This is a genomic window from Nisaea acidiphila (assembly GCF_024662015.1).
GTDB classification, from domain to species: domain Bacteria; phylum Pseudomonadota; class Alphaproteobacteria; order Thalassobaculales; family Thalassobaculaceae; genus Nisaea; species Nisaea acidiphila.
Window position 1 is genome coordinate 4,704,699 of the sequence record NZ_CP102480.1, and the last position, 41,303, is coordinate 4,746,001.

Annotated in this window: 39 protein-coding genes and 2 tRNA genes (1 of these 41 only partly in view); 22 read left to right on the plus strand and 19 right to left on the minus strand. The window is 60.6% G+C overall.

The genetic code is table 11. The annotated features are described in order from the left end of the window. Positions 1 to 835: the 3' portion of a rhodanese-like domain-containing protein gene (locus NUH88_RS22040; protein WP_257769044.1), read on the plus strand. The gene continues 755 nt to the left of window position 1, outside the view; only the last 835 of its 1,590 coding nucleotides appear in the window; its start codon lies beyond the left edge, outside the window; its stop codon occupies positions 833 to 835. A gap of 6 nt (positions 836 to 841) precedes the next feature. On the opposite strand, the gene metC is transcribed toward NUH88_RS22040, so the two are convergent. Next, positions 842 to 2,026 carry a cystathionine beta-lyase gene (gene metC / locus NUH88_RS22045; protein ID WP_257769045.1) on the minus strand — a complete coding sequence of 395 codons (1,185 nt, stop codon included), beginning with the start codon at positions 2,024 to 2,026 and terminating at the stop codon, positions 842 to 844. Between the two features lie 382 nt (positions 2,027 to 2,408). Between metC and NUH88_RS22050 the strand changes: the two genes are divergently transcribed. The 4 genes from NUH88_RS22050 to NUH88_RS22065 all read left to right on the plus strand — a co-directional run bounded on the left by NUH88_RS22050 (position 2,409) and on the right by NUH88_RS22065 (position 6,941). Next, the gene (locus tag NUH88_RS22050) at positions 2,409 to 3,452 is read left to right on the plus strand and encodes an amino acid ABC transporter substrate-binding protein (RefSeq protein WP_257769046.1); all 1,044 of its coding nucleotides are present in this window, start codon (positions 2,409 to 2,411) and stop codon (positions 3,450 to 3,452) included. A gap of 84 nt (positions 3,453 to 3,536) precedes the next feature. Further along, positions 3,537 to 4,739: an amino acid ABC transporter permease gene (locus tag NUH88_RS22055; RefSeq protein ID WP_257769047.1), complete on the plus strand. Its 1,203-nt coding sequence runs from the start codon at positions 3,537 to 3,539 to the stop codon at positions 4,737 to 4,739. 3 nt (positions 4,740 to 4,742) lie between these two features. Further along, positions 4,743 to 6,098 carry an amino acid ABC transporter permease gene (locus NUH88_RS22060; protein ID WP_257769048.1) on the plus strand — a complete coding sequence of 452 codons (1,356 nt, stop codon included), beginning with the start codon at positions 4,743 to 4,745 and terminating at the stop codon, positions 6,096 to 6,098. 51 nt (positions 6,099 to 6,149) lie between these two features. Beyond that, the gene (locus tag NUH88_RS22065; protein ID WP_372743533.1) at positions 6,150 to 6,941 is read left to right on the plus strand and encodes an amino acid ABC transporter ATP-binding protein; all 792 of its coding nucleotides are present in this window, start codon (positions 6,150 to 6,152) and stop codon (positions 6,939 to 6,941) included. A 77-nt stretch (positions 6,942 to 7,018) separates the two neighbouring features. Here NUH88_RS22065 and NUH88_RS22070 read toward each other — a convergent pair whose 3' ends face one another. From NUH88_RS22070 to NUH88_RS22330, 4 genes are all read right to left on the minus strand, one after another. After that, complete coding sequence (locus NUH88_RS22070; RefSeq protein ID WP_257769049.1) at positions 7,019 to 8,089, minus strand: GNAT family acetyltransferase; 1,071 nt, start codon at positions 8,087 to 8,089, stop codon at positions 7,019 to 7,021. 15 nt (positions 8,090 to 8,104) lie between these two features. Beyond that, entirely contained in the window at positions 8,105 to 8,959 is an 855-nt protein-coding gene (gene sseA / locus NUH88_RS22075) for a 3-mercaptopyruvate sulfurtransferase (protein ID WP_257769050.1), read from the minus strand. Between the two features lie 23 nt (positions 8,960 to 8,982). Further along, positions 8,983 to 9,984, minus strand: a complete 1,002-nt coding sequence (locus tag NUH88_RS22080; RefSeq protein WP_257769051.1) for a cysteine synthase A — start codon at positions 9,982 to 9,984, stop codon at positions 8,983 to 8,985. Between the two features lie 104 nt (positions 9,985 to 10,088). Next, positions 10,089 to 10,658 (minus strand): GNAT family N-acetyltransferase, encoded by a 570-nt coding sequence (locus NUH88_RS22330; RefSeq protein ID WP_372743534.1) that lies wholly within the window; start codon positions 10,656 to 10,658, stop codon positions 10,089 to 10,091. 216 nt (positions 10,659 to 10,874) lie between these two features. Here NUH88_RS22330 and NUH88_RS22090 point away from each other — a divergent pair, with 216 nt between their 5' ends. Next, positions 10,875 to 11,393, plus strand: coding sequence for a SixA phosphatase family protein (locus tag NUH88_RS22090; RefSeq protein ID WP_257769053.1), 519 nt, complete (start codon positions 10,875 to 10,877; stop codon positions 11,391 to 11,393). Then, positions 11,390 to 12,973: a CYTH and CHAD domain-containing protein gene (locus tag NUH88_RS22095; RefSeq protein WP_257769054.1), complete on the plus strand. Its 1,584-nt coding sequence runs from the start codon at positions 11,390 to 11,392 to the stop codon at positions 12,971 to 12,973. The genes NUH88_RS22090 and NUH88_RS22095 overlap by 4 nt, the downstream gene beginning before the upstream one ends. Before the next feature lie 2 nt (positions 12,974 to 12,975). Here the strand turns inward: NUH88_RS22095 and NUH88_RS22100 are convergent, their stop codons facing one another. The 3 genes from NUH88_RS22100 to NUH88_RS22110 all read right to left on the minus strand — a co-directional run bounded on the left by NUH88_RS22100 (position 12,976) and on the right by NUH88_RS22110 (position 14,519). Next, positions 12,976 to 14,070: a CaiB/BaiF CoA transferase family protein gene (locus tag NUH88_RS22100; RefSeq protein ID WP_257769056.1), complete on the minus strand. Its 1,095-nt coding sequence runs from the start codon at positions 14,068 to 14,070 to the stop codon at positions 12,976 to 12,978. Positions 14,071 to 14,198: 128 nt separating this feature from the next. Then, positions 14,199 to 14,273 (minus strand) — tRNA-Asn (locus NUH88_RS22105). Positions 14,274 to 14,445: 172 nt separating this feature from the next. After that, positions 14,446 to 14,519, minus strand: a tRNA-Cys gene (locus NUH88_RS22110). A gap of 220 nt (positions 14,520 to 14,739) precedes the next feature. Here NUH88_RS22110 and NUH88_RS22115 point away from each other — a divergent pair. Genes NUH88_RS22115 through NUH88_RS22125 form a run of 3 tightly spaced genes read left to right on the plus strand, consistent with a single transcriptional unit; the run spans position 14,740 to position 17,240 of the window. Then, the gene (locus NUH88_RS22115) at positions 14,740 to 15,723 is read left to right on the plus strand and encodes a TIGR00180 family glycosyltransferase (protein WP_257769058.1); all 984 of its coding nucleotides are present in this window, start codon (positions 14,740 to 14,742) and stop codon (positions 15,721 to 15,723) included. Continuing rightward, positions 15,720 to 16,430, plus strand: coding sequence for a hypothetical protein (locus NUH88_RS22120; protein ID WP_257769059.1), 711 nt, complete (start codon positions 15,720 to 15,722; stop codon positions 16,428 to 16,430). Before NUH88_RS22115 ends, NUH88_RS22120 begins: the two co-directional genes overlap by 4 nt. A gap of 18 nt (positions 16,431 to 16,448) precedes the next feature. Further along, positions 16,449 to 17,240, plus strand: a complete 792-nt coding sequence (locus NUH88_RS22125) for a TylF/MycF/NovP-related O-methyltransferase (protein WP_257769060.1) — start codon at positions 16,449 to 16,451, stop codon at positions 17,238 to 17,240. 23 nt (positions 17,241 to 17,263) lie between these two features. Here NUH88_RS22125 and NUH88_RS22130 read toward each other — a convergent pair whose 3' ends face one another. The 4 genes from NUH88_RS22130 to NUH88_RS22145 form a co-directional block, all read right to left on the minus strand. Then, a complete protein-coding gene (locus tag NUH88_RS22130; RefSeq protein WP_257769061.1) occupies positions 17,264 to 18,340 on the minus strand; it encodes a tartrate dehydrogenase in 1,077 nt (358 codons plus the stop codon). 140 nt (positions 18,341 to 18,480) lie between these two features. Continuing rightward, positions 18,481 to 19,800 (minus strand): sensor histidine kinase, encoded by a 1,320-nt coding sequence (locus tag NUH88_RS22135; protein WP_257769062.1) that lies wholly within the window; start codon positions 19,798 to 19,800, stop codon positions 18,481 to 18,483. 13 nt (positions 19,801 to 19,813) lie between these two features. After that, on the minus strand, positions 19,814 to 20,362 hold the full coding sequence (locus NUH88_RS22140; RefSeq protein ID WP_257769063.1) for a heme NO-binding domain-containing protein: 549 nt from the start codon (positions 20,360 to 20,362) through the stop codon (positions 19,814 to 19,816). Beyond that, entirely contained in the window at positions 20,352 to 20,939 is a 588-nt protein-coding gene (locus tag NUH88_RS22145) for a response regulator (protein WP_257769065.1), read from the minus strand. Before NUH88_RS22145 ends, NUH88_RS22140 begins: the two co-directional genes overlap by 11 nt. A 127-nt stretch (positions 20,940 to 21,066) precedes the next feature. Between NUH88_RS22145 and NUH88_RS22150 the strand changes: the two genes are divergently transcribed. Beyond that, positions 21,067 to 22,065: a response regulator gene (locus NUH88_RS22150; protein ID WP_257769067.1), complete on the plus strand. Its 999-nt coding sequence runs from the start codon at positions 21,067 to 21,069 to the stop codon at positions 22,063 to 22,065. On the opposite strand, the gene NUH88_RS22155 is transcribed toward NUH88_RS22150, so the two are convergent. The 3 genes from NUH88_RS22155 to NUH88_RS22165 are packed head-to-tail and all read right to left on the minus strand — an operon-like array spanning position 22,048 to position 24,945. Beyond that, complete coding sequence (locus NUH88_RS22155) at positions 22,048 to 23,283, minus strand: response regulator (RefSeq protein WP_257769069.1); 1,236 nt, start codon at positions 23,281 to 23,283, stop codon at positions 22,048 to 22,050. The genes NUH88_RS22150 and NUH88_RS22155 overlap by 18 nt on opposite strands. 6 nt (positions 23,284 to 23,289) lie before the next feature. After that, positions 23,290 to 24,399 carry a response regulator gene (locus tag NUH88_RS22160; protein ID WP_257769071.1) on the minus strand — a complete coding sequence of 370 codons (1,110 nt, stop codon included), beginning with the start codon at positions 24,397 to 24,399 and terminating at the stop codon, positions 23,290 to 23,292. A gap of 42 nt (positions 24,400 to 24,441) precedes the next feature. Continuing rightward, complete coding sequence (locus NUH88_RS22165) at positions 24,442 to 24,945, minus strand: response regulator (protein ID WP_257769073.1); 504 nt, start codon at positions 24,943 to 24,945, stop codon at positions 24,442 to 24,444. 264 nt (positions 24,946 to 25,209) lie between these two features. On the opposite strand from NUH88_RS22165, the gene NUH88_RS22170 reads away from it, so the two are divergent. From NUH88_RS22170 to NUH88_RS22185, 4 genes are all read left to right on the plus strand, one after another. After that, positions 25,210 to 25,869 carry a protein-L-isoaspartate O-methyltransferase family protein gene (locus NUH88_RS22170; protein WP_257769075.1) on the plus strand — a complete coding sequence of 220 codons (660 nt, stop codon included), beginning with the start codon at positions 25,210 to 25,212 and terminating at the stop codon, positions 25,867 to 25,869. Positions 25,870 to 25,927: 58 nt separating this feature from the next. After that, positions 25,928 to 27,307, plus strand: a complete 1,380-nt coding sequence (locus NUH88_RS22175; RefSeq protein WP_257769077.1) for a TolC family outer membrane protein — start codon at positions 25,928 to 25,930, stop codon at positions 27,305 to 27,307. Positions 27,308 to 27,403: 96 nt separating this feature from the next. Further along, on the plus strand, positions 27,404 to 28,084 hold the full coding sequence (locus NUH88_RS22180) for a DUF2497 domain-containing protein (RefSeq protein WP_257769078.1): 681 nt from the start codon (positions 27,404 to 27,406) through the stop codon (positions 28,082 to 28,084). 133 nt (positions 28,085 to 28,217) lie between these two features. Then, positions 28,218 to 30,860, plus strand: coding sequence for a valine--tRNA ligase (locus NUH88_RS22185; protein ID WP_257769087.1), 2,643 nt, complete (start codon positions 28,218 to 28,220; stop codon positions 30,858 to 30,860). 13 nt (positions 30,861 to 30,873) lie between these two features. On the opposite strand, the gene NUH88_RS22190 is transcribed toward NUH88_RS22185, so the two are convergent. Both NUH88_RS22190 and NUH88_RS22195 read right to left on the minus strand, forming a co-directional pair. Next, positions 30,874 to 31,320, minus strand: a complete 447-nt coding sequence (locus NUH88_RS22190; protein WP_257769089.1) for a thermonuclease family protein — start codon at positions 31,318 to 31,320, stop codon at positions 30,874 to 30,876. Between the two features lie 16 nt (positions 31,321 to 31,336). After that, positions 31,337 to 32,242, minus strand: a complete 906-nt coding sequence (locus NUH88_RS22195; RefSeq protein WP_257769091.1) for an HAD-IIA family hydrolase — start codon at positions 32,240 to 32,242, stop codon at positions 31,337 to 31,339. A gap of 139 nt (positions 32,243 to 32,381) precedes the next feature. On the opposite strand from NUH88_RS22195, the gene NUH88_RS22200 reads away from it, so the two are divergent. Together NUH88_RS22200 and NUH88_RS22205 are read left to right on the plus strand one after the other, a co-directional pair. Continuing rightward, a complete protein-coding gene (locus NUH88_RS22200) occupies positions 32,382 to 32,561 on the plus strand; it encodes a hypothetical protein (protein WP_257769093.1) in 180 nt (59 codons plus the stop codon). 34 nt (positions 32,562 to 32,595) lie between these two features. Beyond that, positions 32,596 to 34,098 (plus strand): M81 family metallopeptidase, encoded by a 1,503-nt coding sequence (locus NUH88_RS22205; protein WP_257769095.1) that lies wholly within the window; start codon positions 32,596 to 32,598, stop codon positions 34,096 to 34,098. 148 nt (positions 34,099 to 34,246) lie between these two features. Here the strand turns inward: NUH88_RS22205 and xth are convergent, their stop codons facing one another. Both xth and erpA read right to left on the minus strand, forming a co-directional pair. Continuing rightward, positions 34,247 to 35,017, minus strand: coding sequence for an exodeoxyribonuclease III (xth, locus tag NUH88_RS22210; protein ID WP_257769097.1), 771 nt, complete (start codon positions 35,015 to 35,017; stop codon positions 34,247 to 34,249). Positions 35,018 to 35,115: 98 nt separating this feature from the next. Beyond that, positions 35,116 to 35,505 (minus strand): iron-sulfur cluster insertion protein ErpA, encoded by a 390-nt coding sequence (gene erpA, locus NUH88_RS22215; RefSeq protein ID WP_257769099.1) that lies wholly within the window; start codon positions 35,503 to 35,505, stop codon positions 35,116 to 35,118. A gap of 166 nt (positions 35,506 to 35,671) precedes the next feature. Here erpA and NUH88_RS22220 point away from each other — a divergent pair, with 166 nt between their 5' ends. The 5 genes from NUH88_RS22220 to NUH88_RS22240 are packed head-to-tail and all read left to right on the plus strand — an operon-like array spanning position 35,672 to position 41,295. After that, positions 35,672 to 36,880 (plus strand): deoxyguanosinetriphosphate triphosphohydrolase, encoded by a 1,209-nt coding sequence (locus tag NUH88_RS22220; protein ID WP_257769100.1) that lies wholly within the window; start codon positions 35,672 to 35,674, stop codon positions 36,878 to 36,880. Then, on the plus strand, positions 36,881 to 38,638 hold the full coding sequence (gene argS, locus NUH88_RS22225; protein WP_257769101.1) for an arginine--tRNA ligase: 1,758 nt from the start codon (positions 36,881 to 36,883) through the stop codon (positions 38,636 to 38,638). Next, positions 38,635 to 39,549: an SPOR domain-containing protein gene (locus NUH88_RS22230; RefSeq protein ID WP_257769103.1), complete on the plus strand. Its 915-nt coding sequence runs from the start codon at positions 38,635 to 38,637 to the stop codon at positions 39,547 to 39,549. Before argS ends, NUH88_RS22230 begins: the two co-directional genes overlap by 4 nt. A gap of 18 nt (positions 39,550 to 39,567) precedes the next feature. Continuing rightward, entirely contained in the window at positions 39,568 to 40,587 is a 1,020-nt protein-coding gene (gene nagZ, locus NUH88_RS22235) for a beta-N-acetylhexosaminidase (RefSeq protein ID WP_257769105.1), read from the plus strand. Then, positions 40,588 to 41,295, plus strand: coding sequence for a site-2 protease family protein (locus tag NUH88_RS22240; protein WP_257769107.1), 708 nt, complete (start codon positions 40,588 to 40,590; stop codon positions 41,293 to 41,295). Positions 41,296 to 41,303 lie beyond the last annotated feature (8 nt).

Below are 41,303 nucleotides of genomic sequence, written 5' to 3' on the forward strand. Positions count from 1 at the left end.
CACGGCTGCGGACCGGTTCGGGGTGCGGCATATCGATCTTGCCACGCTCGATAAATGGCGTGCCGAACGGGACCGGACCACGCTCTATGTGTTCGATGTCCGCACGGCCGAAGAATTCGCCGCCGGACACCTTGTCGATTCCCGCCATGCCCCGGGCGGCCAGCTCGTCCAGTCGACCGACGCCTATATGGCCACCCAGAGGGCGCGGGTTGTCCTCGTGGATCCGGAGATGGTCCGCGCGGAGATGACCGGAAGCTGGCTGCGCCAGCTCGGCTGGGAGGACGTGTTTGTGCTCGAAGGCGGACTTGACGGGGCAGAGCTCAAGCAAGGTGCGCGACCGGCAGCTCTGGCAGGAACGCTTCCCGATTGCGACTTGATTCCGCCGGCCGAGGCCAAGGCGCGTGTGGACGCCGGGGCGCTCTTCCTGGATCTGACGCGGAGTCTCGACTACCGCGACAATCATGCGGAAGGTGCACGCTGGTGTCCGCGTGAGAAACTCGGTGACGCACTCGGCAAGACCGGCTCAGAAAGCGCAATCTTGATCGCCGGCGACGAGCGCTTGGCACGGCTGGCCGCTACCGATCTTGCCTCGAAAGGGTTGTCGGCGACCGTCGTCTCCGGCGGAACCGAGGCCTGGGAGGCGTCCGGACTGCCCATGGCGGCCGGGATGGGAGAGCCGCTCGCGGTTCCGGACGATGTTTATATGCGGCCCTACGACAAGGAAGCGGGACGCGAGGAAATGGAACGGAGGATGAACGCTTACCTGACCTGGGAGATCGCCCTAGTGGATCAGATCGCCCGGGACGGCGGCATATCCTTCCGCTCCTACCGCTGAAGACGCTCAGGCGAGCGCCGCGATCCGTTCGAAACCGGCATCCAGGTCTGCCTTGAGATCGGTGACGTCTTCGAGGCCGGCATGGATGCGCAGCAACTGCCCGGGCTCGTTCCAGGTCGTCACCGTTCTGGCGGCGGCCGGGTCGCCCGGCAGGATGAGACTCTCGTAGCCGCCCCAGCTGGCTCCCATACCATAATACTCAAGACCGTCGAGAAAGGCGGCGAGCGCGGCGCGGGAGAGCGGTTTCAGCAGGAACGAGAAAAGACCGCTCGCGCCTGTGAAATCGCGCTTCCAGATTTCATGGCCGGGACAGGAGGGAAGGGCCGGATGCAGTACGCGGTCGACTTCCGGGCGTTCCGAAAGCCATTTCGCGAGTGCCAGCGCGTTGCGCTCGTTCTCCGCCAGCCGCACGGCCATGGTCCTGAGACCGCGTTGCGCCAGATAAAGGTCGTCCGGGCCGGAGCAGTTTCCCTGCATGAAGACCGTATCGCGGATCGCCGCGGCCTGCGCGTCCTTGCTGACGATTACCCCCATCATGACGTCCGAATGCCCGCAGATATATTTGGTGACGGCCTCGACTACGATATCGACGCCGTGCCCGAACGCATCGAAATAGAGTGCCGTCGCCCAGGTATTGTCCATGATGACGGTTGCGCCTTGCTCGTGCGCGATGGAGGCGAGGGCAGGTACGTCGCAGACCTCGAAGGTCATGGTTCCAGGCGCCTCGAGATAGACGACCTTGGTTTCCGGCCGGATCAGTTCGGCGAGGTCTTCCGGTTTCATCGGGTCGAAGAAGGTCGCCTCGACACCGAACCGCTCCAGGAACCCGCCGGCGAATTTCCGGGTGGGGAAATAGACGTTGTCGGTGATCAGGATGTGGTCTCCGGCGGAAACCTGGCTCAGGATCGCGCAGCATATTGCCGCCAGCCCGGATGAGACGGCGACGGCGCTTTCCACGCCGTAGAGTTCCGCGACAGCTTCCTCGAAGGATCTGGTCGTCGGCGTCCCCCGCCGGCCGTAGCGGAAACCGGTGAAGTCGGGTTTGCGCGAGGCCTCGAGCGCATCCAGGGACGGTTTCAGGATCGTGGAGGCATGATAAACGGGCGGATTAACCACGCCGTGGTTCGCGTGAGGATCGCGTCCGGCGTGGGTGATGAGCGTTTTCTTTCCGGCTTTTGCACCGCGTTGCATGACATCTCCGGGATTTATTTGAGTTTTGAGAGAGGCGAGATCGCAAAATCTTAGGGGCAAAAAACCTCGGATGTCCGCCGAAAATCCGTCACGATTGCAATCGCCGCAAGGACATATCCGCCCGATGGTTTCTTCTCGCACTTGCAAAACACATCAACTGCGTGTTGGAATTAATTCCGCTGTCATGTGGACCGGCTCCAACGCGGCCCAGTATTCGTTCATGCAGAGCGACCGAGGCCAACACAAAAGCCGAGTAGCCGGAAGACGTGGCGGTGAACAACGACCGGGATCAACGGGGGCGATCCCAGAATAAATGTCAGGGATTTGCAGACCGGGACAACCGGCCGTCGTTAACCGAAACGATAACAGGGTGGGTTTCAGGATGAAGAAACTGAGTCTTTTGGGCCTTGGCCTCGGCATGATGGCCAGCCTTGGCTTCACAGCCGAAATGGCGTCCGCGCAGAGCACGCTGGACATCGTGAAGCAGCGCGGTCATCTCCGGTGCCAGGTTGGCACCCCGGCCAGCGGCTTCTACCAGCTCGACGAACAGGGTAACTGGTTCGGCAGCGACGTCTCGATCTGCCGCGCGATCTCCGCGGCCATCTTCGACGATCCGTCGAAGGTCGAATTCCAGTCCGTCACCAGCGCCGTCCGCTTCACCGCGATGGCCAACGGTGAGTCCGACGTCCTTTCCCGGACGACGACTTGGACGCTGTTCCGCGACACGCAGCTGGGCCTCGACTTCACGACCGTCAACTTCTACGACGGCCAGGGCTTCATGGTGCCGAAGGATTCCGGCATCAATAGCGCTCTCGAGCTCGCAGGCGCGACGGTTTGCGTGCTGACCGGCACCACCACGGAACTGAACCTGACCGACTACAGCCGGGCCAACAACCTGGAAATCGAGCCGGTCGTGTTCGAAGATTCCAACGTGCGTAACGACACCTATGCCAAGGGCGGTTGCGACGCGATGACCAACGACAAGTCCGGTCTCGCTTCCAGCCGCGCCGCGTTCCCGGATCCGGGCGCGCACAAGATCCTGCCGGAAACGATCTCCAAGGAGCCGCTCGGCCCGGTCGTCCGTCAGAACGACTCCCAGTGGATGGACATCGTCAAGTGGACCGTGTTCGCTCTGGTTCAGGCTGAGGAAATGGGCATCAACAAGGCCAATGTCATGGACATGGTCGCCAGCCCGAAATCCCCGGAGATGGCCCGTATGCTCGGCGTCGAAGGTGACCTGAACAAGGGTCTGGGCCTCGAGAAGGACTGGGTTGTCCGCATCATCAAGCATGTCGGCAACTACGGCGAGATCTACGACGAGTACATGGGCACCAAAGGCAAGCTCGCCATCGGTATCCCGCGTGAGGGCAGCCAGAACGCGCTGTGGACCGAAGGCGGCCTGATGTACTCCCCGCCGTTCCGGTAAGACATCCAAGACAGCAGGCCCGGCCAGGCAGTTGGCCGGGCCTCTGTTTTTCTGGATCCTCTTCTCTCTAGCGGGGATGACTATATGGCTGTCGTTGACAGAGGGGCGTCAGGGCAGGGATCGTCGTTTTCGGAAATCGTAAACGACCAGCGCTACCGTTCCGTTTTCTATCAAATCGTTGTTGCCGTCGTCGTGATGTGGGCCGGGTGGTACCTGTTCTCGAACACGGCACATAATCTCGAAGCGCGCGGCATGAGCGCCGGCTTCGGCTTCCTCGGAAGCACTGCCGGATTCTCCATCGCATTCTCAGTCATCCCGTACGAGGCGGGTGACAGTTATCTGTGGGTGTATCTGGTCGGGATCACCAACACGCTGCTTCTTGCGGTCGTCGCGATCATTTTCAGTACGCTGATCGGCTTCTTCGTCGGTGTCCTGCGGCTCTCCAAGAACTGGCTGATTTCACAGCTTGCGGCCTGGTATGTCGAGATCATCCGCAATACGCCGCTGCTGTTGCAGATTCTTTTCTGGTATCTCGCGGTTTTCGCGATCCTGCCGCGACCGAAACAAAGTATCGACGTCTTCGGGCTTGGCATTTTCGAGCTGAACAACCGCGGTTTCTATTTTCCCGCTCCGGTCCTGGGAGAGCTGTTCTGGCTCACGATGGCGACCCTGTTGGCCGCGATCGTCGTGGCCTACGGTATCGCGGTCTGGGCGAAGAAGCGGCAGAACGATACCGGTGAGCGGTTTCCGGTCTTCTGGACTGCGGTTGGGATTGTCTTCGGCGCGCCGCTGGTGATGTTCGTCATCACCGGATCGCCGCTGGAGTGGGATATCCCGGCCCTGAAGGGCTTCAACTTCAGGGGAGGCGGATCTGTTCCGCCGGCCTTCTGCGCGGTCTTTATCGCACTCGTCGTCTATCATGCCTGCTACGTCGCGGAAATGGTGCGCGCCGGGATTCTGTCGGTCAGCCACGGTCAGACCGAAGCGTCCTATTCGCTTGGCCTGAAACCGGGACTGACATTGCGTCTGGTGATCATTCCGCAGGCCATGCGGGCCATCGTTCCGCCGCTGATCAGTCTCTGGATGAACGTGGTGAAGAACTCTTCCCTGGCCATCGCGGTCGGCTATCCGGATCTGGTGGCGGTCTTCATGCAGACTTCGCTCAACCAGTCCGGCCATGCCATCGAGATCGTCGCCATGGTGATGCTGTTCTATATGACGGTCAGCCTGACGATTTCCGGGGCGCTGAACTACTACAACAAGCTCGTTCAGCTGAAGGAGCGGTAAGCCATGACAAATCTTGACGCATCCGCCTCCGAAGTAACGTTCAAACCGAAGCCGAGCCTGCCGCCGCCGCCGAACACCGTTGGCGTCGTCGGCTGGGTCCGCAAGAACCTGTTCAGCAGCCCGCTGAACAGCGTTCTCACCCTTCTGTCGCTCTATGTGATCTGGGTCGTGGTTTCGAACACTGTCGAGTGGGCTTTCATCAACGCCGTCTGGGAAGCCGAATCCCGCCGGGAATGTCTCGACAAGGTCGGACTCTCGGGCGCCTGCTGGGCCGGTGTCTCGCACTGGATGAAGAATTTCATCTACGGGCGCTATCCGGATGACGAAATCTGGCGGGTCAATCTGGCCTTCGGAACGCTCATCGTCTGGATGGCACCGTTCTGGTTTCCGCGGGTCACGGGCAAGATGGCTATCGGCGCCTCGGCGATCATCATTTCCCCGTTCCTGCTCGGCTATCTCTTTGCCGGGGGCGAGAAGGGGCTGTTCCTGCAGCTGATGGTCTCCGTTGCGATTGCCTCCTTCATCTTCTCCTGGGCGCATGTCCTGCTGTGCCTGTCCACGGGGCGTTCGCTCTGGGACACGATCGTCAATGTCTCGGGCTTCGCCTCCAAGGCGGACAATGTCCAGAAGTACCCGGTGATCGGCGCGTTCGTGGTGCTGCTCGTCGCGGTCTTCGCATGGCAGTCGGGTTGGCAGCTCGAGGGGCAGTCGACCAATCTCTGGGGCGGCCTGTTCGTCACCCTGGTGATTTCCGGCATCGGGATCGCGGTCTCCTTGCCGGCGGGTATCGTGCTGGCACTCGGACGGCGTTCGAAGATGCCGATCATCCGTGTGTTCTGCGTGGCCTTCATTGAGCTGTTCCGCTCGGTGCCGCTGATCACCGTGCTCTTCATGGCGGTGACGATGGTTCCGTTGTTCCTGCCGGAGCAGATCAATCCGGTGAAGATCGTTCAGGCGATCATCGCGGTCTGCATCTTTTCCTCGGCCTATATGGCGGAAACGGTGCGCGGAGGGCTGCAGGCAATTCCGAAGGGACAGTACGAGGCCGCTCAGGCCCTTGGGTTGAACTATTGGAAGATGATGACCCTCATCGTCATGCCACAGGCGCTGAAGCTGATGATCCCGAATATCGTCGGCAGCTTCATCGGGCTCCTGAAGGATACGACCCTGGTCTCCATCGTCGGCCTCTACGACCTTCTGCTGATGCTGAAGGCCGTCAGCCTGAACCCGCAATGGAACGGTCTGCACACAGAACCGCTCTTCTTCGGTGCCTGTCTGTTCTTCGTCCTCTGTTTCATCATGTCGAAATACAGCCAGCACCTCGAACGCACGCTCGGAGCAGGGCAGGTCCGGAAGTAATTCCGGGCCTCCCGGCCACCGACGCAGCGCATCGAACAAGGAGTAAAGAACATGAGCATGGACGCTCAGGTTGAAACCATCTCCCCACACAAGTCGACCAAAGGTGACGAGGTCGTCATCGAACTTCTCGGGGTGAACAAGTGGTACGGAGAGTTCCACGTCCTGAAGGACATCAATCTCTCCGTCTATCAGGGCGAGAAGATCGTCATCTGCGGCCCGTCCGGTTCCGGCAAGTCGACGCTCATCCGGTGCATCAACCGTCTGGAAGAGCATCAGGGCGGAGATATCATCGTCAACGGGGTGACCCTGGACAATAACCTGAAGAACATCGACGCGATCCGCAGCGATGTCGGCATGGTGTTCCAGAGCTTCAACCTGTTCCCGCACCTGACGGTGCTGGAGAACTGCACGCTGGCGCCGATCTGGGTCAAGCAGACGCCGAAGGCCGAAGCAGAGGACCGCGCGATGGAGTTTCTCCGTCGGGTGAAGATCCCTGAGCAGGCCGGGAAGTATCCGGGGCAGCTTTCCGGCGGTCAGCAGCAGCGCGTGGCGATCGCCCGTTCGCTCTGCATGAACCCGCAGATCATGCTGTTCGACGAGCCGACATCGGCGCTCGATCCGGAAATGATTTCCGAAGTGCTCGACGTGATGGTCGAACTCGCCGACAGCGGCATGACCATGCTCGTGGTGACCCACGAAATGGGCTTCGCCAAGCGTGTCGCCGATCGGGTGATCTTCATGGATTACGGTGAGATCGTCGAGCAGAACACGCCGGAGGAGTTCTTCACCAATCCGCGGTCCGACCGGACCAAGCTGTTCCTGAGCCAGATCCTGGCGCACTAAGGAAACCGCTAGTGGGGGGACGGAGGGGGACCCCTAGGGAGGAGGGCGCGTCGCAAGAGATCGCACGCGCCCTTCGTCTATTCCTGCCTCTTTGTCAGATCGGGCAGTGTGGCCAAACCCGCCGCATCCCGGTAAAGGCTGTCGGCTGCATGACCGCGATCCGCTTCGGCCGGCGGCGCGGAGAACCCGGCATCGCGCGGATCGGGAAGGATCTCCGTTTCCCGGGCGACAGGTACGAATCCAGCGCGCATATAGTTCCCGATGGCGCGCGGATGATCCAGATCGCAAGTATGTACCCAGACCCGTTCAGTCTCCGGGCCCCAGGCGAGATCGATGGCCGCGTCGATGAAATACCGGCCGAGCCCGAGCCCGATGAAGTCCGGCAGCAATCCGAAATAGGAAAGCTCGGTCTCCTTGCCGTCGGCGGAGCGTTCCAGCTCGCAATATCCCGCCGGCTCGCCGTCGACCCGGAGCAGATGATACTCGGCGCCCTCTCGCGATAGCGTCTGGGCCAGGCTCTCGTCATCCATGATCCTGCGGGAAACCCAGAACCAGTCTCCGCCGACGCCGTCATAGAGATAGCGATAGAAGCGGGTCGTCGGGATGCCGATACGTTCCAGCGTCACCGTGCGACCGGTTTCCGGCGGCCGCGCTTTCGCCCGGTCAGGAGGTGTTTTCATTTCCAGATGGATGACCTGGGTGCTCACCGCTCCGATTTTCCAGTCGGGAACCGGACGGAAGCGCTTGGCCATCACCAGACGGTCTTCCTCGACGTAACCGAGCCGCTCGTAGAAGGCTTTGACCTTGCTGTTGGTGGAGCGGATCATGAGCTGCGCCTTGCCGACGCCCCGGCCGATCAGCCAGTTCTCCGCAGCGCCCATGATTTCGCGGCCATGGCCGCCACCGTGGATCGCGGGATCTACGCCGACGTAATAATACCAGCCCCGGTGCCCGTCATGCCCCACCATGGCGGCCGCAGCCAGTCTGTCGCCGTCGAAGCCAAGCAGGATCTCGGCATTCACGCTTCGCTGGCAGAAACGGATGTCTTCGTAAGGGTCGTTATGCGGGACCGTGAGACCGGCCGCGTTCCAAAGCGCGACGACGGCGGGTGTGTCGCCATCGGCGATCGGTCGGATATCCAGTGCCATTTGTCCTTACCCGTTTCAGCCGGCTTCGACGGGCGTCTCCGGATGGCCGCCCCATTCGCTCCAGGAGCCGTCATAGACAGCGACGTCTTCCTTGCCGAGCAGATAGAGACCGAGCGACAGGACGCAGGCCGTAACACCGGAGCCGCATGTGGTCGCGGCCGGCTGGGACAGGTCGAGACCGAGATCGTCCACAAAACGTTTCTTCAGTTCGTCCGCCGGGAGCAGGGTCTTGTCGGCTGCGAGCAGATTGCCGAATGGCAGGCTCAGGCTCCCAGGGATATGGCCGCTGCGCAGTCCGGCGCGAGGTTCCGGGGCGGTACCCGCATAGCGCTCGGCCGCGCGGGCATCGATCACGACGCGTTCCCGGCTTTCGATATTGCCGAGCAAAGCAGGAACGTCGGTAACGAGTTCAGGGCGGAAACTCGCGGAGAAAATGGCGGCGGGCAGGCTTTCCGTTCCGCTCGAGACGGAGCGGCTTTCCGCGAGCCATTTCGGAAGCCCTCCGTTAAGAACGGAGACCCGATCGTGCCCGAAGAGCCGGAACATCCACCAGACGCGGGCGGCGCTCATCATCCCATAGGCGTCGTACACGACGACGTGGTCGCCGCTTGAAATTCCGAGCACCCCAACCTTGGACGCGAAAGTCTCCGCGTCCGGGATCATATGGGGCAGGGGATTGGATGGATCCTTTACATCGTCGATGTCGAAACGGACCGCTCCGGGAATATGCTTCTCGCGATATTCCTCGTCGGCGTTCCGATCGACATTCGGCAAGTGATAGCTCGCATCGAGAATCTTGACGGATGTGTTGTCGAGATTTGCTGCCAGCCACTCGGTCGAAACGAGAGCCTGCGGGTTCACGTAATCCATCTTTTCCTCCCAGGGCGGTGCGTCTATTCGAGCCAATACGGCGTCGGCAGGCCTTTTTCCTTCAGGAAGGCCGGATTGAAGATTTTCGTCTGGTAGCGGTGCCCCCAGTCGCAGAGCACAGTGACGATGGTGTGGCCCGGACCCATCTTGTTCGCCAGCTTCACGGCGCCGGCGACATTGATTCCGGTCGACCCGCCCATGCAGAGGCCCTCTTCCATCAACAGCTTGAAGATCACATCAAGCGCTTCCTCGTCTGTAACCTGGAACGGTTCGTCGACCGTGATGCCTTCCAGATTCGCGGTGATCCGGCCCTGGCCGATACCTTCGGTAATGGAACCGCCTTCGGACTTCAGCTCGCCATGGGCGTAGTAATTGAAGATTGCGGAGCCCATCGGATCGGCGAGGCCGATCTTGATGTCGGGATTGCGTTCCTTCAGCGCCAAGCTGACGCCGCCGATCGTCCCGCCGCTTCCGACCGAGCAGATGAAGCCGTCGACCTTGCCGTCGGTCTGATCCCAGATCTCCGGTCCAGTCGTCTCATAGTGGCCTTTGCGGTTGGCGACATTGTCGAACTGGTTCGCCCAGATCGCGCCACTCGGCTCGCTGGCGGCGATTTCCTCGGCAAGGCGGCCGGAATAACGGACGTAGTTGTTCGGGTCCTTGTAGGGAACGGCCGGGACGAGACGAAGATCCGCGCCGACGAGACGTAGCATGTCCTTCTTTTCCTGGCTCTGGGTCTCCGGCATGACGATGACCGAGCGGTAGCCGAGCGCGTTGCCGACAAGGGCGAGGCCGATGCCGGTATTTCCGGCGGTGCCTTCGACAATGACGCCGCCGGGGCGGAGCGCGCCGCGTTCTTCGGCGTCACGGATAATTGCAAGCGCCGCGCGATCCTTCACGGACCCGCCTGGATTGAGAAATTCGGCCTTGCCGAGAATCGTGCAGCCGGTTTCCTCCGACGCGCGCTTCAATTTGATCAGCGGGGTATTGCCGATCGTACCTACGAAGCCATCGCGAATTTGCATTCTTCTTCTCCGCTCTCGCATACGGGTGATTGCCGGACGAACTTAGTGATCCGGTCTTATGGTTACCAGTGCGTTCCCGCACGTCGGTGCGGATCGCGCGGAATTCACCGTTTCTGATCGAGCACAGATTGCCGCAAGGCAGGGCCGGCCAGGCGGTAGAGGATTTTGTCGCTCTTCAGAAGCGGGCCGAGTTTCTCGTAGAAAGCGACCGCCTTTTCGTTCCAAGGATCGGCGGTCCAGTCGATCTGGGCAACGTTCGTTTCATCCGCGAGGCGGAGCAATTCGCCCATAAGCGCGGCTCCGACGCCGGAGGAGCGCGCTTTCCGCGTTACGAAAAGATCCTGGATGAAAAAACTTCGCTGACAGCTGGCGAAGGCGAAGACCTCCGTATAGGCAAGGAAGCCGCTTACCGTTCCCATGGTCTCCGAGACCAGGATTTTCAGATTGCTCTCACGCTCAAAAAGTTCGGCGGTCATGACATGGGCCATGTAGGAGCGCTGATTGCGCGCCGGCAAACCATAGAAAGCCAAGAGTTCCTGGGCGAGGAGCGCAAGCGAATCGACATCGTCTGGCTGCGCCTCGCGAACGGCTATTTGACCGTTTCCTGAGCTTTCATCCGCGGTCCTATCCAGGTCGCGAAGCGCCGAAGGTGGCGGGAAGGTATCTGCGCTCATCTGCGTACCTGGGTCGATATATCCGTGGGCATGGCCCAGTTGAAGATCGACCTTGGCCGCCCCATTGGCCGCTGTCAATTTAACGCCGGAAATTTAAAGGGAAAACCGATCTAAATGGCTTATTGCGACTGTTCAGCCGCATCGAACGGAGCGGCACTCACGAAGTAGGTGTGTTAGGCTCGCGCTCAAATCCGCCTTTGGCACGGGGACCGGAAAGTGGCGAAGTCTCTGATTCTCCTACGGCATGCCAAGTCCAGCTGGAGCCGGCCGGGACTGGACGATTTCGACCGTCCGCTGAACAGGCGCGGCGAGCGTGCGGCGCACGTGATCGGACTGTTTCTGAAACAGGAAAACGTCGCGCCCGACCTTGTCCTTTGTTCCGCCGCAAAGAGAACCCTGCAAACCTGGGAGGCCATTCGGCCCAACCTTCCGCAGAGTACGGCGTTTGAGGAAACGGCCGCGATATACGAGGCGGGAATCGGTCAGCTTTACAAGACGCTCTCCGAGGTCAGCGACAATGCCGGCACGATCCTGATGATCGGACATAATCCGGGTCTCGAGCGGCTGACGGCCTCTCTCTGTCAAGGGCAGGCGGGCGAACAGATGGCGCGCGTTCTGGAGAAGTTTCCGACCGGTGCGCTCGCGCTTATCGACCTACGGATCGAATCGTGGTCGGCGATAGCCCCCGGTATCGGAACATTGACCCGATTTGTGACGCCGAAGGAACTTGTATGAAGAGTAAATCCACCGCGGCGCCCAAGGAATCGGAGCTGCGCCTCGCAGTTCCCGAAAAGTCCCAGAACAGGCTGAAACGTCTGCCACTCCTAGTCGGATCTGGCGTCGGCCGCGCCAGAAGCATGCATCTAAGGTCGACATATTACGACACGCCGGATGGAGCGCTCGCCGCCGCGGGAATGAATTTGCGCATCCGGCAAATAGGACAGCGTTTCGTGCAAACGCTGAAGATTGGCAGCGGGTGGCAGGCAGGTGTCGCAGAGAGAATTGAAATCGAGGGGTGGGTTCGGGAAGAGCACCCCGTGCTCGATTTGATTCATCACGCCGGAACGCGTGAGTTTCTGACGCGTAATGGGCTCTGGGACCGGCTGGAGACGCGTTTCGTCACCGACTTCAGGCGCGTGAGCCGCGAGGTGCGTTTCAAGGGGGATTTTGGTGAGGCTCTCGTCTCCGCGGATCTCGATCTCGGGGAAGTTCGTTCCGGGAACCGGTCGGTGCCGATCTCGGAGCTCGAACTGGAGCTTAAGGAGGGTGAGCCTGCGGTACTGTTCGAACTTGCCAGTGCTATTCACCGCACCGTTCCGGTCCGTATCGAGTATCGCGGCAAGGCGCTCAGGGCCGAACAACTGACGTCGCCGCCTGAACCGAAACCGGTTAGAGGCATCAGGCCGGCGCTCACCCGAGGAACTCGAATTAACGAGGCGGCAGTGTCGATTTTGAAGGCCTGCCAGGTGCAGGTCGCCGCGAATGAGGCGGCTATTCTGGAGAGCATGGATCCCGAGGGGCCGCACCAGATGCGGGTCGCTCTCAGGCGCATGCGGGCGGCGCTCGGGATGTTCCGCGCGTTCGGCGAACCCGTGCTGACGGAGCGCGTTCGCGCGGAAGCCAAATGGCTTGCGACCGCGTTGGGCGAGGCCCGGGAATGGGATGTTTATATCGATGACCTGCATCTCCCCGTCGAGCGCGCGCTCGGTGCGGAGATTCCCGCGCTAAAGGAACTTCGGGGATTGGCCGAGGCCCGACAGGAAATCGGATACAGGGATGCCCGGGCGGCCGTGGCCTCGGCCCGTTTCACCGCCTTGCAATTCGATCTTGGCCTTCTGATAGAGAGCTTGTCGAGCGGCGTCGGCAATAGAGGGCTGGACCATCTTGCGCGGAGCGAGGAGTTTGCAGCCTCCCGGCTGGAAAAGCGGTTCCGGAAGGTGCGAAAGATGGGGCGCAAAGCGTTCAATGGACCGACGGAAGCGCTCCACGAGCTTCGTCTGGAGATGAAGAAGATGCGATACGCGTCGGAGTTCTTCGCCTCTCTGTTCGATGCAAAGAAGGCCAAGGTTTTTTCGAAGGCGGCAGCCCGACTCCAGAATTTGCTCGGCTACGCCAATGATTACGCGGTTTCGGCGCATCAGCTCGCGGCTTTGCTCGAAGCAAATCACGGCACCCAAGCGCAGTCGCTGGCGAAGGCGGCAGGTGTGGTCATCGGCTGGCACGGTGCGGAGATGGTACAGGCCAACAGGGAGATTCAGGACGCCTGGAACCGATTTCTGGATGCAGGCCGGTTCTGGCCGAAAGCGGCGGTTTAGCACTAGTCCGGCAACTGGGCGAGCTCGGCCAGAATTTCCGCGCCATGTGCGCCCCGCACCGGGCTCGGGCCGGGTCTCGGGGGCTCCTTGCCGTCGAAGCGCGGCGCGCTTCTTGCCTGCAGCCGTCCGCCGGCATCCAACCAGACGCTGCGCGCTGCCATGTGCGGGTCCGCCGCGGCATCCTCCGGTGTCAGTACCGGGCCGACACAGGCGTCGCTTCCGGCAAACAGCGAAACCCAATGGGATCGCGGCGCGGTCCTGAACAGCGCCTCGAGACGCTCGTTCAAGGCCGGCCAACAGTCACGATCGAACTGTTGCGAGAACTCAGGGTCGTCCGCAAGGCCCAGTCGCTCGAGAAAGATTCTGTAGAATTTCGGCTCAAGGCACTGAACCGATAGATAAGTATCGTCGCGGCAGAGGTAGCAGCGGCTCCAGTGCGGTCCGTCCAGCAGGCTCTGCCCGCGCGCGCTCTCAAAGGCGCCCGACGCACGGAGCGACATCAGCAGGTTCATCATATGGGCGGAACCGTCGACGATCGCCGCATCGACGACCGTCCCGGTGCCGGTGCGGCGCGCCTTCAGGAGACCGCTCAGCATTCCAACGGCAAGATAGAGAGCTCCGCCGCCGATATCTCCCACCAGAGTTGGAGGCGGGAAGGGAGCCTGCCCCGGGGGCGAGGCATACCAGAGCGCACCGGAAAGGGCGATATAGTTGAGATCGTGCCCGGCCTCGGCGGCCTTTGGGCCGCTCTGTCCCCAGCCGGTCATGCGCCCATAGACGAGACTTGGCTGGATCTCGAGGCAAATCTCGGGGCCAAGGCCGAGCCGCTCCATCACGCCCGGGCGGAAACCCTCGATCAGGCCGTCGGCGGTTCGCAGCAGTTTTTTTAGTACCGCAAGATCGTCCGGCGCCTTCAGGTCGAGTGCAATGGAGCGCTTGCCCCGGTCCAGCAGATTGCTTTCTCCTTTACCGGGCACGTCCGAGCTCTCTTTGCGGTGCACGGTGATCACGTCGGCCCCGAGATCCGCCAGCAGCATTGCGGCGAAAGGGGCGGGCCCAAGGGCCTCGATCTCGATGATACGGATGTCCGACAGCATGGTGGGCCGTTCCGGCGGTTGAGGGAGCGTCAATCGTCGCCGGAAACACGTGCTCCGGCAATGTTCTGTCTGGCTTGGGGGAAGGTAAAATAAAAACGGCCGGAGCAAGGCTCCGACCGTTTTGCAATTGGCTCCCCGGGACGGATTCGAACCGCCGGCCAAGCGGTTAACAGCCGCTTGCTCTACCGCTGAGCTACCGGGGATCAGCGGCCCGCCGAGACGTTTGCCCCGACGAGGAGGCGGTATATAGCAGTGCTTTTCCGCGAGTGCAAACCCGAAACGTGACAGTTTGACAAAATCGGATGATGCGAGCGTTCCGCAGCGGAAATCCGCCGATTTTCACGCTCAGGATCGATAATTTCAGGATTTGGAAGCTGGAGGCCCGGGCCGGAATCGAACCGACGTACAAGGATTTGCAGTCCTCTGCATCACCACTCTGCCACCGGGCCAGCAGGGCGGGATAGGTAACGGCAGCGGAGAGCGACGTCAATGGGATTTGTTGACTGCATCTGAAGATGGCGAATTTCGTCGTGGTTCGCCGATTTTGTTGCCCGCGGTATCGGCAGGATGGAGCATTTCCTGCTCCGCGCTTCAAAAAATCTTCCTCTGATAAACTCTACTCATCTGATAAGGAGTTGATTCCAATTCTTTGCCGCTCTGTCGATTCTCATGCGCTATCCTGCACTCATCATTCCGACCGTCGAAAGCAGAAGCGGGTTGTTGCGCCGAGCACTCGGGCACCTTGCCGAGAGCGGTTACTCGGGGCGAATCCTGGTCGCGGACCATAGCCGCGCGCAACAAAGCGAGTGCAGGCCGGTATCGCTGGAATTCTCTCGTGTTCTCGATATCGAACACCGTCGCCAGGATCCGGAAATACACTTTCTGGAGCGAATCAACGATGCTGCGGAGTGTCTTGCCGACGAGTACGTGATGCTGCACGCCGATGACGATTTCGTCATCATGCCCGGGTTAGTCAAATGCGTGGCGCATCTTGAAAACCAGCCGGATTCCGTCCTCTGCCAAGGTCGAATGGCACGTGTCGAGGTTCGTCAGCAGGACGGGCGGACGGAAATCGCACCCGTCGGATACAGCCGTCGCTCGCGATGCGAGAGTAATCCGTTGATGCGGCTGGTTCTGCTTCTTGAGAATTATTGCGCCACGCTCTACGCGGTGCATCGGCGAACTGAACTCATGGAGGCTGTTGAGCATACGCTTCGTTATTCCAGGGATGTCACGTACTGGCAGTACCTCCTGACCTGTATCTGCGTCCTCAAGGGAAAGAACCCGGTCATCGACGAACTGCATTATCTGCGTGAAATGCATGATACGAGCTGGAGCGCCAGCGCGGTGCGCACGAGAGATCCCGAGCATGTCCCGTGGATCTTCCTTTCCCCGGAGTTCTCCCGACTGACTGAGGCGTTTCGGACCGGCATAACCGACTTCATAAAGGCGGAGATAGGAGAGCCGACGGAAAAATTCTGGCCCCATTTTGACCAGGCCTGTTTAGGATTGTTTCGTTGGGCTCTCGGATGTGGAACCAAAGACGAGGATGAACCTGGGGAAGCCGAATTTCTTGCCCGGTTGGTGAGTCTGGATACAGCGGAACATGCGGCACTCTTGAAGTGCGGAAGAAGGATCATGGAAGGCAGATGAGCGTAACGGCGGCGATCGACAGGGATAGTATATTAGAATCTGTATTGAACTCTGAGGTCCGTCCGGATCCGTTCGAACATGCCATTGTCGAACGGTTCTTTTCGATTGAGGATCTGGCGGCGATTAAAGCCAACTGGCCGGAAGAGAAGTATTTTGAGCCGCTCTCGGCCATTAAGGACGACAAATATCCAAAACGTCGGGAACTGCGGCTGGAAGATCAGCATCTGGAGCTTCTTCCGACGCATTGCCAAGACTTTTGGCGCGGACTCAGGGATGCGTTATGCAGCCCCGCGTTTGCGAAAGTGGCATTCGGCAAGTTCCAATCGATTCTGGCGCCTCGCATTAATGCTCCAGGGAGTGGCAACATTGTACTCGACCTTCGTCTCCTGGAAGACCAGAGCAGCTACGAACTCGGGCCGCATACAGATATCGACTACAAACTATTGACCCTTTTGATCTACCTTCCGGACGATGACAGTTTGTCGGAATTCGGAACGTCATTGTACGAGCCCAAATTCCCCGATCGCCAATATAGTTCCAGCGGACACCATGCCCGTGACGAGTTCGAACTCGTCGGTACGGTGCCGTTTCTGCCGAATACGGTTTTCATGTTTCCCCGCACCGACAGATCTTTCCATGGTGTCGAGACCTTCGCCGCGCCGCAGTCCAAGCGGAAACTGATTGTCTATAATATTTACCTACGGTGATAGTCCGAGGAGGAGTTGGTGTCGGGTCAAAGTATCGGTCCTCGATACAATATCGAGTTTCCGTTGGCGGATGGACGCCGCCTCATCAAGGATCAGGACGGCAGGTCACGAGTAACGATGCCTGTGTCCTTCGATGCTGACGGACTGCGGACCGAGCATTCTTCGTCTTTCCTGTCGTCGGAAAAGTTCCGGGAAGCCTATTCGGCCGGGGCCAATACGGGGCATCGCATCTGTCCGCCGGAACACCTTCACATCGAATGGCGGGTCTATATCTGCTGCTGGGCTGCGACGCAGGCACTTAGCCTCGCGGGAGACTTTGTCGAATGTGGTGTGAGTACGGGAATCACGTCCCGGGCGGTTGCTGAATACTGCGATTTCGGTACGGCAGAGAAGACGTTCTACCTTTTCGATACATTCGCGGGCGTTCCCTTGGACCAGGCCGCTGACGATGAAGTCGCTTTGAGCGAAAGCAAAAACCAGCGGCATTATTTCGACAGTTACTCCTTGGTACTCGAGAGCTTCAAAGACTTCCCGAATGTCGAGGTCGTCAAAGGAAAGGTTCCCGAGAGCCTGGAAACCGTTCCTTTTGGCGCTGTGGCATTCCTTCATGTCGACATGAATATCGCATATCCCGAAGTCGCCGCTCTCGAGCATTTCTGGCCATTGCTATCGCCGGGCGCACCGGTCGTGCTGGACGATTACGGGTCGCAGGCTCACGTGTCGCAGAAGTCCGCGATCGACGACTGGGCGACCCGGAGCGGAGCAAACATTCTGCTCTTGCCGACAGGCCAAGGGCTGATCATCCGCTGACGGCAAGCGTCAGGCAGTTCCGATCAGGCGTTTCCTCGCGAGAGCGACGAAAGCACCGCGTCGGTCACCTCGCGAGTCGTGGCCTTCCCGCCGAGATCGCGCGGAAGTACGTTGCCTTCGGCAGTCACACGTTCAATCGCGGCCATCAATCTGCCGGCTGCAGCCCGTTCCCCGAGATGGTCGAGCAACATGGCGCTGCTCCAGAACGTGCCGATCGGATTGGCAACGCCCTTGCCGGTAATGTCGAAGGCCGAACCGTGGATCGGCTCGAACATTGACGGCATGTCGCGTTCCGGCCGGAGGTTGCCGGTCGGCGCAATTCCGAGCGAGCCGGTCAGGGCTGCGGCGAGATCGGAGAGTACATCCGCATGCAGATTGGTCGCGACGATGGTGTCGAGGCTCTTGGGATCCAGCACCATGCGCGTGGTCATCGCGTCGACCAGCATCTTATCGGTCTCGACATCCGGATAGTCGCCGCGAATCCGTTCGAAGATGCTGTCCCAGAACACCATGCCGTGTCGCTGGGCATTGGATTTCGTGACCAGCGTGAGTTTCTTGCGGGGTCTGGAACGTGCGAGTTCGAAAGCGAAGCGCTGGATTCGCTCCACGCCGGGGCGGGTAAATATGGCGACGTCGAGACCGACTTCCTCCGGCAATCCGACATGGACCCGGCCGCCGGCGCCGGCATATTCACCCTCGGAATTCTCCCGCACGATGACCCAGTCCAGCTCTTCCGATCCGACATTCGCGAGCGGGCCGGTAATTCCCGGGAGCAGCCGGGCAGGGCGGACGTTCGCATATTGGTCCAAGGTCTGGCAGATCTTCAGGCGCAGGCCCCAAAGCGTGACGTGGTCCGGAATCTTCGGGTCGCCGGCCGATCCGAAAAGGATGGCGTCGAACGCACGCAGGGTGTCGACACCGTCCTCGGGCATCATTTCCCCGTGCGCACGGTAATAGTCGCCACCCCAAGGGAAATGCTCGAAATCTAGAGCGAAGCCGGGTTCCGTCGCAGCCACAGCCTGGAGAACCTCCACGCCTGCATCGATTACTTCCGGGCCGATTCCGTCGCCGGGGACGGCGGCAACTTTGAATTGCTTCATGGTTTTTGTTCGGCCGGACCTGATCCGGCCGCTCCCTTGAGTTCCTGCGGAGTCACCGCGTGACATTTCCGAAAACACTAACGCCTGGACCTGCGTCAGCGCTTCGTCATTTCACATGCCGGAGGATATTGGGAGCGAAGTCAGGCCAAAGGCAAAGCAATCCGGAAACCGGCGCCGCCGAGCTCGCTCTGGTGATATTCGAAGGTGCCTTGGTGCTCTTCGACAATGATGCGCTGGCAAATCGCTAGGCCCTGCCCGGTCCCCTTGCCGGGAGCCTTTGTCGTGAAGAAAGGATCAAAAATCCGATCGATTAGCTCCTCCGGAACGCCGGGACCAGTGTCTTCAATCACGATCGAAACTTCCCGTTCGTCAGCGCCGACCTCAACCCTGATGCGATCCGCTATGGCCGCGTTCTGATCCCGGCTTTCCGCTATGGCTTGGGCGGAATTCACGATCAGATTCAGCAGCACTTGCTTGATGCCGTCAGATCGTACCGGGACAAGCGGGATGTCGTTCGGCGGCTCGAATTCGAGAGTAGCCACATATTTCCACTCGTTTCTGGAGATCACCGTGGCGCTTGAAATTAGGTCGACGATGTTTGCGGGCTCCCGCTTTTCGCCGCTCGGATGGCTGTAGAGACGCACAGCGTTAACAATGCTCGCGATCTGGCTGGTTCCTTCGAGCGCCTGCTGAATCGCACGCGGCACCTCCTCGCGGAGAAATTCGATGTCGAACTGATCGGAAATACCGGCGAGCGCTTCCGTGTGCTCAGGCACGCTTTCGATTTTTTCGGACACGGCATCGAAGGCTCCGAGCACATCCTCGAACCCGTCTTGGAGGAACCGCAAATTGTCCGAGATGTATTGGGTCGGCGTGTTGATTTCGTGCGCGATACCGCCGGCGAGCGTGCCGAGGGCCTCCTGCTTGTTAGCAACCATCAACTGCTGCTCTAGTTGCCGGCGGGAAGAGATATCGCGGATATTGATCGGACGTCCCATAGAGGAAAGCGGTTCCGATTTGATCACAAGGATTCTGCCGTCCCTCATCGTCAATTCGACGACCCCCTGGTCCAATATTGTCTGCAGGATCCCCTCATCGCCGTTTATAATATCGCCGTGTTCGCCGCGGACCTGGACTGGCTCGCAAGCTTTAATGAGGTCGGTCAAGGACTGATCCTTGATGTCCGTTTTGGGCGTGATCTCCAGATGATTGAGAACGGCCGCGTTCCAGAACACCATTTCGCAATCCATTCCGAGGATCGCGAAACCGTCCCTCATGATCGAGAGGGTTTCCTTGAGCATGCGCAAATTACGCTCGGCGAATTCGCGGGCGTGGAACAGCTCAAGGCTTTTCGTTTCAAGAACCTGTTCGGCTTCTTCGCGCGCCTTGATTTCTCGATCCAGTTTCCGCTGCAGCAGTTCGGCGTATGCGGCTGGATCCATGGTGTTCGGGCTTTCCATGTCGTGTCCTGCGTCAGTTGCTACGCGTCAAACGGAAACTGGCTTCGTTGATCAATGGTTCATCGCCCGGCAACGCCGCCTCGATGGAAATGCTTTCGCCGAAATGATCGATGCAGCCCTCGATAAGTCCGTGGCAAACGTGTGCGAAGCCTCGTTCCGAGCTGTATTTAACCGTCAACACGTCGGCGCCTTCGGTCGTGACACTTATCGTCGGAAGGCTTGCATCGGGGTACAGGACGCGTACGTGGTTGTGAATTGTACCGTGGATCGCCTGAATAAGTGAGAAACAGTCTTTGAACGCTTCTGCGTGTCGGGTGTGCGAACGCATCAAATCCGAGAAAAGGAACTGTCCGAAAGTCCGCTGCAGCGCGCTCGCGCTCGCGCCGGTCCGCTCCGTAAGCGCGACGACAAGGGTCACCATTTCGGAGTGCGGATAGGTACCCGTGCGGCTGTAGCTGCCGCCGCTAGCCAACGAAGGATGGCTGAGAACGGCATCGGCAACCTCAAGTCCGAACTCATTTTCGACCAGATCGACGAACGCGACAAAAATCTCACCTTTCATCGTCTTTCTCCTCAGTATCGATAGTTGAACCTCGCGTCTCTATGTGTCGGGCGAGAACGGAGGGCTCTGCTGGTGCCGCAAGAATGTCCGCGTTTATGCTTGGGTCCAGTCCGACCGAGCTCGGACCAGCCCAGATTTCGGCCCCCGTCGCGCGATAAATCAACGTGTCAACGGCGGGCTCAATGTTCCCACGGCTTGTTTCGATCGGCTGCTCAAGGGGCAAAGCGTAAGCCGCGAGGCAATCCAGGAAATCGTCCGTGGCGAGCGGTTTCTCAAGAAAATGTGTCACCTCTGCCTCGCGTATCGAGGCTTCCAGAACGTCCCGGTTCATATACCCCGTCAACATGATGCGCACGGTTTGCGGGGCGAACTCGCGCGCCCGCGACAGAAACTCGATTCCGCTCATGCCGACCATTTTCTGGTCGCTAACGACGACAGAAAAGGGACCGTTGTGCCGTAGAAGATGCAGACCCTCAGCCCCGCTCGCTGCGGTTTCGATCTCATAGACCCTTCCGGCGACTCTTTTGATGCCTTCCCGGTAGAAGGGATCGTCGTCAACAATGAGAATTCGTCCCACGCAAAACCGCCGCTACAGTTATATCGACAATTGCAGCTATATTGAGCGTTATGCGCGAGGCTCCCTATCCGCATTTGGGGAGCATTTCCGCATATGTGCATCAACTGGAGAGGAATGCTTCTTTCGAATGACATCACGGCCGAAAATCGCATTCGTAGACGATGAGAGCCGCGTGCTTGACGGTTTGCAGCGGACGCTCAGAGGCCGAAGCGATACATGGGACATGTCTTTCCATAATGATCCGGAGGAGGCGTTCAGAGAGTTCCGGACCCTTCTTCCCGATGTCGCCGTCCTTGATATCCGGATGCCGAATATGACCGGCATAGAGCTGGCGCGGAAAATGAGGGACGAGGCGCTCGAAACGATTTGTATCGTGCTTTCTGGCTCGACCGATTTCGACGTGGCGGTCTCATCGATCAATGACGCAAATATTTTCCGTTACTACGTCAAGCCATGCCCACCGGAGGATTTGACGCGCGGTATCGATGAGGCTGTCCGGGCACGGAAGAACCGGACGAATTTGGAGGAATCAGAGGCTGCGCCGCCGCCCGGCCTGACGGCTCTGTCGACGACAGCGCTTGAGCTTATTCCCTACGGCGTCATCGTCTGCGATGCCGATGGAAAGGCCGTGTTCGTCAATTCCCGGGCAGGACGCATCCTTTCCAACGGGCGTAGCCTTTCCCTTGATCCGGCGCACCGTCTGCGTGCCTTGCGCGCGGCGGAGACCAGCAGATTGCAAGACGCTATCAACAAGGCACGCGAAGAACAGTCGACCACGGCCTTGACGCTGGAGGGGGAGAGCGACAAACCGCTCCGACTGACTGCACAGCCATTCGACGAGAGCGGCTCTGGACAATCTGATCTTGTCGGCTTGTTCGTTTTCTCGGAGGATGAGCTATCGCCGCCGGATCCGCAGCTGCTGATCGAAATGTTCGGCCTGACGATTTCCGAATCTCGTCTGACCGCACAAATCGCTCGTGGGATATCGCTCGACGAGGCGGCGGCGGAGTGCGGAATTACGAAGAGCTCGGCCAGAACCTATTTGAAGAACATATTTCTGAAGGTAGGAGTGTCCCGGCAGGCGGAACTGGTCCGCACCGTCCTGACCTCATTGGCTACCCATTGAATTGTCCAAATTCTCCGCCAGTGTTCCGGCGCGTTCTTTCAGTCCAACTTTTTCAAGATAAGCCTCATCAAGCGGATATATGTCCGGATTGCGGCTGAAGAGACCGCTGTCTGAGACGCGCTTTGCGCCGACGATGGCCTGCGATATGTGCAGGACCGACAGGGGCCTTATCCCGGTTGTCTGGGCGTTATCCGGGTTATGATGAAAGGCGACGGCTTCGACGACTTCATCTGCAAAGCCCCACAGTCCCATCAAGTAGGCTCCGAGTTCTGCATGCGATGCTCCGAATGTGACGCGTTCGGCAGCGGATACCTGGGCTTCGCCGGTCTCAACCATCGCCATCGCTTTCTCGAAGGTGTCTGGATGATTGATGCGCAGTATGGCGGTCCCGATATGAGCGAGGAGGCCGGCCGAGGCGGCCTGTTCCACTCCAGCTTCGTCCATCTTCAGTTCCTGAGCGATACGCCGCGTCACACCGCCCAGGATTAGAGACCGTTCGGCCAGTTTCTTGCTCTCCTGGGCAACTTCCGGGGAAACCTCTTCGGAGAGATAAAACTCCGAGACGGTCAGCAATGCGCGAACCGTGTCCAGCCCCAGGACATCGATCGCCTGGCGGCAGCTCGATAGTTTGCGGTTGAGGTTGAAATATGCCGAATTGGCGAGACGGAGGATCTGCGCCGAAAGCCCGAGATCTTCCTCTATCGTCTTGGCGATGATGTTTGTCGAGGTGGTCGGATCGTCAATTTCCCGCACTAGCCGGAGATATCGATCAGAGAGAACCGGAACGCTTTTCAGGCTTCCAAGAAGAACCCGCAGGTCTTTCATCGGGAGCAGGTCCCGCACTCCAAAGGCGCTTTTCAGCGAGCTTACGAGGACGTCGGCATCGCAGGGCTTTGCGATGAAGCGGTGTGCATAGCCGAGCGCTTCGAGCATCGCCTCCTGCTCAGCATATCCCGAGAGAATGAAACGAATGCTTTCCGGATTACGCGTCGCGGCTGCCGTAAGCACCGCAACGCCGTCGACAGACGGCATGCGCATGTCGGAAACGACGGCATCGAACGGCTCGGCACCCATGCGATCAAGCGCTTCCTGTCCGCCGGTGAGGAACTCCATCTGCCATTCGCCGCGCATCGTGCGCAACATCCTGCGAAGGCCGCTCAGAATATTGGGTTCGTCGTCGACGAACAGAATGACAGGTTTGCTCTGAGTGTCGGTCATATTTTTCTAGCCCTCGGCTTTCTGGCGCTGCGGGGCGGTTGCCGGCTGCGCGCTCTCAGATCCGTTTTCTTCGATGTTTTCGATCTCGACTGGCTTCGGCCATTCACGGTCGCGTGCGGATGACAAGACACGCTCTGTCGTATCGTGCCCTGCCATCGTCGAGAGGGTCACGTTCTGGTTGATAACCTCATCGATAACGGCGTCGCTAAATCCCCAGATTGCGAGCAGGTAGGCGGCAATTGTGAGGCCGGACGCTCCAAAGAATTTGCGTTCCGCTTCCCAGCGCTGCGGCGTCTCGGCTTCTCCGACTTCCTTCTGGTACAGGTCCGGAAATTTCGCGGCGAGCGCGATCGAGCCAATGTTGCAAAAGGCCGCAGCAATTTCGAGATGCTGCGCTTCGAGCCCCTCGATCCCGGCGGCGGCGCCCATCGCCTTTGCGGTTTCGGCGATTTCCACGGTTTCGGTCCATAAGCGTTCTACATGGCAGTTGCTGTAGGGATCCATCTTCTCTTCGCCCGCAACGCGAACCAGCTGCTCAGCGGCAAGGCGCACGGTCGAATCTGTGACCGCTTGTGCGCCGCTCTTACCATCGTTTGACAGGTGACTCACCGCAATCTGCAACAGACTTGCGCCAGTGATCAGATCGCTGTCCAGGCGGCCTTCGCTAATCCCGCGCTTCGATCGTGTCGGGAGAATGGGGGTCGTAATGGACGCCATTGCCGAGCGGACGAAATCGTTCTTGATCTCTTTGGCTTTTTCCGCCAGGCGAGTCACATAGGCCGCGATATCTTCCGACTCGCACGGTTTTGTCAGGATAAAATGGGCTTTCGAGATCAGGGCGGACGCAATTTCGGTTTTGGCTCGCCCGGAAAGGGTTACCCGGATCGTTGAGGGCCATCTATCTGCGATTGCGCCCAGAAGATAGTCACCCGATTGTCCGGGCATGTCCTGGTCGGAGACGACGATGTCGAAGCATCGTTTCTCCATCGCCTCGAAGGCCTTCTCTGCGCCAAGCGCAATCTCGATCCGCCATTCGTTCCGGTATTTCGCGAAGGATCGGCGTAGTCCCTCGAGAAAATTCTGGTCGTCATCAACAAAAAGAACCGCGATCGACATGGACGTTCTCCTTGATTGCCCGAGTAACCGACTCTTGCGGGCCTAGGCTTGTTCCTGCGCGCCGTCTTCGGGATTCGGTTTGCTCTGCGCCCTCGAACGGAACTGGATCCATTTCCGTCCGTACTGAAGCAGTTGTTCGGCGCTGAAGGGCTTTTGCATAACGTCGATCGCTCCTGCGGCTTTGGCTTTTTCCCTGAACCCCGGTTCCGTTACCCCTGAAAGGATGAAAAAGCCGGTGAAGCGGCGATCGACGAAACTGTTTCCGCGCGCGACGACTTCCTCCAGCAGCTCCGTCCCGGTACCTCCGGGCATCATCTGGTCCATGAAGACGATGTCGAACGGTTGCCTGGCCTTCGTTGCAACCTCAAGCTGGGTCCGCGCCTCATCGATGTTCGATGCGGTCACGATTTCTTCTACCCGGGCCATCCGGAAGACCCGCCGCAAAGTGCTCTGGATCTCGTGAATGTCATCCACGATAAGCACCCGGCGGATACCGAGATCGGTTTCTCTCCGGCGGTTCCCTCCGTTCAGTGCGACATTGTCCATCACGTTTCTCCGCAGTCTTTGCGTGGCTATCGGGATTTCCAGGTGACGGTTCCCCGATGGCAGCAGGCAATTATTTGAAGGGGGCGGGGGTAAAAACTATCCGCATTTGGGGAGTGGCCGGCGAAAGGTGGCGAATGGCCAAAACGGCAACACCGGTTGTACTGGCGGCGGAGGTATGTGGATTGTCTTCGAAATTGCGCCAACGTATAACTGGCTGGAGCCTTGCTAAGGCTCGCGTAATCACCTCTGGAGCAGCGCCGCGCGATGTCGGACTTCGCAACTGCACGCCACAACATGGTCGAGAGCCAGATCCGGACGAATAAGGTCACGGACACCGCGATCATTGAGGCTTTCGAGTTCGTGCCGAGGGAATTGTTCGTGCCGAAGCCGATGATGGGCGTGGCCTATGTCGACGAGGATCTCGCGATCGGATCCGGCCGGATCCTGATGGAGGCCATGGTCTTCGCGCGCCTGCTGCAGACCGCTCTGCCGGATAAGAGCGATCAGGTGCTCGATGTCGCGTGCGGCTGCGGCTACTCGACCGCGATTCTTTCGCGCGTCTCAGGTACTGTTTACGGCATTGAATCCGACGAAGAGATGGTGTCCTTGGCTAACGAACGCCTGGGCTCGCTCGATGTGGACAATGCGGCCGTGGTATCTGGCAATCCGCTCGACGGCTATACCAAGAAGGCACCCTACAGCCTGATCGTGATCGGCGGCGGCGTGGAGCGCATTCCGGATCCCCTTATTGCGCAACTTAGCGATGGCGGTCGGCTCGTGACGATCCTATATGAAGATGGAGCGCGGCAGGGGACCGCCGTGCTGGTCGAAAAGTTCGGCTCGACCGTCTCCAAGCGCGTGATCTTCGACGCGTCCGTTCCGTTGCTCCCGGAATTCCGGAACGAGCCGAAATTCGTTTTTTAGACTCTGAATTTTGCCTGCCGGGCAAATGGAAGGAACTCGGATGACTCGGGTGAGGGTGATGAAAAATCTGTACCGCACGGCAGCGATGCTTACGGTGTCGGCATGCGTACTTGGCGTTTCGGCGCCGAGCGTGTCGGCGGAGACCTTGTCCGAAGTGCTGGCCTATACCTACCGCACCAATCCGACATTGAATACCGCGCGGGCCAATCTGCGGGTCACCGACGAAGGCGTGCCGCGCGCGAAAGGCGGCTGGAGACCGACGGTCTCGTCGACACTCTCAATCGGCTATTCGAATTTCGATACCGAGACGAGCACCTCCTCGAGCAATGGCGACACGACGCCGAAAGACGCAACTCTCACGGTTACGCAGCCTCTTTATCGCGGCGGCCGGACCGAAGCCGACGTCAATCAGGCAGAATTCAGTGTCCAGCGCGAACGTGCGAATATGTTCGGGACCGAGCAGCAGACTCTTCTGGACGCCCTAACGGTATATATGAACGTGATTCGGGACCAATCGGTTCTCGAACTTCAGCAGAAGAATTTGGAGCGATTGGAAACGCAGCTTCGTGCCACCCGTGACAGGTTCGAGGTCGGTGAAGTGACCCGGACCGACGTCGCCCAGTCAGAAGCTCGTGTCGCCCGCGCCGATGCCGACCTGATCCAGGCGGAAGGCAACCTGATCAGCTCGCGCGTGGCGTTTGAGAGAGTCGTCGGTTACGTGCCCGGGGATCTGAGCGATCCGGATATCGAGATTGTGCTGCCCGAGAGCCGGGAAAGCGCGGTTGAGCAATCTGTCGTCAACAATTACTCGCTGATTTCGGCGAAATTCGACGAGCGCCGGCTGATCGAGGTCATCGACTTGGTGTATGGCGAATTGCTTCCGTCGGTGAACCTCATTGGCAGCGCCGATTATACCAAGGACAGCGGGCTCAACGATGACGAGACGACGGAGTTCAGCGTGACCGCACAGGTCCAGATTCCGATCTATCAAAAGGGCCAGGTTTCCGCTCGGGTACGAGCGGCGAAGGAAGATGCGAACAGGTCCCGCATCGCGGTCGAGTCGATTCGCCGCGATACTGTGGATCTCGCGGCGCGTGCATACGAAGCCTGGCAGACGTCGGTAGCGGCGATCTCGGCGCTTGAGGCGGGCGTGACGGCGGCCGATATCGCCCTCCAGGGGGTGGAGCAAGAAGCTACCGTCGGGGCGCGTACTGTTCTCGATGTCCTCGATGCCGAGCAGGAGCTTCTGGATGCGCAGGTTAGCCTCGTCGGCGCAAACCGTAACGAAGTCGTGGCTGCGTATACACTTTTGCTCGCCATGGGAAATCTAACTGCCGGCGACCTCGGTCTTGATGTCGAGTTTTATGATTACGACAAGCACTACCGGGACGTCTCGGACAAGTGGTGGGGAACGGAACCTGCGGGCAAGCTGCCGTGACATGTCTAGTACTACCCTGTCAGACGATAGGCTGGTTTTTCACAGACTTGTAGGATAGGCTTCAAGCCTCTTGATTCCTTGTGGGTTTGAGTCTGAATGAGCGACACGGCGCAAGAACCGTCGATGGAAGAGATCCTCGCCTCGATCAGGCGAATTATCTCTGAAGACGGTGAAGAGGGCGAGGAAGCCCCACCCCCTGAAGAAGCTGCAGCGCCGGAGCCCGAACCCGAGGCCGAGGCTGCTCCGGAACCGGATCCTGAGCCGGAGCCCGAAGCTGAACCCGAGCCGGAACCTGAGGAAGAGCCGGAACCGGAACCGGAGCCCGAGTCGGAACCTGAGCCGGAGCCGGAACCAGAGCCGGAATCCGAAGAAGAGGATGAAGACGTCCTCGACCTCACGGATATGGAGGAAGAGGAGCCGGAACCGCTCTTCGAGGAACAGAAATACGAGGAGGAGCGTCAGGAGGCCCCGGAAGCGCCCCCGCCGCCACCTCCGCCCCCGCCCCCGCCGCAACAGCCTAGCGAGGGCCTGGTTTCCCCGCCTCAGGCGGCGGAGACAGTGGACGCATTCAGCCGCCTGAACGAAAAGCTCAACGAGGATTATCATGAGCTTCCGATCGGTAACGGGGCGATCACGCTCGAACGCCTTACGCGCGAACTGATGCGGCCCATGCTGAAGGAATGGCTCGATCAGCACTTGCCGATGATGGTGGAACGTCTGGTGAGGGAAGAGATCGAGCGTCTGGTGATGCAGTCGCAGCGCCGCGATCCCTGGTAGGATCGCCACCCGCTGAGCTTTCCGGGCTGGAATTCCCCGATCCGATGCCCTAAACCTGCTCTCCTTCCGGAGCGTGCGCATGGAGTCGTGTGCGCGCCCCGGTTTGTTTGAAGCAAGGCCAAAGGCACCGACGATGCTTGGAAAGACGTTCGAAGCGGGCGCAGTCGAACAGACTCTGTACGAGAATTGGGAGAAGGCCGGCGCTTTCGCCGCGCATCCCGGCTCCGACAAGGTCCCCTATACCATCATGATGCCGCCGCCGAACGTTACCGGCAGCCTGCATATGGGCCATGCGCTTACCTTCACGATCCAGGACATTCTGATCCGCTACAAGCGCAAGACCGGCAAGGACGCGCTCTGGCAGCCAGGTACGGACCATGCCGGCATCGCGACCCAGTCTGTGGTCGAGCGTCAGCTCGCGGAAAAGCAGATCAACCGGCGCGATCTCGGTCGTGAGGCTTTCGTCGAAAAAGTTTGGGAATGGAAGGCCGAATCCGGCGGCACCATTACGAAACAGCTTCGTGCCCTCGGCGCCTCGCCGGACTGGCCGCGCGAACGCTTCACCATGGACGAGGGCTGCTCCGATGCGGTCCTGAAAGTCTTCGTCGACCTCTACAAGAAGGGCCTGATCTACAAGGACAAACGCCTTGTTAACTGGGATCCCAAATTGCACACGGCGATCTCCGATCTTGAAGTGCAGCAGGTCGATAGCAAGGGGCACCTTTGGTACTTCCGGTACCCATTGGAAGATAATCCCGATCAATTCATCACGGTCGCCACCACGCGGCCTGAAACCATGCTCGGAGACAGCGGCGTCGCGGTGCACCCGGAAGACGAGCGCTATAAAGACCTGGTTGGGAAAAATGTGGTGCTGCCCCTTGTCGGCCGCCGCATCCCGATCGTGGCCGACGAGTATTCCGATCCGGAGAAAGGCTCCGGCGCGGTCAAGATGACCCCGGCCCACGATTTCAATGATTTCGAGGTCGGCCGTCGGCACGATCTTGAGATGATCAATGTCTTCGACAGCCATGCGCGTATCAACGAGAACGCGCCGGAGGCCTATCGCGGGCTGGATCGGTTCGAAGCACGCAAGAAAGTCGTTGCCGACATGGAAGCGGCGGGCCTTCTGGAGCAGATCGAGGAGATCCAGCACACGGTGCCGCACGGCGACCGTTCCGGCGTCGAGATCGAACCGTGGCTGACCGACCAGTGGTACTGCGACGCGGTGACCCTGGCGAAGCCGGCGATCGAGGCGGTCGAGACCGGTAAGACCGAGTTCGTGCCGAAGAACTGGGAAAACACCTATTTCGAATGGATGCGCAACATCCAGCCCTGGTGCATCTCGCGCCAGCTCTGGTGGGGCCACCAGATCCCGGCCTGGTACGGGCCGGACGGCGAGGTTTTCGTCGAGGAGTCGGAAGACGCCGCGAATGCTGCCGCCAAGGCGCATTACGGCAAGGACACCGAGCTGACCCGGGACGAGGACGTCCTCGATACCTGGTTCTCCTCCGCACTCTGGCCGTTCTCCACCCTCGGCTGGCCGGAAGAGACGCCGGAGCTTGAGCGTTATTACCCGGGTGACGTGCTCGTCACTGGGTTCGACATCATCTTCTTCTGGGTCGCCCGGATGATGATGATGGGCATCCATTTCATGGGCGAGGTGCCGTTCAAGACGGTCTATATCCACGCCCTGGTGCGCGACCAGCACGGCGCGAAGATGTCCAAGTCCAAGGGCAACGTGATGGATCCGCTGGACCTGGTCGAAAAATTCGGCACGGACGCGCTGCGCTTCACGCTCGCCGCGATGGCCGCGCAGGGCCGCGACATCAAGCTGGCCGAGAGCCGGATCGAGGGCTACCGCAATTTCGCGACCAAGCTCTGGAACGCCGCCCGCTACGCCGAGATGAACGAGTGCAAATGGGATGCCTCGTTCGATCCGAAATCGGCGGAACACACGGTCAACCGCTGGATTATCTCGGAACTGGCCGCGACCGAGGCGAAGGTTTCCAAAGCGATCGACGAGTACCGCTTCAACGAGGCCGCGGGCGCGCTCTACCAGTTCATCTGGGGCACCTTCTGCGACTGGTATGTCGAGTTCACCAAGCCGATTCTCTCCAGTGCCGATGCGGGCGCCGCGGCGGAAACGCGGACGGTGACGGCCTGGACGCTTATGCAGGCGGTCAATCTGCTCAACCCGCTGATGCCCTATATCACCGAAGAGCTCTGGGGCGCTTTTGGCGGAGAGGGGCAATTGATTACGACGGCCTGGCCGCAGGACCTCGCGGCTGCTGCGGATGCGGGTGCCGTCGCCGAAATGGACTGGGTCGTCCGTCTGATTTCCGAGATCCGCTCGATCCGGTCGGAAATGAACGTCCCGGCAGGCGCCAAGATCGCTCTTCTGCTGAAGGACATGTCGTCAGAGACAAAAGCGCGTCTCGAGGGCCATCGCGACGTGATCCTGCGCCTTGCGCGCCTTGAGAGCGCCGAAGCCGCTGAAGAGATCCCGTCCGGCGCCGTGCAGGGCGTGATCGATGAAGCGGTAATCCTGCTGCCAATCGCAGATGTGGTCGATCTTTCCCATGAGCGCCAGCGGCTGGAGAAAGATCTCGGCAAATTGGACGGCGAGATCATGAAGCTGGACAAGAAGCTCTCGAACGAGAGTTTCGTTGCCCGGGCCCCGGCGGAGGTCGTCGAGGAGAACAGGGAACGATTGGCGGAAGAAAGGGCCCGGCGCGACAAGCTCGCCGCCGCCCTCGAGCGGATCGCCGCACTCTAGATCTCACACTCCGTTATTCAGGAGCGTATTCCCAGAGCCCGCGCTTTTCGGCGCGGGCTTTGTCTTCCGCGGGTCGGTAGGCTTCGCCGGATTCGTCCGCGACGGCCCAGCCGGCCCGCACCATTTCGTTCGCCAGATCCTTGTTGGCGACGATGCATCGGGCATTGTAGCTCTGAATGGCCTGGCAACGGGCCTGTTTGCGGTCAGCCAATTCTTTCAGGTATGTCCGGGCCGCCGCGCCGCAGAGCCAGGGCAGCGAACCGCGGAGGCATTTCTGCCGCGGCCCCGGCGCGACGATGCCGAACAGCCGGATCACCTTGTTGTCGATCTGTATCGTTCCGGCATCGATAACCCGCGCTTCGCCCTCGATCACGACGGGCTTCTTGTCGGCTGCAAAAGCTGTCGCCGGTAACGCGGCAAAGAACAAGGACATCAACAGTTTGACGGCGACGGCACGCATGGCGGCCCTCCGCAACTCAGATGGATGACGCGATGAAATCAGGCCAGATTCCGCATTCTTCCGCAAGTGCCAGGGGATCGCGCCCCCGGGTGAAGCCGGTTTCGACGAGCAGTGTCTTCATCCCGAGATTGCGTCCGCCGAGTACATCCGTGTGCAGGGTGTCTCCGACGCATAGAATTCTCTCCGGCAAGATTTGCGCGAGGTCGCGGAGAGCATGGCGGTAAATGTCGGGAAACGGCTTCCCGAGGAAGAGTGGCTCGATACCCGTTTCGTCCGCGAGCCAGTGCGCGAGGTATCCTGGCTCCAGGCTCATCTCCTCGCTATAGGGCGCGGTGACGTCCGGATTGCAGACGACGACCGGACGGGGCCTTTCCCGGAAGCTTTCGATGACCGGCAGAAATGCCTGACGGCGAAATTCGCCGCAATCCATCAGCAGGAGACCCGCGGCGTCGTCGATCTCTATCCCGCCGGCTGTCCAGGTACGGGCCTGAAGAGGACCGGGGGGCAGGGGCAGAGGATCGAGCCCGATCGCGGCCCAGATACCGTCTCCGGTGTCCCGGGCCATATCTCCGAGCAGGCTGAGCCCGGCATAGATCTCATCATCGTCGAAGTGGTAACCGCGGCGCCGGTGGCTCTCCAGCATCGCGGAGAGTGTTTTCGAGCCGTCATTGGAGATCACTCTGATCTTCGCCCCGACATCCCGTATTGCCGCATAGGCGGGCGGTCCAGCGGGAATGACGGGGGGGCCGAGGCTCAGAACTCCGAAATTGTCGAGAATGACCGCATCGAAGTCACCGATGATCTCGGCAATCCCCGAAATGCGCCGGGGCTCGACAGGAGGCGGGGCGGGCGGCAATCGGTGCGCCCATTTCAGGTATCCGGCCCAGGCTTCCTCGAAGCTGAGAGGCTCCATATCGAGCATGCGGTGTCGTCTCCACTTGATGATTTCCGGAACCGGACCGGTTCCGTGACGGAGCCGCTCGCCGATTGCGTTAGATCGTAGCGCGCGGTTAATGTGAAGGTCATTCCTTACAGGCAGATGAACGAGGCTGCCAGTACGCATGACCGACGATCAGAACGGAACCGAAGAGGAGGGAGAACGCCGCCGCTGGCGGGTGTCCGAATTTATCGGTCTCGGCTTTTTCCTTCTCGCCGCGGCCGCGATTCTTCCCCTGGTCCGCGACAGTTACATCCTGCAAGACGTCTGGGTCGCGGTCTGCGGCGCCATCGGCCTCAACTGAGTACATATCCTTCTGACCGGCCCGGAGTATTTCAATGGCGCGGATAATCATCGGCGGCTTCCAGCACGAGACGAACACCTTCGCCCCCAGCAAGGCCACGCTTGAGGCGTTCACCAGCCCCGGAAGCTGGCCGGCTCTGGTGACCGGCGCGCCGCTCTTCGACGCGGTCAAAGGGATCAATATTTCGGTTGCGGGCTTCATCGGGGAGGCGCGGCGGCTTGGACACGAGCTGGTACCGACGAGCTGGGCCGCGGCCTCGCCGTCAGCGCATGTGACCGATGAGGCTTTCGAGCATATCGCGGGGCTGATCGTCGCGGGCGTGAAGGCGGCCCTGCCGGCGGACGCACTTTATCTCTGCCTGCATGGTGCCATGGTGACGGAAAGCTTTGAGGATGGGGAGGGAGAGCTGATCCGCCGGATCCGGGAAGTGACCGGCCCCGACCTGCCGATCCTCGCCAGTCTCGATCTGCATGCGAATGTGACGCCCGAAATGGTCGCGCGCGCCGACGGGCTTGATGCCTATCGGACCTACCCGCATATCGACATGGCGGAAACGGGTGCGCGCGTTGCGCGGACGCTGGACGCGCGTCTGAAGAGCGGGAGTTCGAAGCCCGCTCGGGCCTTTGAGCAGATACCTTTCCTGATGCCGCTGGTCCGGCAATGCACGATGGCGGAACCGGCGGGACGGCTCTATGGGATGATCCCGGCCATCGAGGCCGAGCACAATGTGACCCTGGCCTTTGCGACCGGCTTCCCGGCGGCCGATATCTACCATTGCGGCGCCTCTGTTTTCGCCTATGGCGAGGATGATGTGTGCGTGAAACTCGCCGTGAAACAATTGGTTGATGCAATTAATGCGGTCGAGGCGGAATTCGCGGCGCAGCTGCCCGATCCCGACACGGCTGTCCGCGAGGCGATGCGGATCGCGGCGACCGCCGACAAGCCGGTTGTCATCGCCGACGTGCAGGACAATTCCGGCGGCGGAGGCGACAGCGATACAACGGGTCTCTTACGGGCGCTGATTTCGAACGGGGCCGAGGGAGCCGCAATTGGCCTGATCGTGGACCCGGCGGCTGCCGAAGCGGCGCATGCGGCCGGTGTCGGTGCCGAGATCACGCTCGGTCTCGGCGGCAAATCGAAAGTTCCCGGGGATGCGCCCTATGACGGAACGTTCCGGGTGGAGGCGCTTTCCGACGGGCAGTTTACCGCGACGGGGCCATTCTATTCCGGTTCCCACATGCGGCTCGGCCTCTCGGCCCGGCTTTCGATCGGCGGCGTGCAGATTGTGGTCGGCTCGCGCAAGGTGCAGATGGCGGACAGGATGATGTACCGCTTTCTCGGGATCGAGCCGGAGGCCATGAAGATTCTCGGCAACAAGAGCTCGGTGCACTACCGCGCCGACTTCGCGCCGATCGCCGCGGAAATCATCGAATGCGCGGCACCGGGACCGGTGCTGGCCGATCCGGGGGCACTACCCTGGAAACATCTCCGTCCCGGCCTCCGCGTGCGGCCGCTCGGAGAGCCGTTCGGGGGCTGAGCGCTTCTGCGTTGAATACCAGCACATCAATCGTCATTCCCGCGAAAGCGGGGACCCAGGGATCCCGGTCACCGCTCTATGTTCTCTGGGTCCCCACTTGCGTGAGGATGACGATTGTATGGGATTGATTGAGGGGAATCGGAAGAGCTCAGGCCGCGAGTTCGATCCAGACCGGCGTGTGGTCGGAAGCTTTCGGCTTGCCGCGCGGTGCGCTGTCGATCCCCGACGCGCTGAGTCGGTCGGCGGCCTGCGGTGAGAGCAGAAGGTGGTCGATCCGCACCCCGTGATCGTTCTGCCAGGCGCCGCCCTGATAATCCCAGAAACTGTAGCGGTGCGGCGCGGTGTTATAGACCCGATAAGCGTCGACATAGCCGAGATGCAGGATCTCCCGGAAAGCCGCACGGGATTCCGGCTGGCAGAGTGCATCGCTGGCCCAGGCTTCCGGATCGTGCACATCGACATCCGTCGGGATCACGTTGTAATCGCCGGCGAGAACGACCGGCGTTTCCGAAGCCAGAAGCTCCCCGGCACGAGCCTTGAGCCGTTTCATCCAGCCGAGCTTGTAAGGGAATTTCTCAGTTTCCACCGGGTTGCCGTTCGGCAGGTAGATGGTGGCGAAGCGGATGCCGTTGATCGTGCCTTCCGCATAGCGTGCCTGCTCGTCCGCGTCGTCTCCCGGCAGGCCTATAAGCGGATCCTCGATCGGGTGCTTCGAGAGGATGGCGACGCCGTTATAGCTTTTCTGCCCATGGATAAGCACCTTGTAGCCCCGTTCCTCGATCTCCAGGCGCGGAAAGTTCTCGTCGATTGTCTTGGTTTCCTGCAGCAGCGCGACGTCGGGCTGGAAGCCGTCGAGCCAATCCAGGACGTTGGGAAGGCGGGCCTTGATCGAGTTGACGTTCCAGGTGGCCACTTTCATGAGCAGAACCGTTCAGGCTGGAGATTCGGAGGAGGGGCCATACTGCCCGCACACATGCCCCCGGCCAAGCCGGTTCTCGCCAGCCGCCGGAAACCGGATCAGATGGAGAAGGAGGTGCCGCAGCCGCAGGAGGACGAGGCGTTCGGATTCGTCACCTGGAAGTAGGCGCCGAGCAGTTCCTCGACATAATCCAGCTCGCCGCCGTTGAGAAGATCGAGTGACGTATCGTCCACCACGACCGTCACGCCGTGACTGACGAAGGTATGATCGTCTTCCTTGACCTCGTCGTCGAAGCCGAAATCGTACTGGAAGCCGGAGCAGCCGCCGCCCTCGACGGCGACACGCATGAATTTGGTCTCGCCGTGCTCTTCCATCGTCAGCATCCTGGTGATGCGTTTCGCCGCGCTCTCGCTCAGGCCGAAAGTACGGCCGCCCGTGGAGGGGGCCGGAGATCCGTTCTCGACAGTGCTGTTTTCGGCGAGGCTCATGGCCGCTCCAGACGGATAGAGGCGATTGACGATCAATTATGCACGCTCTGACCAGAAAAGTAATGTTTCCCTAGGCAAATTCAATCCATTTCGGGGTTCTCGCATTGCGCGGGGGCCTGCCGGGGAGTAGGTTCCGCCAAGTTCGAATCGCAGCCGGCCCGCCGTCATGCCCGAGTCCCAGAATTGGACCCTTAAACAGCAGTTTGCTCCTTATGCGGAGGATTACGGCAACAGCCGCGGCCGGCAGCATCCGGAGCCGGAGGCGCGCGAGCGGACGCCGTTCCAGCGCGACCGCGACAGGATCCTGCATTCCGGTGCCTTCCGTCGGCTCGAATACAAGACCCAGGTCTTCGTCTATCACGAGGGCGATTATTACCGAACCCGGCTTACCCACAGCCTGGAGGTCGCGCAGATCGCGCGCTCGATCAGCCGCTCGCTCGGGCTCAACGAAGACCTCGCGGAAGCGCTCGCGCTGGCGCACGATCTCGGGCACACGCCGTTCGGCCATGCCGGTGAGGACGGACTGGATGCGGTCATGGCACCCTATGGCGGCTTCGATCACAATGTGCAGACGGTGCGCGTGCTGACGCTGCTGGAGCAGCGCTACGCGGCCTTTGACGGGCTCAATCCGACATGGGAAACGCTTGAGGGAATTATCAAGCATAACGGTCCGCTGGTCGGACCGGGGCTGGAGGGCGAGGTGCCCCCGATCATTGCCGAACTCGACGATAAACTTCATTTGCAGTTGGGCGGGTACGCCAGCGCGGAAGCGCAGGTTGCGGCCATTTCCGACGATATAGCCTATCACACGCACGATATCGACGACGCGCTGCATGCAAATCTTTTCGCAATCGAAACATTGCGGGAGGCGCCGATCGCCGGAGATATCGTCGCGGAGGTGCAAGCCTCTTATGGCGATCTTTCGAACACGCGCCTGGTGCAGGAGATTGTCCGCAGGCTGATCGGCATGATGGTCGAGGATCTTCTGAGCGAGAGCCGGAAGCGGCTCGCCGAATACAATCCGCGCTCCGCCGACGATATCCGGCAGGCGCCGGTGCCGATCATCGCCTTTTCGCCAGACATGGAAGCGCGAAATAAGGCTTTGAAAAAGTTCCTGTTTCAGAACATGTACCGGCATTACAAGGTAAACCGGATGGCCAGCAAGGCCCGCCGAGTCGTGAAAGAAATGTTCGAACTCCTGATGAACGAGCCGAACTGCCTGCCGGCGCAGTGGCAGCGCACCGGCAACGATCAGCCCGGGGATATCGACAAACCCAAGCAGGCACGCCTCATTGCCGACTATATCGCTGGCATGACAGATCGTTATGCAATGATCGAACATGCCCGTCTCTTTGACCTGAACGCGAAGACATAAATGAACGTTTTCAATCACTTTCAGACTAAGCTTAACGAAGAACTCGAATCGCTCTCGGCGGGTGGGGCACTACCGGCCGATCTTGACGTGAGCCGCGCCGGCGTGGAGCCGCCGCGCGATCCGTCGCATGGGGACATCGCCACCAACGCCGCAATGGTGCTGGCGAAGCAGGCGCGCATGAAGCCGCGCGACATCGCCGATCTGCTCGCCGAGCGGATGCGCGGCTGGCAGGAGGTCTCCGAGGCCGAGATCGCCGGTCCCGGATTCATCAATCTGCGCATCGCCGATACGTTTTGGCGGGGAGCGGTCGCGGATCTGCTGAAGGCCGGGATTGCGTACGGCAAGTCCGATATGGGCGCGGGCAAGAAAGTGATGGTCGAATACGTTTCGGCCAATCCGACGGGGCCGCTGCACGCGGCCCATGCGCGGGGCGCCATCGTCGGCGACGCGCTGGCGGCCCTGCTCGACAAGGCCGGGTTCGACGTGCTGCGCGAATATTACATCAACGATGCCGGGACCCAGGTCGACACCGTCGCCCGCTCGACATTCCTGCGCTATCGCGAGGCGCTCGGCGAGGAGATCGGTGCAATCCCGGAGGGGCTTTATCCGGGCGAGTATCTGAAAGAGGTCGGCGAGGCGCTCGCCAAGCGCGACGGCGACAAGTGGCTCGGCAAAGACGAGGCCGAGTGGCTGCCCGAGATCCGCAGCTTCGCGATCGCGGAGATCATGGGCTGGATCAAGGAGGACCTGGGCCTTCTTGGTGTCGATATGGCGGTATACAGCTCTGAGAAAGCGCTGGTGGAGGCAGGGGCGGTCGACAAGGTGATGGAGACCCTGGAAGGCCGGGATCTGCTCTATACCGGCGTGCTCGAGCCGCCGAAAGGCAAGAAGTCGGACGATTGGGAGCCGCGCCCGCAGCGCCTCTTCAAGGCGACCGAGTTCGGCGACGATGTCGATCGCCCGATCCAGAAGTCCGACGGCTCCTGGACCTATTTCGCCAACGACATCGCCTATCACCTCGACAAGTATCGCCGCGGTTATGCCGAGATGATCGATGTCTGGGGCGCGGATCACGGCGGTTATGTGAAGCGCATGAAGGCTGCGGTGAAAGCGGTCACCGGCGGCGAGGGGGAGCTCGACGTCAAGCTCTGCCAGCTTGTGCACCTGATGGATGGCGGGAAGCCGGTGAAGATGTCGAAGCGCGCGGGCACCTTCGTCACCATGCGGGACGTCATCGATTCGGTCGGTAAGGACGTGCTGCGCTTCATCATGCTGACGCGACGGAACGACCAGACGCTCGAGTTCGACTTCAAGAAAGTCACCGAGCAGAGCCGCGAGAATCCGGTCTTCTACGTTCAATATGCCCATGCCCGCTGCCATTCCGTCCTCCGGCACGCCGAGGAGGCGCTGAGCGGCGCGGAACTCTCCGGAACGGCACTCGCGTCGGTAGTGCTCGACCGCTTGACCGATCCTGCCGAGCTTGGTCTCATGAAACTGTTGCTCGCATGGCCCCGTACCGTCGAGGGTGCCGCCGAAGCGCACGAACCGCATAGAATCGCCTTTTATCTCGGCGATGTGGCCGCTGCGTTCCACGGCCTCTGGAACAAGGGCAAGGACGATACGACCCTGCGCTTCCTTGTCGATGGGGATAGCGAGCTGACCATGGCCCGGCTGGCACTGGTGCGGGCGACACAGACCGTCATAGCCTCGGGCCTCGATGTGATCGGGGTCGAGCCCGTGGAGGAACTGCGCGCATGAGTTTGCATTCGGGGGCGCCGGAAAGGCCGCGGATTATCGAAGAGGACGAGCGTCCGGGGCCGCCGCCGCTGATGTCGGAGGAACGTGGCAAGGGCAGGGGACTGACCATCCTGGCCGCCGTTCTCGCCGTCACAGCCTTTTCGGGTGTCGTCTGGTACGCCTATGATCAGGGACGGCGGATCGGCAGCGAGACGGCTGCGCCATTGATCAAGGCGGAACCTAGCCCTTCGAAAGTACGTCCGGACTCTCCGGGCGGCATGCAGATTCCACATCAAGACAAACTCGTGCTGGACGACCTCGGCTCCGGTCGCGGTGCGCAGAACGGCGAAAGCCGGGTCGAGCGGCTGCTACCGCCGCCTGAAACGCCGGTCCCGGCACCGGAACCGCTGCCGGCCGCGCCGGCGCCAGCGGTTAGCGGCTCCGAGCCGCAGTCCGTCGCCTCTGCACCGGTCGAAGCCCCGAAGGCGCCGTCGGCCATGGCCCAGATCCCGCCGGCAAAAAGACCGGAAGAAGCCGCGTCGGCGCCGAAGGCACTGGTTCCGCCGCCCCCGCCCGCACCGGCACCCGCCGGGGAAAAAGCTCCGGCTCCAGCGCCAAGTGCGCCGAAACCGGCCGAAACCGCCGCTGCCAAACCGGCTCCGGCCCCCACGACGAAAGCGCCGGCGGCCGGGAATTACAAAATCCAGATCGCGGCCCTGCGCAATCAGGACGCGGCCAAGCGCGAATGGACCCGTGTACAGTCGGCGAACAAGGCCCTGCTCGGTGCCCTGAGCCCGACTTTTCAGCGTATCAGTACGGATAACGGGGTTTTCTTCCGGGTCCAGGGCGGTCCACTGACGGAGAATGCCGCGAAACAGGCCTGTGACGCTCTCAAGGCCAAGGGGCAGGCCTGCCTCGTCGTCAGACGCTAGACCAGATCGGAACACATGATGCGCGCGCTGATTCTCGGCTGCGCCGGTCCGGAACTGACCCGGGCCGAGCGCCAGTTCTTCGTCGAAACCGAACCGTTCGGCTTCATCCTGTTCCAGCGCAATTGCGAGAACGTTGAGCAACTTCGCAGGTTGACGGAGGATCTGCGCGATTGCGTCGGGCATAACGCGCCGATCCTGATCGACCAGGAAGGCGGCCGGGTCCAGCGGCTGAAACCGCCGCTTTGGCGCAAGGCACCGCCGGCATCCCTGTTCGGAGAGCTGTATCGGAAAGACCCGGTACGGGCGGAGCAGGCTGTCCGGGTGAATGCCCGCCTGATCGCTGCCGAGCTGACCGCCTGCGGCATCGACGTGGATTGTCTGCCGCTCCTCGATGTTCGTCAGAACGATACCCACGATGCGATTGGCGATCGATCTTTCGGCTACGACGTCGAAACTGTTTCCCGGCTGGGACGCGCTCAGGCAGAGGGTCTCGCGGCAGGTGGTGTAGGTCCTGTGATGAAGCACATTCCGGGACATGGCCGCGCCCGGGTTGATAGCCATTTTGATCTTCCGCGCGTGGATATAGCGGCGGACATTCTGAAAGAAATAGATTTCGCTGCTTTCAAGGCGCTGGCAGGCCTGCCGATGGCGATGACCGGACATGTCGTCTACGAGGCGATCGATCCGGACAACGCCGCGACCCTTTCTTCCACAATCATTTGGGACGTGATCCGTACGGAGATCGGCTTCGACGGGCTGCTGATGACGGACGATATCTCCATGAAGGCGCTCGGAGACCCGCTCGCCGTGTCTTCCGCCCGGTCAATCGAGGCCGGCTGCGATCTCGTGCTCCATTGCAACGGAAACGAGACAGAAATGCGGGAAGTCGCCGAAGCCGTGCCGGAGCTTTCCGGCGAAGCGCTCCGCCGGGCGGAGGCGACACTCTCATTCATGGACCGCATCCGCCGGGAGGCGCAGCCGGCACCCATGGACGAGCTTCTGGCCTCCTACGGTGAGCTCACCGGCACGGCGGCCTGAATGGGCGAGTTTATCTCCGACGTTCTCTTCACTGCATCGATCTGGGCGCTGCCTGTTCTGATCGCAATCACCATGCACGAGGCGGCGCACGGTTTCGTCGCCAATTTGTGCGGCGATCCGACGGCCCGGCTGATGGGGCGGGTTACGCTCAATCCCTTCGCTCATATCGACAAGTTCGGTACCGTGATCTTGCCGATCCTCTGCATCGTCTCTGGCTGGGCGCTGGCCGGCACGCCGTTCGTGTTCGGTTATGCCAAACCTGTCCCAGTCGCGATGTCACGGCTCAACAACCCCCGCCGCGACATGATGCTGGTGGCGGCTGCCGGCCCCGCGACCAACGTGCTTCTTGCGATCGCTGCGGCGGCACTGCTGCACACCGCGCCTTGGTTTCCAATCTGGTTCGGCGCCTGGTGGGAAGCCACTCTGGTCAATGGCATCCTGCTCAATCTGGTGCTTGCGGTCTTCAACATGATTCCGATCCCGCCGCTGGATGGCGGACGAATCCTGACGGGGCTGCTGCCATATGAGCTGGCGCGGCGCTATGTCCGCCTGGAACGCTACGGCATCTTCATCATCGTCGGGCTGCTCTTCCTGCTTCCGTTCATCGGCAGGGAACTGGGCATCGATCTCGGTCACTTCATGCGCTTGGTCATGATCGGCGTGCATTATCTGCTACAATTGGTTCTGATGCTCACGGGACAGATCTGAGAGTTTGA

Coding starts and splice junctions, on each gene's coding strand:
- sseA (WP_257769050.1), bottom strand. CDS start 8,959: ATGGATTACGTGAACCCGCAGGCTCTCGTTTCGACCGAGTGGCTGGCA.
- metC (WP_257769045.1), bottom strand. CDS start 2,026: ATGCAACGCGGTGCAAAAGCCGGAAAGAAAACGCTCATCACCCACGCC.
- NUH88_RS22095 (WP_257769054.1), top strand. CDS start 11,390: ATGAAGAGTAAATCCACCGCGGCGCCCAAGGAATCGGAGCTGCGCCTC.
- NUH88_RS22155 (WP_257769069.1), bottom strand. CDS start 23,283: ATGACCGACACTCAGAGCAAACCTGTCATTCTGTTCGTCGACGACGAA.
- NUH88_RS22200 (WP_257769093.1), top strand. CDS start 32,382: ATGACCGACGATCAGAACGGAACCGAAGAGGAGGGAGAACGCCGCCGC.
- NUH88_RS22050 (WP_257769046.1), top strand. CDS start 2,409: ATGAAGAAACTGAGTCTTTTGGGCCTTGGCCTCGGCATGATGGCCAGC.
- NUH88_RS22185 (WP_257769087.1), top strand. CDS start 28,218: ATGCTTGGAAAGACGTTCGAAGCGGGCGCAGTCGAACAGACTCTGTAC.
- NUH88_RS22330 (WP_372743534.1), bottom strand. CDS start 10,658: ATGAGCGCAGATACCTTCCCGCCACCTTCGGCGCTTCGCGACCTGGAT.
- xth (WP_257769097.1), bottom strand. CDS start 35,017: ATGAAAGTGGCCACCTGGAACGTCAACTCGATCAAGGCCCGCCTTCCC.
- NUH88_RS22205 (WP_257769095.1), top strand. CDS start 32,596: ATGGCGCGGATAATCATCGGCGGCTTCCAGCACGAGACGAACACCTTC.
- NUH88_RS22175 (WP_257769077.1), top strand. CDS start 25,928: ATGAAAAATCTGTACCGCACGGCAGCGATGCTTACGGTGTCGGCATGC.
- NUH88_RS22240 (WP_257769107.1), top strand. CDS start 40,588: ATGGGCGAGTTTATCTCCGACGTTCTCTTCACTGCATCGATCTGGGCG.
- NUH88_RS22100 (WP_257769056.1), bottom strand. CDS start 14,070: ATGCTGTCGGACATCCGTATCATCGAGATCGAGGCCCTTGGGCCCGCC.
- NUH88_RS22135 (WP_257769062.1), bottom strand. CDS start 19,800: ATGGAAAGCCCGAACACCATGGATCCAGCCGCATACGCCGAACTGCTG.
- NUH88_RS22065 (WP_372743533.1), top strand. CDS start 6,150: ATGAGCATGGACGCTCAGGTTGAAACCATCTCCCCACACAAGTCGACC.
- NUH88_RS22055 (WP_257769047.1), top strand. CDS start 3,537: ATGGCTGTCGTTGACAGAGGGGCGTCAGGGCAGGGATCGTCGTTTTCG.
- NUH88_RS22140 (WP_257769063.1), bottom strand. CDS start 20,362: ATGAAAGGTGAGATTTTTGTCGCGTTCGTCGATCTGGTCGAAAATGAG.
- NUH88_RS22220 (WP_257769100.1), top strand. CDS start 35,672: ATGCCCGAGTCCCAGAATTGGACCCTTAAACAGCAGTTTGCTCCTTAT.
- NUH88_RS22165 (WP_257769073.1), bottom strand. CDS start 24,945: ATGGACAATGTCGCACTGAACGGAGGGAACCGCCGGAGAGAAACCGAT.
- NUH88_RS22170 (WP_257769075.1), top strand. CDS start 25,210: ATGTCGGACTTCGCAACTGCACGCCACAACATGGTCGAGAGCCAGATC.
- NUH88_RS22190 (WP_257769089.1), bottom strand. CDS start 31,320: ATGCGTGCCGTCGCCGTCAAACTGTTGATGTCCTTGTTCTTTGCCGCG.
- NUH88_RS22195 (WP_257769091.1), bottom strand. CDS start 32,242: ATGCTCGATATGGAGCCTCTCAGCTTCGAGGAAGCCTGGGCCGGATAC.
- NUH88_RS22115 (WP_257769058.1), top strand. CDS start 14,740: ATGCGCTATCCTGCACTCATCATTCCGACCGTCGAAAGCAGAAGCGGG.
- NUH88_RS22150 (WP_257769067.1), top strand. CDS start 21,067: ATGACATCACGGCCGAAAATCGCATTCGTAGACGATGAGAGCCGCGTG.
- erpA (WP_257769099.1), bottom strand. CDS start 35,505: ATGAGCCTCGCCGAAAACAGCACTGTCGAGAACGGATCTCCGGCCCCC.
- NUH88_RS22120 (WP_257769059.1), top strand. CDS start 15,720: ATGAGCGTAACGGCGGCGATCGACAGGGATAGTATATTAGAATCTGTA.
- NUH88_RS22070 (WP_257769049.1), bottom strand. CDS start 8,089: ATGGCACTGGATATCCGACCGATCGCCGATGGCGACACACCCGCCGTC.
- NUH88_RS22080 (WP_257769051.1), bottom strand. CDS start 9,984: ATGCAAATTCGCGATGGCTTCGTAGGTACGATCGGCAATACCCCGCTG.
- NUH88_RS22180 (WP_257769078.1), top strand. CDS start 27,404: ATGAGCGACACGGCGCAAGAACCGTCGATGGAAGAGATCCTCGCCTCG.
- argS (WP_257769101.1), top strand. CDS start 36,881: ATGAACGTTTTCAATCACTTTCAGACTAAGCTTAACGAAGAACTCGAA.
- NUH88_RS22230 (WP_257769103.1), top strand. CDS start 38,635: ATGAGTTTGCATTCGGGGGCGCCGGAAAGGCCGCGGATTATCGAAGAG.
- NUH88_RS22130 (WP_257769061.1), bottom strand. CDS start 18,340: ATGAAGCAATTCAAAGTTGCCGCCGTCCCCGGCGACGGAATCGGCCCG.
- NUH88_RS22060 (WP_257769048.1), top strand. CDS start 4,743: ATGACAAATCTTGACGCATCCGCCTCCGAAGTAACGTTCAAACCGAAG.
- nagZ (WP_257769105.1), top strand. CDS start 39,568: ATGCGCGCGCTGATTCTCGGCTGCGCCGGTCCGGAACTGACCCGGGCC.
- NUH88_RS22160 (WP_257769071.1), bottom strand. CDS start 24,399: ATGTCGATCGCGGTTCTTTTTGTTGATGACGACCAGAATTTTCTCGAG.